This window comes from Burkholderia sp. 4M9327F10 (assembly GCF_005503145.1).
GTDB lineage: Bacteria > Pseudomonadota > Gammaproteobacteria > Burkholderiales > Burkholderiaceae > Paraburkholderia.
Genome location: NZ_SCNV01000007.1, coordinates 56,210 through 113,488, shown reverse-complemented (window position 1 = coordinate 113,488; position 57,279 = coordinate 56,210). Strand labels below are relative to the sequence as shown.

The following is a 57,279-nucleotide window of genomic DNA, read 5'->3' as shown; positions in this document are numbered from 1 at the left end:
ACGTTTCGGTAAGGATGGCCGGATCGAGCGAACCGATCAGGCCGTGAATCAGCAATACTCGCAATGCTTTTCGCATGGAATGCGCTCTGCCTCCTAGTGGGGTACGCGCAATGATAGCGATGAAGCATGCAAAGTGCGATCCGAGCCATCGCAACGCCGCGGCAGGCCGGACTAGCGATAGATTTGGACCGCGGCCAGAGCGTCCACAAAGCGCCCCGAGCCACGTCAACCGGGCCGCTGCCTCAGCCGTCGCGCCGCCCCACCTGCACAGCGACCGCCGCGCCGTGCATCGGCGCAGGACGCGCACGCAGCGCCTTCCACTTGCCGGCCGCCACCGCGAGCAGCAACAGGGCGCCAATGGCCACCAGATCGCCGGCCAGCCCGTTCAACCAGGCCGGCCCTCGCGCGAGCCGCACTGCCGTGTCGACGCCGATCGACACCACCGTGCCGCCGACGAAGCACACCAGCCCCTGCTTGCCCACCGTAACCACCGCCGGCAAGCGCTCGGCAATCCGGCGCAGCACTTGCATGCGGACAGCCTGGGCCACCAGCCATGCAATTGCGAGGAAGCTGACGACGCGCACCGCCGCGAGGTTCTGCTTCATGTACCCGGGCGTCGCCTGGGTTTCGAGGCACAGCTTGATGAACGCGAAGGTCAGCGCCACCGCGAGCGCCGCGCAAGTCAGCCAGCGGCCGGTCTTCGATATCTGGAACGCATGCGACACCGGATGCAGGCGGCACAGGATGCCGAGCATGAACATCAGTTGCCACGCGAAGGGATTGAATGCCCAACCTCCGGGATCGGCACTCGGCAGCGCGCGCACCAGCCATGCGGAGACCAGCCACACCACGAGGCTCACGCCTAGCGCGACAGCCGGCCGCCGGTTGGCAAGCGGCACCGAGAGCGGCACACACAGCGCGAACAAGGTGTACATCGGCAGTACGGCGGACAGGAACGGTTGATGCCGCAAGGTGACAATGCCCAGCAAGGCGCTCACCGGGCGATGCAGAAAATCGGCCCACCCGGTCTCGCCCAGCACCAGCGAGTTGACGTGCCACAGCATCAGCGACGCGCCCGCCAGCAGCATCAGCGCAGCGGTGAACAGATAGGCGCGGTAGATTTCCCATGCTCGCAGCAGGAAGCGCCGCCTGGCGGCATGTTCGCTGCGATACGTCGCGACGTTCGTGTAGGCCGCTGCCGAGGCGTAGCCGCCGAGAAACACAAAGACTTCAGCCGCGTCGCAATAGGCATAGTTGTGCAGCATGAAACGGGACAGCACGCTGCCCTGAATGTGATCGAGAGCAATGACGATCAACACGACTCCGCGCAGGAAGTCGATTTCGAGCGATCGCCGGACGGGCGAATTCATTAACGGTAACTCCGTATGCTGCACGGCCGGAATCAGCAAAGATTGCCGGGCCGCACGGGTGGATAACCGGACTGCGCAAACCTCGTGCCCCTAGACCGTATGTCACGTGGGACTGCAATTCAATTACGCGCCCTCGCCGCGATTTTTCAACGCGTTACGTCGCAACAGGCGCGCTTTATCCGTGTCCGACCCAGGCCTCTCCCGGCGGTTCCCCGCAAGATTGCATCGATTTATTTCATCGCACCGGTATGCGGGTTGATCAATGCGGCTTGATTCGGCGTGCGCCCGGACAAGACGTGACTTCACGTAGCAGGACAAAGCAGCAAGAGTCAGGAAATGATGCGCGCGAGGTGATGACGGGAGGCTGGCAGCAGCCTGTCATTTCTGCAATCGCGCAGGCCCGGTGAAGGTGGGCCGGCGGGGAAGGGAAAGCCCGCGAAGTGGCATGCAACAGCGGAGATTTTCCGCTGCTGCAGCGAGGTGTCCCGTGGCGCCGGTGTTGGCGCCTGGGCATAAAACAAATCGGCAAAAATCCAGCGACTTTCTACCGGCTTGCGCAGCGCTTTCAGCTTACAACGCGCGCTGGATTTTAAACCGATGCAACTCGTGTTTCAGGCGGCCGCGGCATGCAGCAGCGCATCGCCCTGCTCGCCTCCAAGTACATCGACGATGTCCGCAAACATGCGCGCCAGCTCGCCCGTCATCAGCGTCATGTCCGAGTCGAATTGCTCGTCGTCGTTTTGCGCGGTGGGATCGCTCGCTTCCTTGATAACGTCGAGCGCCGTCACACGCTTGATGGTCAGCGACGGGGTCAGGACAAACGACACCCGGTCGTTCCATGTCATCGCCAGACGCATGCACTGCTTGCCGGCTTCGATGTGACGGCGCATGTCCTCGACGTCGAGGTCATGTCCCACATATCGCACCGTTGCGTTGCCCTGCGCGGGGGAGCGCAGTTCGGTGTCCTGGTCGAGCGTGAAGCCGGCAGGCGCATCGCCGGACAGCAGCCACCCGGTCATCGCCGCAACCGGCGATTGCGCGACGCGCACACTGGCAAGCGGCAACTGATCGACCGATTTGACCAGCAGCCCGAGCACCTCATCGGCGACGGCTTGCGACGACGCGTCGATCACGAGCCAGCCATGCGCGGTGTCGATCCACACGCGGGTGTCGCGGCGAATGCTGAACGCGCGTGGCAGCAGTTCGTCGGTGACCTGCTCCTTCAGTTCGCGCATCTGCTTGCGGCCTACCTTGAAGCCTTGCTGCTCTTCGAGTTCGAGCGCACGCGCCTTGGTCACCTGATTGACGACCGAAGCGGGCAGCAGCTTCTTTTCGGCGCGAAATACCAGCAGCATCTGGCGGTTGATCGAGTACACGAGCGAGTCGTTATCGCGCGGCGATGCCCACCCCTGGGTCTGCATCTCGACGCTGCTGCCCGGCTGGAACGCGTGCGGCGCGAGCCACTTTTCCATCTGCTCGGGAGTAACGGACCACGGAACGGGGAGACGATGAAGCTGAAGGTTTTTGAACCACATGGGCGTACGGGCAAAGCGCACCATTCTATACGACACTCGGCGCCGCGAGGGATCGCATTGCATGCGAGAACAAATTGCACTGTATCGGTGGAGCGGTGTGGCATGCCGTCACCTTAATGCGGGTCACCATCGCCCAATTCATTAGCATGCCTATGTTTTAGAGGGCGAACCGGACCACCTACGCCGCTGATTCCCCTTGACTATGCCGATACGCACACTCGCCATTCTCAAATCCGCCGAGACACACCATCGAGCGCCGGGGTCCACACCGGGAATGCCTCCAGATTCAAGCACGGCCGCTATCTTCAAGGGGTTTCCATGTTGCCCCAGATTTTGCTCCGCTATCCGCCTCACGCTCAGCGGCGCCGATTGCCCCTCCGCTTTCTGCCTAAATCACCTAGACTTTTGGCATGGAGTGGAAATCGATGGAGGCTGCGATGGCGGAATCGATGGTCAGCATCGTGGTGGGATTGGTCGTGCTCGTCACCGGGATCATGATCCTCAGTGCGCACTACCGGCGCGAGCATCACCGGACGCGCTCGCTGGAACGGCTCGACGGCCACCGGCTGTGGGACCGGATGCGGCATCGGCACTGAGGCGCACGCCGGCCCGAACACCCCGGTGACAGCGACGCCCCTGCGGCGGCTTGCCCGCTGCGTCACGCAGGTTGCGCGCACGGCTCGAACGGAGGCAACCATGTCCGATGAAACCCATGCCTGGCAAACAGTCGAATACGAAGGTTTCGAAATCCACGTGTCGCCGCGCCCTCAGGAGCCCGACGCGCCGCCCGGCAAGAGCCGCTTCACCTACCTCGGCTACGTTTGCCACCCGGGTGCCGATCCGGCGATTCCGGGGCACGCGGTGCCGTTCCATGCGGACGGCGAGGAATGGTTTGCCAGTTTCGAGGACGCGCGTTACGAAGCAGTGCATGCCGGACGCAGTATCGTCGACGGCACGCATCCGGACCTCTCGGTGCTTTCGCTGGTGACGGGCGGCGTATAGGCGTATAGGCGTATAGGCCCATACACCTATACGCCGCCGCAAAGGCCATGACCTAAGGCAGGCGCCCGGTCATGGCCGAATCTCGCCCGCTCCACGCCACACCCGCAGGACCATCGCGCCCGGAAATCTGCTGCGCAAGCAGAAGCATGCGCTGATTCGCGCTGTCCGGCGCAAACGTCGCCACCTTTTCCTGCGCGCTCTGAACCAGGCTTCGGCGCAGCAAGGTGTCCGTACACAGACGCTCGATCGCGCGCGCCATTTCGTCCACATCGCCGATCGGCACCAGCATGCCGGCCTTGCCGCCTTCGAGCAGATCGCGCGGACCGGTCGGGCAATCCGTGGAAATCACCGGCGTGCCGAGCGCCATCGCCTCACCCAGCACCATTCCGAAGCCCTCGTAACGGCTGCTCAGCACCAGCATTTCGGCCTGACGAATGTACGGGAACGGGTTCGAGCAGAAGCCGAGAAAGTGAACCGACTTGCGAATCCCGAGTTCGACGGCCAGTTGCTCGAGCGCGGCCTGGTCGGGCCCCTCGCCGATCAGCACGAGGTCGGGCGAACTCAACCCTCGCGCGCGAAACTGGGCGAACGCGCGCAGCAAGGTCTTATGGTCCTTTTGCCCTTCATCGAGGCGCGCCACCGAGACGATAAAAGTTTCCGCCGGACGCTCAATCTCCTTGCGAGCCTGCAGGCGCAGCGACTCCACGTCGATGACGTTGGGCAGCTCCACCAGATTCACGCGGCCGGGCGGAAATAGCTGCTGCCCCTCGCGCAACATGTCGGGCGTCAGCACCGCAATGGCGGCATAGCGGGAGTATTGCCTGGTGCGGCGTGCCAGATAGCGCGCGCTCTTGTCGCGAAGGCGCGTGGCAAGACTGAAGTGACTCACGCCGAACCACGGCACCTTACCGGCGCCGGCCAGGTGGCGCAGCGAAAAATCGAAGTCGCAGACAATATCCTGATCGCGCATGATCTGCCGAAAACGCATCCCGGCGAGGGGCCGGATCAGGCCGAAGGTGAGCACCTTGTGCAGCAGCTTGAGCGAGCCGCCCAGCTTGCCCTGGCGGCGCGTCTCGTGCAGCGAGTTCATCCACTTCGACGACGCCAGCACGTGCACGGGTACGTCGTCGGGAATCGAATGGGCGCGCCAGAACAGTAATTCGTCAGTCGGATAGGTGACGCACACGCTAGGCGCAAAAAGACGCCGGTCGAGTGTCTTCAACCACGCGAGCAGCGCCGTTTCCGTGCCGCCCTTGCCGAAATCGTTGATGTGAAACAGGATGCGCCGCGGCGGATCGTGCAGTTCGGTGCGGTCATGCCGGCCATCGTATTTCATACTATCAATGCGTCCAGACTTGGCTTCAACAGGTGACGGTGAGAACGGAGATTGCGGGCGCGCACTTCAGCGAGGCCCGTGGGACGAGCGCCGCATTGTTCCGGCCGGGTCGGTCTTTTGCTGGGCGGCGCCCAGCAAAAGACCCGCAAACGACCAGAAAGCGAGCATGGTGGTCTGCCACATGAAATCGTCGGTGGTATTTTTTGCGATCATACCCGCAACCAGCGCGATGCCTGCCGCGCACAGCCATGGGTCATTGCGCCGCACGCGCCAGAAACCGCGCACCAGAGCCAGCAGCAAGGCGGTTTCCAGCGCGACGCCGATGACACCGGTCTGCAGCCAGGTATTGAGGAACAGATTGTGGGCGTGGGTCAGCGCCTGGGGCTCGATGGCCAGCAGGCTTTGCGGCATCTCCTGCTGGTAGACCATGCCAGGCAGCGGCTTGCCGAAGCCGACACCGATCCACGTGTGCCGCTTCGCCTCCATAGTGTAAAACGCCCACAGTTTCGGCCGCGTGTCAGACGACACCGTGTCGCCGATACTGGAAAATGCCTGCGGAACAACCACCTGATGGCCCTCGATCGCGACATCGCGCGACGGCGCCGCGGACACGGCGGCGCCCAGCCGCAGCCGCGCGCTGTACTCCAGCGTGCCGACACCCGCCGCGCCCACAACGGCAAATGCCAGCAACGCGAGCAGCACGTGGCGGCGGTACCAGGGAAATAGCGCGACCAGCAGCGTCGCCGCGGCGGCCGGCCAGAAAAACCGGTTGAGCGTCGCAAGGCCGATGAACAGGCACAGCACGAGGCCGCTCAGGCCGAATACGCGCCAGCCGGGACGCAACAGCACGCCGGCGAACAACGCCATGGTGAACACCACCATCGTGCTGGTATGGCCGACCCGGTTATAGAAATGGAGTGGAAACGTGTTGGCGGTAGGCGGCTGCAGATGCCCCCAATAGAGCGCGCTGATCAGGGCCAGCAGTACGCAGGCCAGCCAGCTTACCAGCACGAACGGGGCGAGCCGCTGCGTGCGCGTACCGAGCAGCCAGAAGCCCCAGAACGACACCAGCGGATAGAGCACCTCGTCGCACCAGGCGTGAATGCTGACCGCGGGATAGGCCGACCATGCCACTGCGGCGAGACTCCAGAGCGCCCAGCAGGCGATCGGCACAAGCAGCGGCCAGCGGAGGAACGCCGGACGCTGCGGCGAACAGGCCGCGGCCAGTGTGCCGAGCGCCAGCAGCGCGAGCGCGTTGAACACGACAGCCGTCATGTGCCCGAACATCACCGCAAACAGGATAACCGGACAGGCAATCCACAGGACACGCTCGACGCGGGTGAACGTGTTGGTCATTGCACTTCCACCAGAACGTTTTGCAATGCGTTGAACACCGACTCGACCGAGATGCGTCCCATGCAATCGGCGTGGTCGCCCTTCCAGGCAACGCAACTGGTGGAGTTGCGGTCACAGCGCCGAACCCATGCCACCTCGCGCCTGAAAATAAACGGTTGATCGCGGCACGGCATGTCAGCGATCGTCACCGGCGCGAACGGTACTTCACTCCAATAGCGGCCCGCGCCATGAATCTGTGCATTGCCGGGGCCGAACAGCGCCACCGTCGGCACCCCGATCAGTCGCCCAAGATGCGCGACACCCGTGTCCGGGCAGACCACCGCCCTGGCGCCGGCGAACAGGTGCCACAACTCGCCGAGTCCGACCCGCCCGGCCAGATTGGGGTGATGCGGGTCCGGGTCGATGGTGCGGATCAGGTCCGCCTCGCCCGGGCCGCCGCTCCACACCGGAATATAGCCGAGCGCCTCGACACGCTGCGCAAGCTCGCGCCAGCGCGCATCGGGCCAGCGCTTGACTTCGGTGCTCGCGCCAGGATGCAGCACGACGTAAGGTTGGGTAAGCAGATGGGCATCCGGCAGCGCCGCGTGTGCAGGCGCCGGCCAATCGGCCGGTCGGTAAGCGCACGGCGGCGCGCCTTCGATCAGCTCGGTGGCCAGGTCCGCCCATGCCGCCGGTGCAGCGGGATACGGCACCCTGCGGTTGACCGGCCAGTTCTTCCACGCCGGCACGTCACCCGCATGCGCGACGATCCAGCGGCAGCCCGCGCCGAGCGCGAGCCAGCTATGCCGGTTGTCGCCGAGCACCAGACCGAGATCGTACGGACCAGAATCCAGCACGCCCCTGACGGAACCGAGGTCGCGCGGGTCGAACGGCAAAGCGGTGACGCCGAAGGGCCGGCCGGCATACAGCGGCATGATCGCCTTCGGACACGCAAGAACGATCTGCGCCAGCGGATATTGCGCCCGCAGCTTGGCCAGCAACGGCGTAAGCAGCAACGTGTCGCCCAGCAACAGATGATGCGCGAGGAGAATGCGTTGTACAGACGCCGGTGGGCGGCGCAACGGCTTGAGCATGAGGCGCGGAATGGCCCGCGCGAAGATGCGGATACGCCCGGACAGTCGGCTCATTGGGTCATCGGCACGTTGGTTCCGTCCGTGATCCGGCTACTTGCCGGCAGCCGGCTCGAGGTCGCGTTGCCCATGCAGAGTCTCCAGCGGCATTCTTGTCGATAACTTGCGCTCCAGCGCACGATTATGCCGCACACGGCACGGCCGGCGCGGTGACTGCGGGCACCCTGCCCACTCCATCTGGCTGCGGCGGCACCGCAGGCGAAGTGAAAAGATAAACAGGTCGGCCTTTGGTCAGACCAGCGGCGATATGACGAAAAATTATAACATGCAAGGCAGGCCGGAAAGCCGCACGGACGGGCCTGCGCGGGCAGGCGCGGGGGGCGTCCGGGCGGTCGGCGCGGGCCCGGCATCGGTCAATTTCCGCCGTGCATGCGCCTCGCCAACGCGAGCAACGCGTCGACATGGCCGGCTACGCTCGCGTCGTACAACACTGCGCCGCGCGCCACTTCCGCCTGGGTCGGCGCTGCGCCGGCAAGCCGCTGCTGGACGGCACGAGCGAGCGCTGCACGCAGGCTGGCCTCGTCATCCGGCGCAAACACGAACTTGGCGTGCGCCGCAATCGCGTCGCAACAGCCGATGCTCGACGGAAAGATCACCGGCGTGCCGCACATCACCGACTCGACGCCGACCAACCCGAACGGCTCGTACTTCGATGCGAGGATCGTGAAATCGGCCGCGCGGTAGCCGTCCTCGATCTCCTTCACATAACCGATGTAGCGCACCCGCTCCGAGCTGCGCGCGGGCGGCCGCCCCGCCACCGCGAGCACCACAGGCAGCGTGGTATCGCGCAGCGCGGCTTCAATCAGCGGCAAGCCTTTGCGCTCGTGGCTACTCGATGGAAATAGCAGCACGATCTCGTCATCCGCGAAACCGAACTTGCGGCGCAGTTCGGCGCGCCGCGTGGCGTCGACCGGCGCAAAGCGCGTGCCGTCGACTGGCGGATACAACACCTCTATCTTCGCGTCATCGATTCCGTAGAGTTCGCGCAGTTCGTCATGCATCAACTGCGAGTGCGCGACGATCACCTTCGACGTCTCGTACTGGCGGCGCTCCAGCGCGATCTGCCAGCCGTCCGAGCGCTTGCGCGGCCGCCCGGTAGCACGCAGGAAGCCACGGTGGGTGCCGCCGCAGATGGCAATCTCGGACGAGTCGACCCGGTTGCAGCCGATCAGTACATCGACCTTCGCCGCGCGACGCGCATGGCGCAGCCGCCAGGAAAACCAGAGATCGCGCAGCTTGCCAGGCAGGAATGAAACGTTGATGCAATGCGGCTCGACCATACGGCTTTCCGGCACCGACATGTCGAAACGGCGCGCGAAGAAAACCAGATCAATGCTCGCGGCAGCGAAGCCGCGCACCAGATCCATCGCGTAGCGCTCCAGGCCGCCGCTATGTTTCAGCGCATTACTTGAGAGTCCGATTCTCATTGTTCAGTCGAGTACGGGCGATGATGCTTCACTTCATCACTTCATAGGCAAAGGGCGGACAGCCGTGCGGCTACTACGAACCGGCACGGCTAAGGCTAAAGCTACGGTCTGGATTAGAGCACACGCAGGATGCGATTGACTTTCAGTTTGGCCTCAGCCAACAGGTCAAGCCGCGTTTTGCTGGAACTGGATGCGATGCAGATGCGCGTACAGGCCGTCCTGCTCGAGCAGTTCGCGATGACTGCCGCGTTCGACGATCCGCCCCGCTTCCAGCACCAGAATCCGGTCCGCGCGCTCGATGGTCGAGAGCCGGTGCGCGATAACGAGCGTGGTGCGCCCCTTCATGAGGGTTTCCAGCGCGGCCTGCACGTGGCGCTCCGATTCGGAATCGAGCGCCGAAGTGGCCTCGTCGAGAATCAGGATCGGCGCGTCCTTGTAGATGGCGCGTGCGATCGCCAGACGCTGGCGTTGACCACCGGAAAGCATCAGGCCGTTGTCGCCGACCAGCGTCTCGGTGCCCTTCGGCATGGATTGCACCGTGTCCCACAGGTTCGCCGCCTGCAGTGCAGCCTTGACCTTGCCGGGATCCGCGGTTTGGCCGTAGGCGACATTGTGCGCAATCGTATCGTTGAACAGCACGACGTCCTGGCTCACCATCGCGATCTGGCTGCGCAGCGCATGAATGCCGTATTCGGGCAAGGCCACGCCGTCGACCAGGATCTCGCCGCCGGTCGGATCGAAGAAACGCGGCAGCAGATTGACGAGCGTGGTCTTGCCGCTGCCCGACGGGCCGGCGAGCGCCACCATTTCGCCGGGCGCAACCTTGAACGATACGCGGTCAAGGGTTTGCCGGTCGTGCGTGCTTGTCGAACCGTAGTTGAACGAGACATCGCGGAACTCGACTTCGCCGGAAGCGTGCTCGAGCGGCTTGCCGCCGCCCTGCGGCTCGGCCGGTTCGTCGATCAGGCCGAAGATCAGCTCGGCAGCGGTCATGCCGCGTTGCAGCGGCTGGTTGACGTCCATCAGGTGCTTGAGCGGCGAGACGATCAGCAGCATCGACGTAATGAACGAAACGAAACCGCCAACCGTGGTGCTGCCATGCGCCGATTGCACGACCGCAATCGTCACCACGACCGCAACCGCGACCGACGCCAGAAACTGGGTCAACGGCTGGGCAAGTCCGCCGGACGTCGTCATGCGCAACGAGTAGCCGCGCAGGCGCCGGCTCATTTCGGCAAAGCGGTCAATTTCGTACTGCTCGCCGTTGTGTACCTTGACCACCTTGTAGCCGCCCACCGTCTCCTCGACGATGTAGGACAGCTCATTGGTAAGCATCTGGTTTTCGCGATTGAGCCGGCGCAGCTTGCGGTTGATCTTGCCGATCACCCAACCGATCAGCGGCAGCATCACCGCGACAATCAGCGTCAACTTCCAGTCGAGATAGAACAGATAGCCAAGCAGGAACAGGACCGTCAGCGAATCGCGCACCAGCGTGACCATCACGCCCAGCAGCACGTTGAGAATCTGGTTGACCTCAAAGACAATTGCGTTGATGACGGTGCTGGCCGTCTCACGCTGGAAAAAGCCGACGCTGGTATGGACCAGCCGGTCGAACATCTCCAGGCGCAAACGCAGCAGGATCGTATTCGAGACGTACGCGATCAGGTAGCCCGACGCGTATTGGGAGACACCCCGCACCACCGCGAGCCCGATCACACCGAGCGGCACAATCCACGCGAGGCCGCTGGCGGCATGCGCACCGAAGCCCTTGTCGAGCAGGGGCTTGAGCAGCACGGGAATCAGTGCGTCGGTGCCGGCGCTCACGCCCATCGAGGCAATCGCACCAAGCAGGGTCCACAGGACCGGTTTGATATACGGCCAGAGTCGGCGTAGCAAGGCGAAGGGCGACGAGGCATCGCCTTGTCCACCACCGATAACTTTGCTTAACGTGGGCTTCGCGCTCAAGGAATCCTCTAGAAAGGCGAACTCGGCGTCCGCCCAGTGAGCAGACGCACAAAATACTGCATTGTAAACGCTTGGCGATCGCGGCGACCGAGCGGTTGTGGCGGCCAACACCTCGCTGACAACCGGCTTTCATCAAGGGCGCGGCAACCCGCCTGGGTATCCGTGCTGGCCGCAGGCATTTCGCCGGGTCAGGCTGCCACAGGTTGCCAAGCCAACGCCCGCGCCCGCGCCCGCGCCCGCGCCCGCCAGCAGAGATAACCCGGCCTCGCGCTGTGCGCTGTGTATACTTGCGCGACGCGTTTTTCCGACCCCGCACCTTCCCCGCTATTCCGGCATGAAAGAAACCACCCTCGGCGTCGCCCTCATCACCAGGAACGCGGCGGCGCGCCTCGCCGAATGCCTCAGCGCCGTGGCGTTCGCGGATGCGATTGTCGTAATCGACGGCGGCAGCACCGACGGCACCGTCGAAATAGCCCGCGCGCACGGCGCCCGGGTGCTGCAGCAGGCCGACTGGCCCGGTTTCGGACCGCAAAAGAACCGCGCGCTCGACGCGCTCGACACCGACTGGATCCTTTCCATTGATGCCGACGAAGTCGTCACGCCGGAGCTTGCCGCGGCAATCCGCGCCGCAATCGCCGCGCCGGCCGCCGAGGTCTACGCCGTCGACCGCCTGTCGAGCTTCTGCGGCCACTGGATCCACCATAGCGGCTGGTATCCGGACTGGATTCCGCGTCTTTTCAGGCGCGGCGCCGCACGCTTCTCGGACGATCTCGTGCACGAACGGCTGGTGTTCGATACCCCGGCGCAGCGGCTCTCCGGCAAGCTGATGCACTACTCTTACGAGGACTTCGAAACCGTACTGCGCAAGCTCGACGCGTATTCGACAGCCGGCGCGCAGCAACGTCATGCTGCGGGCAAAAGCGGCAGTTTCGGCAAGGCGCTGGGACGTGGGCTGTGGGCGTTCGTCCGCACGTACGTGCTGCGGCGCGGCTTTCTCGACGGACGCGCCGGCTTCATGATCGCGGTGTTCAATGCGGAAACGGTCTACTACCGGTTCCTGAAGCTCGCGCGCCTGAGCGCACGCGAGCGGTAAGAGCGGCGCCGGGCCGGCGCCGTATCCCCTAATACACGATTTCGATCGAACTACCGGCGAACTCGCCACGCAACGCCGCAAGCAGTTCGTCAGTGGGCTTCACGCGCCAGGCGTCGCCGAGGCGCACTTCACCTTCTGCATTCTCGCTGCGATAGACGATCTGCACCGCGAGCCCGTTCGGAATCTGCACCGCCTGGCGCTGACGCCCGCCGTCGCCGCCGCCGAAACCGCCGCTGCGGCCTCCACCACCGCCACCGCGGGCCGGCGCGGCAGGCGCCTGCGCAGCTTGCGGCTCGTCGGCACCGGCGCTGTGCGCCTCCAGCACACGACGCAGCGCGAGCGCATCGGCGTTGCCGTTCATCTGCACCTTGACGGCTTCGGCGTAGCGGCAACGGGCGCGGCCGAGGTCCATCACGGTGTCGACCGTAAAGCGGATGCCGCCGGTAAACGCATCGTTACGTGCCTGGCCCTGCACGACCAGCAGTTCATCTTCCTTGAAGAGCTGCTTGTGGGCCTCGAACGTCTCGTTGAAAACCGTCACTTCGCATTGACCGGTGCCGTCGTCGAGCAGCGCAATCAGCATCTTGCCGCGCTGGGTCATCTGCGTGCGCAGCGAGGCGATCACGCCGGCGATCAGCTTGTCGCGCCCTTCCTTCAACTCGCCGATCTTCTGGCGCGCAAAGCGGCGCACTTCGTCCTTGTAAGCGTCGAACAGATGGCCCGAGAGGTAGAAGCCAAGCGCGCCCTTCTCTTCCTGAAGCTTCTTCTTTTCCGGCCACTCGGGTTCGTCGACCAGTTCATGGCCTTGCGACGGCGCGTCGCCCATATCGAAGAGGCCCGCCTGCATCGCGTTGGCGCTCGCCTGGTCGGCGGCTTCCATGGCGAGCGAAACCGACGCGATCAACTGCGCGCGATTCGCATGCAGTGCATCGAACGCACCGGCGCGGATCAGCGCTTCGATGGTCCGGCGATTGACCACGCGGCGGTCGATGCGGTTGCAGAAATCGAACAGGTCAACAAACGGACCTTCTTCGCGGGCGCGCAGGATTTCTTCGATCGCGTTCTGGCCGCTGCCCTTGATGGCGCCAAGACCGTAGCGAATCGTCTTCGAACGCTTGCCGTCGGCTTCCGCCACCGGTTCGAAGCGATACGCGGACAGGTTGATGTCCGGCGGCAACACGGCCATCTTGTTCGTGATGCAGTCTTCGAACAGGATCTTGACCTTGTCGGTATCGTCCATGGCGAGCGACATATTCGCTGCCATGAATTCGGCCGGATGGTGCGCCTTCAGCCATGCGGTGTGATACGCGAGCAGTGCATAGGCGGCCGCGTGCGACTTGTTGAAGCCGTAGCCGGCGAACTTCTCCATCAAGTCGAAGATTTCGTCGGCCTTCTCGGCGGTGAGCCCGTTCGTCGCGGCGCCCTGGCGGAACAGCTCGCGATGCTGGGCCATTTCCTCGGCCTTCTTCTTACCCATCGCGCGGCGCAGCAAGTCAGCGCCGCCCAGCGAGTAGCCGCCGATGATCTGCGCCATCTGCATCACCTGCTCCTGGTAGACCATGATGCCGTAGGTCTCTTTCAGGATGGGCTCGACGCGCGGATCGGGATACTCGACCACCTCGCGGCCGTGCTTACGCGCACAGAAGCTCGGGATCAGGTCCATCGGGCCTGGACGGTACAACGCCACCAGCGCGATGATGTCCTCGAAGCGGTCAGGCTGGGCGTCTTTCAGCATGCCTTGCATGCCGCGGCTTTCCAGCTGGAACACGGCGACCGTATTGGCCTTCTTGAGGATCGTGAACGACGACGGGTCGTCGAGCGGCACTTGCGCGAGCGACCAGTCCTGCTTCGACGGATCGAGCCTGCGGATATAGCGCTCGGCCCAGTCGAGAATGGTGAGCGTGGTCAGGCCCAGAAAGTCGAACTTGACGAGGCCGACCGCTTCCACGTCGTCCTTGTCGTACTGGCTGACCACACCGCTCTCGTCGCCCTGCGTATACAGCGGACAGAAATCGGTCAGCTTGCCAGGAGCGATCAGCACGCCGCCCGCGTGCATGCCGACGTTACGCGTCAGGCCCTCGACGCGCTGCGCGAGTTCGAGCAACTGATGCACTTCGTCTTCGTTGTCGAAACGCTCCTGCAGGAGCGGCTCTTCCTTCATCGCGTCGGCAATGGTGACGTGCTTGCCGGGCTTGAACGGAATCAGCTTGGCGACGCCGTCCGTGAACATGTAGCCGAGATCGAGCACACGGCCGATGTCGCGCACAGCCGCCTTCGCCGCCATGGTGCCGAACGTGGCGATCTGCGACACCGCGTCCGCGCCGTACTTGTCCTTCACGTACTGAATGACGCGATCGCGCCCGTGCTGGCAAAAGTCGATGTCGAAGTCAGGCATCGACACCCGTTCCGGATTCAGGAAACGTTCGAACAGCAGGTTGTAGCGCAGCGGGTCGAGATCGGTCACGCCAAGCGCATACGCGACGAGCGACCCCGCGCCCGAACCCCGGCCCGGCCCCACCGGCACGCCGTTGTTCTTGGCCCAGTTGATGAAGTCCGCCACGATCAGGAAGTAGCCCGGGAAGCCCATCTTGATGATCGTGCCGCACTCGAATTCGAGGCGCTTGTAGTACGTCTCGCGCTGTGCGTCGCGCTCCGCCTCGTTCGGGTACAACTGTTCGAGGCGCTTTTCCAGCCCCTCTTTTGACAGATGCACCAGATAGTCGTCTAGCGACATGCCATCCGGCGTTGGGAACAGCGGCAGCTTGGGCTTGCCGAGTTCGAGCGTCAGATTGCAGCGCCGGGCGATTTCAACTGTATTGGCGAGCGCGGAGGGAATGTCCGCGAACAGCGCGGCCATTTCGTCTTGCGAGCGGAAATACTGCTCGGTTGTGAAGCGCTTCTGACGGCGCGGATTGGCGAGCATGTCGCCTTCCGAGATACACACGCGCGCTTCGTGCGCGGTGAAGTCGTCCGGCGTCATGAACTGCAACGGGTGGGTGGCGACCACCGGCAGTTTCAGCGAGGCCGCGAGCGCGACTGCCTGCTGCACATAGGCTTCGCCGCCCGGCTGGCCGCAGCGCTGCAACTCGATGTAAAAGGCGTTGGGGAAGACCTTGGCCCAATGCTGCGCATTGCGTTTGGCCGCTTCCTCGTTACCGGCCGCGAGCGCCATGCCGATGTCGCCGGTCTGCGCGCCGGACAGCGCGAGCAGCCCTTCGCCAAGGCCGGTTTCAAGCCAGCCCGCTTCGACTTCGGCACGACCGCGATATTGATTGGTGAGCCACGCCTTGGTCAGCAGCTCGCACAGATTCAGATAGCCGCGCTTGTCTTTAACCAGCAGCAGCAAGCGCGAAGGCTTGTCGCGATCATCCGGATTGGTGATCCAGATGTCGCATCCGGCAATGGGTTTGACCCCTTTGCCACGGGCTTCCTTGTAGAAACGGACGAGGCCGAAGGCGTTGCCGAGGTCGGTGAGCGCGAGCGCGCCCTGACCGTCTTTGGCCGCGGCCGCGACAATGTCGTCAAGGCGCACGATGCCGTCGGCAATCGAGAATTCGGAGTGAACGCGGAGATGAACGAAGCGGGGATCTGACATGGGCGTTATTGTAACCCCACCCTCCCGAAGAATTGAGACGAAACGGACGGGTTAGCCATCCGGCCAGGGGGTGGCCAGCGGACGTAGCCGGGGCCGCTTGCGTGAGCCCTGCGGGGCGGGCCGGGCAAGCCAAATCACGCTTGCCTTGCGCTGCCGCAACGCAATAGCCATGCGGCCGACTCGGGCAATCCGGCCGGTTGAGGGATAATACGGGTTTCGCCCCATTTGCCGTGGCCGCGCCACGCACGCGGCCCTTGCTGCCGCCCGTGCCATTTGCAGCGCCGCCGGGCCACTTTACCGCTGGACCATCATGAGTATCGTCAATCTCGCCGCCTATCAATTCGCGACCATCGAAACCACTGCCGAGTGGCGTCCGCTCGTTACCGAGCGCTGCAACGCACTGGGCCTGCGCGGCACGATCCTGCTCGCGCCGGAGGGCATCAACCTGTTCGTCGCGGGCGCGCCGGAAGCGGCAAACGCGTTTATCGACTACATCCGTCACGATCCGCTGTTCGAAGGCAAGTTCGCGAACCTGCAGTTCAAGGAAAGCCTGTCGGAGAAGCAGCCGTTCCGCCGCATGCTGGTGAAGCTCAAGCGCGAGATCATCACCATGAAGAAGCCGGCGATCCGCCCGGAACTGGGCCGCGCGCCGTCCGTGGACGCACCCACGCTGAAGGCCTGGCTCGACCGCGGCCACGACGACGCGGGCCGCCCGGTGGTAATGCTGGACACGCGCAACGCGTTTGAAGTGGACGTAGGCACGTTCGACGACGCGCTCGACTACCGGATCAACAAATTCAGCGAGTTTCCGGCGGTGATCGAACAGAACCGTGCGGACCTGGAAGGCAAGACGGTCGTATCGTTCTGCACGGGCGGGATTCGTTGCGAAAAGGCGGCGATCCACATGAAGGAAGTGGGCATCGAGAACGTGTACCAGCTCGAAGGCGGCATCCTGAAGTATTTCGAGGAAGTGGGCGGCGCCCATTACCACGGCGAGTGCTTCGTGTTCGACTACCGCACGGCGCTGGACCCGGAACTGAAACCGACCGCAACGGCACAATGCTTCGGCTGCCGCGCCGTGGTGAGCCCGGAGGCCCAGCAGTCGCCGCTGTACGTGCCCGGCAAAACGTGCCCGGAATGCCATCCGGAGCGCAACGCCGCGCGTGCGGCGTGAGATGACATACCGAGGCCGCTTCGCCCCCTCGCCTACTGGACCGTTGCATTTCGGCTCGCTGGTGAGCGCGCTCGCGAGCTGGCTGGACGCACGCGCCCACGGAGGCGTGTGGCTGGTGAGAATCGAGGACATTGACGGCCCACGCACGGTCCCGGGCGCAGCCGAGGACATTCTGGCGACGCTCGACCAGTTCGGCCTGCACGCGGACGAACCACCCCTATGGCAAAGCGAGCGCACAGCGCGCTACCAGGAGGCGCTGGAACAGCTACGAGGCGCGGGCCTCGTGTATCCATGCGGCTGCACGCGCAAAGAGATCAGCGACTCCCTGCTCAACGCGCACGCCCGCAACACAACGCTTGCATACCCGGGCACATGCCGCGACGGCCTGCATGGCAAACCTGCACGCGCGTGGCGGCTGCGCGTACCGGACGGGGATACAGCGGGGGATACCGCGCAAGGCGCGACAGAAGCGACCGCGAAAAGCGCAACGATCACATTCGACGACCGCTGGCAGGGCACGCAAACGCAGAATTTAGCGACGGAGGTAGGCGACTTCGTGCTGAGGCGAGCGGACGACCAGTGGGCGTATCAACTGGCGGTGGTGGTAGATGACGCAGACGCGGGGATCACGCACATTGTGCGAGGCGCGGACCTATTGGACTCGACGGAGCGGCAGATCTACCTGCAACGCTGCCTGGGCGTAGCCACACCCACATACATGCATGTGCCGGTGGTAACGAACAAGGTGGGCGAGAAGTTAAGCAAGCAGACGGGCGCAACGGCGCTGGACGCGACCCGACCGCTGGAAGCACTGTACGCAGCGGCGGAGCACCTGAAACTGGAGATGAGCCCCACTCCCCACGAGACACTGAAAGGGTTCTACGACGCGGCGACCACGGCGTGGACGAAACGAATCGAGAAGTTGCGCACAACAACAGCGCAATAGCCCAAAAGCAGGAACCGGAGGGAAGAACGACCCAACGGCGGCGCGAAGCGCGCGCTGGAGCGGATGACTGCTGTGTCACTGACGGGGGACTAGGCGAGAGAGGATCTCGTCTCGGACCACTCCGGGTTACATCAAGGGGCGGACACCTACGAGCTGGCGGTGTGAGCCCGCTTTCTTTTGCCTACTTTTCTTTGCGGCGGCAAAGAAAAGTAGGTGCCGCCCCGCACAGGGGCAACGCTAATAAACCGATAACAAAACAAGGAAAGGCCAACACCATAAGAACAACCAAACAACAAAGCGCCGCAGGCAAAGAGAACCGCACGGCAAGTACAAACGAATCCTAGGAAACAAGCAAAATGCTAGAAGTAGACCACCTAAACCAGTACTACGGCGGCAGCCACATCCTCCGCGACGTGAAGTTAACGGTACCGGACGGCAAGCTAACGGTATTACTAGGCCGCAATGGCGTAGGCAAAACAACCCTGCTCCGTTGCCTGATGGGCGTAGTCCCAACAAAAAGCGGCAACATAGCCTGGCGTGGCACGCCACTAACAAAACTCCCGACCTATGCCCGGGTAGCCAACGGCCTCGCCTACGTCCCGCAGGGCCGCGACATCTTCCCGCGCCTAACGGTCGAAGAGAATCTGCTCGTCGGCGCCGCCAGCAAAAAAGCTCCCGCCAAAATCCCCGACCGTATCTACGAGCTATTCCCTGTCCTCAAAGACATGCGCAGCCGCCGCGGCGGCGATCTGTCGGGCGGGCAGCAGCAGCAACTCGCCATCGGCCGCGCCCTCATGAGCGATCCGCAACTCCTCATCCTCGATGAACCCACCGAAGGCATTCAACCTTCCATCATCCAGGACATCGGCCGGACACTGCGTCAACTCGTCGAGGAAATGGGCCTCACCGTGCTCCTCGTCGAGCAGTACTACGATTTCGCAAAGGCCATCGCTGACCGATACTGGGTCATGAGCCGCGGCGAAGTCGTCGCCGGAGGCGAAGGCGCCAACATGGATGCTGACGGCGTTCGCGCCCTCATCGCCGTATAAACACGGCAACACACGTATTTGCGCACCCAGGCGCAGGCGAGCCATATGCGGCAGGTGGTGTGCAAAGCGGCTAGCCGCCGCGATTGCTGCGCGCTTCAATCACCAATCCGCTGCGCCACCAACCTCGCCTGTCCACGCACCGCGAGCGGCACCCTTCGCGTCATGCGCGTGCTGCATGCTATTCTCGCCACATCCCTACCCCATGCAGAGCGTCGCTGCAGGCGGGTTCGCTGTATCGCGAGCGCCAGGGCCACGCGCGATGCAACCATTAAGCAGCCGTCATATGCAGCCTCATTCAGTACACCCGCATGTCGCTTCATGAAAATCACATCACGCTCGCCACTGCGCAATCTGCTGCGCACGCACAATGGCGCGCCAGGCTCGAACTCGGCTTCGCGAAGCAGGGGGCACGCACTACCCTTGCGCATCGTCTGCATGACGGCCCGCTGCGCGTGCAGCGTCCGCTCTACCCCGAGGGTCAGGCGATCTGTCATGCGGTGATCGTGCATCCGCCAGGCGGCGTCGCTGGCGGCGACCAGCTTCATATCGATGTAGCACTCGAGGCCGGCACGCACGCCGTGCTCACCACACCTGGCGCGACCAAGTGGTACAAATCGAACGGGCGCGCCGCGCTGCAGCAAGTCAGCATACGCGTTGGCGCTCATGCGAAGCTCGACTGGCTACCGCAGAACAACATCATCTTCGATCACGCCAACGCTACGCTTGAGTTCACGCTCTCGATGGCCGAAGGCGCCACCGCGCTCGGCTGGGACACCACCCAGCTCGGCCGCCAGGCAGCCGGCGAGCGCTGGTCTGCCGGCTCACTGCGCACGATCTCGCGCATCGTGGGGCCTACTGGGCAATTGCTATGGCTCGAACGCGCCAACCTTGGCGCCGCCGATCCGCTGCGCGAAGCGCCGCAAGGTCTCGCAAACTTTCCCGCCTTCGGCACCTTATGGGCAGTGGGCCCCGCTTGCGACGACGTGCTCGCGGAAACGCTCGGCGCCGAACTCCCGTTCAACGATGCCCTGCGAGCAGCCGCCACCTGCGTCACGCCGGGCGTCGTTCTGATTCGTGCCGTCGCACGTTCGATGGAGTTGCTGCAACGCGCGCTGACCGACTGCTGGCTAAAACTGCGTCCAGCCGTGCACGGCGCCGACGCAGTACCGCTACGAATATGGACAACCTGAAAAGCAGCGAGACGCACAACGCGCCGACTACGCCGGAACCGCATTTCTGAAGCACCCACCATACGCGCCCCACACGCTGCACTCGCCGCAGCGCCGTACCCGACGCGCCCGCCGTACCCGCCGTACCCGCCGTACCCGCCGTACCCGCCGTACCCGACGTACCCGACGCACCCGACGCACCCGACGCACCCGACGCACCCGACGCACCCCAGACAGCATAAGTTCGCGATGCTGCCGACTCGATACAAATGAGCAAGGGGCTAAGAGAGTGAACCGTACCGTGGCGCACGAAGTGCGCTCACGGGATGAATGAGTCCTTTGTCACTGACGGGGGAGGTACGAGAGACGATCTTGTCTCGGACCACTCCGGGTTGATTCAAGAGGTGGACACCTAAGAGCTGGCGGTGTGAGCCCGCTTTCTTTTGCCTACTTTTCTTTGCGGCGGCAAAGAAAAGTAGGTGCCGCCCCGCACAGGGGCAACGCTAATAAACCGATAACAAAACAAGGAAAGGCCAACACAACAGGCACAACAACAAAAACCGCCCCGCAGGCAAAAACCCCAAAAACTACGACGAAGAAGAAGTGCTCTTCCTGGGCATCCCAAACCCACCAAGCAGTGCAGCCAAAGGCTGCTTGGAAGCCGGCTTCTGCGCAGCAGCGACCTCATCCGCTTCATCGACCTTGCGAGCAGAGGAAGGCGAAGGCTCATAGGGCTTAAAGAAGAAATCATCGACGGGCGCTTGCCGATGATGATGCGACCGCTCAAACGACGACGCAGAACCCGAAGAACCAGAAGAAGAACCCGCGCGCCGCCGCGCACCACGCTCTTCACGCTCCCGCCGCGGGCCACGCTCTTCATGATGATGCCGCACAGGCAAATCAACAGTCAGCCGTTGCACATCAAGCGGCCGCTTGATCAGCTTCTCGATATCGGCAAGCTGCTTCTTCTCATTCGGGCTATACAGGGAAAGCGCATCCCCCGAAGCCCCGGCACGCCCGGTGCGCCCAATCCGGTGCACATAATCTTCGGCATTGAACGGCAGGTCGAAGTTAATCACAGCCGGGAGCTCAGCAATATCCAGCCCACGCGCAGCAACATCGGTCGCCACCAGCGCCTCGATCTCGCCGCGCTTAAAAGCATCCAGCGCCTGCATACGCTCGTTCTGGGTACGATCGCCGTGAATCGCAGTCGCCACCACGCCATCACGTTCCAGACTACGCGCGAGGCGGCTCGCGCCGATCTTGCTGTTGCAGAACACGATCACCTGCTTCAGACCGCGCTCGCGAATCAGTTGCACCACCGCACCGGTCTTGTCACCCTCAGCCACTTCATAAACCGTCTGCGTGACATTGGTGGCCGTCGAATTGCTGCGCGCCACCTCGATGGTCTGCGGATTGCGCAGATACGTGGCCGCCAGTTTCTTGATTTCCCCCGAGAACGTCGCGGAGAACAGCAAGGTCTGACGTTCCTTCGGCAGCAGGTTCAGGATGCGCTGCAGATCCGGCAGGAAGCCCATATCGAGCATCCGGTCGGCTTCATCGAGCACCAGCATCTGCACCTGGCCCAGATTGGCCGTCTTCTGCTGCACGTGGTCAAGCAGACGGCCCGGCGTGGCGATCAGAATCTCGACGCCGCGGCGCAGTTGCTCGGACTGCGGATTCATATCCACGCCGCCGAACACCACCGCGCTGCGCAGCGCCGTATGCTTGGCGTAAGCGTGCACGTTGGCGGCAACCTGATCGGCCAGTTCGCGGGTCGGGGTGAGGATCAGGGCGCGCACCGGGTGACGCGCCGGCGAGGCGCTGGTGTTCGCATTCGGCAGCAGGCGCTGGATGATCGGCAGCGAAAAGCTCGCGGTCTTGCCAGTGCCGGTCTGCGCGGCGCCCATGACGTCGCGACCCGCCAGCACGACAGGAATCGCCTGCACCTGGATCGGCGTAGGCGTCGTGTAGCCCTGCTCCGCAATGGCTTTCAGGATGTCGGGCGCAAGGCCAAACTGGTCAAAGGTCGCGGTAGTAGGCGTGACGGCTGTGTCGGACATGGTGGCTTTCGCTAAAAATGCGCCTGCGCGGGGGGCGCGGCTGCGGCCGGGGCCGCGGAGGGCATCAGGATGAAGCGGAGCCACGGCGTGCCGCACGGTACCCGATTTAGTCAGGGAAGGACGCAGCCGGCTCCGGCCGACGGAAACACCCGCCGGAAAGGGCGGTATTGTAGCACTTCAGCAAAAACACTCATGGCGCCCCCGTCCGCTTTCTGCTTACACCGCGCAAAGACAGGCGCCAGGGCGGCCGGACCCGCCACAGGCCCGCACAGACTAGGGTACGCAGACGACAGTCCTGTGACAGCCCGCCAGGACGGCGGCCGCCACCGGCGGCGGGCCGTCCCCCATTAAAATCCGCGAGGCGGCGCTCACCAGGTTTCGCGCATCACCATCAGCCGGCTTTCGGTCATATCCTCGATCGCGTAGCGGATGCCTTCGCGTCCCAGCCCGGAGTCCTTGACGCCGCCATACGGCATGTTGTCCACCCGGAACGACGGCACGTCGTTGATCACCACCCCGCCCACGTCGAGCCGGTCCCATGCCTGATGGGCATGAGCGAGCGAATCGGTAAACACGCCGGCCTGCAGGCCAAAGTCGCTATTGTTGACGGCTTCAAGCGCCGCGCCGAAGTCGTCGAAGCGCTCCAGAATCGCCACGGGACCGAACGCTTCCTTGCGGTACAGGTCCGAATCGCGCTTCACGTTTTCGAGCAGCGTCGCCTCGAACATCGCACCTTCCACCTTGCCGCCCGCCACGATCTGCGCGCCGTCGAGCACCGCGCTTTCCATCCAGCCGGCCAGACGCTTCGACTCCGACTCGGAGATCATCGGCCCAACAAAGGTCTTCTCTTGCTTCGGATCGCCCATGATCAGCGAGCGGGTCTTCGCAATCAGCTTGTCGCGCAGCGCGTCGTAGATGCCCGCATGCACCAGGATCCGCTGCACGCCGATACAGCTTTGCCCCGACTGATAGAACGCGCCGAACGCGAGCCGGTCGACTACGTAATCGAGCTTGCCGCCCTGGTCGCCGTCGACGATCGCCGCCGCGTTGCCGCCCAGCTCCAGAATCACCTTCTTCTTGCCGGCCTTTTTCTTCAGATCCCAGCCTACCGCCGGCGAACCGGTAAACGACAGCAGCTTGAAGCGCTCGTCGGTGGTGAACAGGTCGGCGCCGTCGCGGTGGGCCGGCAGGATCGAAAACGCGCCCTTGGGCAGGTCCGTTTCCGCGAGAATCTCGCCCATGATCAGCGCCCCGACTGGCGTGCGGCTGGCCGGCTTCAGCACGAACGGCACGCCCACGGCCAGCGCCGGCGCCACCTTGTGGGCGGTCAGGTTGAGCGGAAAATTGAACGGCGAGATGAATGAGCAGGGCCCGATCGGCACGCGCTTCACGTAGCCGTGATAGCCCTTGGCGCGCGGCGAAATCTCCAGATTGATGATCTCGCCGTCGATGCGCACCGCCTCTTCCGCCGCCACCTTGAAGGTATCGATCAGCCGCGTGACTTCGCCGCGCGAATCGTTGATCGGCTTGCCGGCTTCGATGCATAGCGCCATCGCCAGTTCGTCGTAGCGCTCGCGGAACCGGCTCACGCAGTGTTCGAGCACCGCCTGGCGCTTGAACGGCGGATACTCGCGCATGGCGGGCATCGCCTCGACGGCGTAGCCGATCGCCTTGTCGATCGCGGCGGCGTCGGCCATCGCAACGCGCGTGGCCACCTCGCCGGTGAACTTGTCGGTGACTTCGAGATCGGTGTTGGCCGCCACGGCAACATTCGCGAGGTAGTACGGGTAAGTCTTTTGCAACATGACACGTTCTCCTTGATGCGGTCTGGTCCAAGCCACTTCCCTCTTCCAACCGGTAGCACCCGGTAGCACCCGGCAGCACCGGCAGCAACCCGTCGAAACCGGCCACATGCGGCAAGCCGCATGCCCCGGCGGGCGTCACAGGGCGGGGCTCACAGTTGCGCGCTCAGGCGCTTGATCTCACGGTTAAGCACACGCTCGTTGTCGGAATAGTCGATCGGCAGATCGATCACGTGCACACCCGGCGTGGCGAAGCATTCACGCAGGAGCGGTGCAAATTCGTCCGCCGATGAAATGCGATGGCCCTGCGCCCCATAGCTCTGTGCGTAGGCAACGAAATCGGGATTTTTCAGCGTCATCCCGTAGTCGGGGAAATTCATGTTCTCCTGCTTCCAGCGGATCATGCCGAAGGCGTCGTCACGCAGGATCAGCACCACCAGGTCGAGCTTCAGACGCACCGCCGTTTCGAGCTCCTGCGAATTCATCATGAAACCGCCGTCGCCGCACACGGCCATGACCTTGCGGTCCGGGTGCACGATCTTGGTCGCGATCGCCGAGGGTAGGCCGGCCCCCATCGACGCCAGGGCGTTGTCGAGCAGCAGCGAATTCGGCTCATGCGCACGGTAGTAGCGCGCGAACCAGATCTTGTACATGCCGTTGTCCAGACACACGATGCCGTCCACCGGCGTCGTTTCGTAGACATCGTTGACGATCCGCACCGGGTACATCGGAAAGCGCGCGTCGAGCTGACCTTTGACGAGATGCTCTTCGAAGTGCTGCTTGATCTCCTTGAAGCGCGAAAAGTCCCAGTGCTCCTGCCGCTGTTTCAGGCTCTCTTTCAGTTGCCACACCGCATTGGCGATGTCGCCAACCACTTCGATCTGCGGGAAATACACCGGATCGACTTCGGCGCCGAGAAAATTCACGTGAATCACGGTCTTCTCGCCCGAGTCGGCGCCGCGCATGAAGAACGGCGGCTTCTCGATCACGTCGTGACCCACATTGATGATGCAGTCCGCGTGGTCGATGGCGCGATGCACGAAATCGCCGTCGGACAGCGTGGCGTTGCCGAGCCACATGGGATGCGATTCGTCGATCACGCCCTTGCCCATCTGCGTCGTGAAGAACGGAATGCCGATCTGGTCCACGAACTCGCGCAGCATCTTGGTGGTGGTCTTGCGATTGCCGCCCGCACCGATCATCAGGAGCGGATGCCTCGCGTGGGTGATCGCCTCCACGGCCCGCGCAATCGCCTTCTCCTCGGCCACCGGCCGGCGGCTATAGCTCTTGGGAATCGGCTTGCCGTCGCCCTCTTCGTCGGCGACGTCCTCAGGCAGTTCCAGATGAGTCGCACCGGGCCGCTCTTCCTCGGCCTGACGGAACGCCTCGCGCACCAGGGCCGGGATATTGCCTATCGAGACGATCTGCCGCGTGTACTTGGTGAGCGGCTCCATCATCCGCACCACGTCGACAATCTGGAAGTGCCCCTGCTTGCTGGTCTTGATCGGCTTCTGACCGGTGACCATCAACATCGGCATGCCGCCCAGTTGCGCGTAGGCGGCAGCGGTGACTAAGTTCGTCGCACCCGGCCCGAGCGTCGACAGGCACACCCCGGTGCGGCCGGTGAGACGCCCATAGGTTGCCGCCATGAAACCGGCGGCCTGCTCGTGGCGCGTGAGAACCAGCTTGACTTTGGAGCGGCGCAGCGACTCGAGGAGATCGAGATTTTCTTCCCCTGGAATGCCGAACACATACTCGACACCTTCAGCTTCCAGCGACTTGACGAACAGATCCGATGCTTTCATTGAGAGTCTCGCTTGACGAACGAGCGCGGACGGCACGCCCACGCAGTGGGATCCGGGAACGGAAGATCGAAGACGATGACACGCGCGGCCACGCGCAAAGCGGTAGCCGCGTCGAACAGCTTACTACCTGGGAGAAAAAACTGCTCGCAAATGGGCAAGGCCGGCCGTTGTGCGGCGATGCGGCATGAAGAGGGCGGGGATCGGCGCGGCGGCCGGGAGGCGGTCTGGATGCCTGACTGCGCGGGCGGTGTGGCTGACGGTGCGGCTGACGGTGGCCCGGCGGCCACGCCGACCGCCTACCACCGACGGCCTACCGTACTATCGTCACGCAGTCGGACAGAACCGGCGGCGCATTCTCACCCGCCGTCGCATCGTACAGGTCTGCGCGCGGCCCCTTGGTCCACCATGTGTAGCTGCCGGCCTGGTACTTCGCGCCGGAAGCGGAGAGCGTGTTGACGAACAGCATAGGCTGTCCCTTGACGGGCACAAGCGCAAAGCTCTGCCCGTTGGCGGCATTCCAGTAAGTGACCTGCAGGATCTTGCCGGTAGCACAGGTGTATTTGTGGGTCTGGCGGTCTTTCGTCTGAATTTCAGCAAGGCGCAAAGGCGCGGCCCACGCGCCGGAGATTGCCGCGGCCATGCCCAGCAAACCTGTTAGCGCCACGAGCCATGTTTTCATCCGGTTCCTCGCCTATGGATCGATCGCATCGGCGCACGCGTCCGTCGGCGCGGCCGCCACGTGGCCGACCACCGGCACAATCTTCAATCCGGCTGAAGCGACGCGGCACGGTGCGGCGGCAAGGCCGCAGCCGGCCAACCCGGCGCACAGGACCACCAGCACGCCCAGCGCTCCAAGGCGAGCTGGCTTGCGAAGCCACACAATCTTGCGGGTGTCCGACTTCATGGGTACGACTCCTGCTATTAATGCGGCAACGCCTCGCGCAAAGCTTACTGCGTCGAGACCGGACGCACCGCCGCGGCCGCCTGCTTGGCCCGCGCACGCGCCTCGCCGGTGTCCGCGCCGGTGGCAAGCGCCACGCCCATGCGGCGCTTGACGAAGCTCTCGGGCTTGCCGAACAGCCGCAGATCGGCCTCCGGCACGGCCAGCGCAGTGGCCACGCCTTCAAATGCGATGGCGGCCTCGTCCAGCCCGCCGTAGATCACCGCCGACGCCCCAGGCGAGCGCAGCGACGTATCCACCGGCAAACCGAGAATCGCGCGCGCGTGCAGTTCGAACTCTGAAAAACGTTGCGAGCACAGCGTGACGAGACCCGTGTCGTGCGGACGCGGACTCACCTCCGAAAACCATACGTCATCGCCGCGCACGAAAAGTTCCACGCCGAACAGCCCTCGCCCGCCGAGCGCCGCAGTCACCTTGTGGGCGATTTCGCGCGAACGCTCGAGCGCGAGCGGGCTCATCGGCTGCGGCTGCCACGATTCGACGTAGTCGCCGGCGACCTGCACATGGCCGATCGGATCGCAGAAGTAAGTGCTCGTGTCAGCCGAGGCCGGGTCGATTGCGCGCACCGTCAATTGGGTAATTTCGTACTCGAAGTCGATAAAGCCTTCGACGATCACCCGGCCATGATTGACGCGGCCACCGGCCATCGCGTACTGCCAGGCCGGTTCGACGTCGGCCTCGCTCTTCAATACCGACTGGCCCTTGCCCGAGGACGACATCACCGGTTTTACGACGCACGGATAACCGACCTTGGCGATGCCGGCCTTCAGTTCCTCGAGCGAATCGGCGAACGCGTACGGCGAAGTCGGCAAGCCGAGTTCTTCCGCAGCGAGGCGCCGGATGCCTTCGCGGTTCATGGTCAATTGCGTGGCGCGTGCGGTGGGGATGACCTCCGCAAGACGGTCGGACTCGATGGCGGCGAGCGCATCGGTCGCAATGGCTTCGATCTCCGGCACGATCAGATCCGGCCGCTCCAGTTCGACGAGCGCGCGCAAAGCCGCACGGTCGGTCATGTCGATCACGTGGGCTCGGTGCGCGACCTGATGACCCGGCGCGTTCGGATAACGGTCGACCGCGATCACTTCCACGCCGAGGCGCTGCAACGCGATGATCACTTCCTTGCCCAGCTCGCCCGCTCCCAGCAGCATGACGCGCGTGGCCGAGTTCGAAAGCGGGGTGCCGATCCGTTGGCCGATCTGCATGGGGTCTCCAGAAAAATGTCGGATGAGATGGAATGGGTAGATCAGCAATGTTAACATGCGCAACCTCTGCACCGGGCGTCGCGCAGTGAGCGCTCGCGTGCGGCAACCTGAGTGCGTTACCCTTACGCCTTCGTCAGTTTGAAGAGGATCGACGCCATGTTCCCAACGTCTCCAGCGCGACGTGTTGCGCGTCTCGTTGCAGCGCGTGTTGCAGCCGGCGCCACCGTCCGTGCCACCGCGATTGCCGCGGTTCTTGCGCCCCGTGCGCCCCGTGCGCCCCGCTCGCCCCGTGCTGCGCGCCTTGCGGACCGCTTTGCGCCGCGCGCTGCGCAGTTGCGCACGCACGCCCGCACCATGCTCGCCGCGCTGGGCGTCGCCACGCTGCTGGCCGCCTGCTCGATGCCGACCCATCCGGATGACAAGGCGCCGCCGCCCGACCCGTTCAACCCGGCGGCAACCCAATTGCTGGACGACACGGCGTGGGATCTCACAAGCTGGAAGCAGGCGGACGGCACGTTGCGCGATGTCCCCAGCGGCATCACGCTGGCCCTCTCGACGGCCTCCGGCCAGCGCCGCGCCAGCGGCTTCTCCGGATGCAACCGCTACATGGGCACATACGGACTGAAAGACGGCAAGCTGAGCTTCGGCCCGCTGGCCGGCACGCGCATGGCCTGCCCGACGCCGGGCGGCGAGATCGAAGGCGCCTATCTCGACGCGCTGGCGCACATCGACCGCACCGGCGTGCAAATGCGCGCGCCGCAGGAGATGCAGTTGATTCTCGAGGACGGCGACACGCTGACCTTCGCGCGGCACGCACCATGAGCAAGCGGACGGCCGGCTGCCCGAGCATCGCCGCAGCCCGCGCCGGCCGTTCCGTCCGGGCCGCTCACCGGGCGGTTTTTCAATCAGGCGCAAATTCTCGCGCGCCTGTCTTCAAAGCGTTACGCTTTGCCGGTTTAAACTCGACGGATTGCGTTTTCGCGGATCCGTCATTCGTTGATGTCTAGCATGCACACGGTAGTTTTCGGCTGGTTCGGCGGGTCGGCCGTCTGGTTCATTCCTCTTTTGTGGCGTCTCGTGAAGTCTGTGCTGCCAGGCGGCGTCGGCCTGCGCGGGCCCGGCACGATCCGCCTGTGGCTCGGCTTTATCTGCGTCCTTGCGGCAAGTTGCACGCTGGAGGCTTCGCTGGTCGGCATCGCGGGCGTCGACGGCCTCGGGCATGCGCTCGCGGCCGGTCTGGGCCGGCTGCTCGGCCATATCGGCACGCCGCTCGTGATGCTCGCGCTGCTGCTCCTGAGCCTGCCGTGGCTGCTCGAGTTTCGCTGGAGCGGCGTCGCCATGTGGGCCGATGGCGCCTTCGGCTTGGGCCTCGCCCGCGGGCCCGCAAAGCGTGATGAGGAGGCGCGCCGGCGCAGCAGCGTCGACGACACGCTGCCGGCCTACGCGTCGACTCCGGCCAACACGATGGCCCCGAAGAGCAAGGGCCGCTACGCGCGTCCGACCGTTTGGCGGCCGCCGGCTGCGACGCGTGGCGCGGCGGGTGCGGGTGCTGCTGGCGCTGCCGGCCTGGCGGGTGCGACAGGCGCGAAGGATGCCTTTGCAGGCGATTCGCGCACGGGCGCGGCGACGGGCAACGCAAGCTGGCAGACGCGGACGCAGCCGTCGCGATCCCCGGCGGCTGTACCTGAGAATGATGGACGGATGCGGGCCGGCACGCCGGTTCGGCGCGCCGGCGGCACTGCGGCACCGGCGCAAAAGTCCGGCACGCCTCTGGATAAACCTGCGCCGTGGGCGCCTGCTGAACCGGTCGCACCAGCGGAATGGTTGCGCGTGCCGTCGCCGTCACCGGCGCGCGGGGCCGCAGCCATCTCCGCCGCCGCTGCGGGTGCGAGTGAAGCCGCTGCGGCGTCGAAAGGACTGATTCCGAGCCGGGGCATGCCCGGCGCAGCGCCGACGGGCGCCATGACGAACGCTCAACGCACGCCGTCGATTCAACCGATGCCGCCGCGTCAGGGTCCGGCTGTGGCGAGTTCTCCTCCGGGCGTAGCGCGCCATGCCGCACCGCCCTCACCGAAGGCGACGCCGGCGACGATGCAAACGCCACGGCCCGCCAACGCCACAGCACAGGCACGTCCGCCAGCGAGCGCCGCAGCGGTTACGCCCCGGCGCCCTGGTGCGCCTCAACGTGTACAGCCGCCGAGTTTTTCCCGTCCGGCGGCAACGACTCAGCACGTCAACCCGCCCGCCAGCGTGCAGGAAACCTTGCGCAACATCGAAGAGAATGCGGCGCGCTGGACTACGATCGCGGGCGCGAGCCTCGCTCGACGCAGCGGCGCCGAGACGGTCAAACTGGCAAACGATACGTCGGCATCGCCGGACGCAGCGCAGCCGGTTGGCCCGACTGCCGCAACCGGGGCGCCCGCGCTGCCTGAAGCGCCTGTTACTCCCGCCGACGCAGAGCCTGCTGGCGAGGCCGCCGCGCTTGTACCGGCCGCGCCTGCCGCACCGGCGGCACCGGCCGCACACACCGCACACACCGCACACACCGCACACACCGAGACTGCCGAGACTGCCGAGACGGTAAACTGGCCGATCATGCCGCCCACGGCAACGCATTTCGCTGCGGGAGACCCGCTCGAACAGGTCGCGGCAAATACGCCGGCAGTGAGCGCAACGCAGCCCGCCGCTGAGGCAGCGCCAGATTGGCCGCGCGACATCGAACCGCCCCACGCCACTGCGGTTTCAGCAGCACATGACGCCCCCCTGCCCCACCACGATCCGGTCGGGCAGGCGGCCACGCTCGATGTTGCAAGCCCGGCAATTGAAACCGAAGCCGGGGCCGCTCCGATCATCGCGACACATGCCGAACCAGCCGCGGCGGTCTCTGCAAGCCTCGTGCAGAACGCGACACAAGCAGCAACCGGCGTGACGCACGCGCCTGCGGCTGAAGTGATTATCGACAAGGCACTGGTGCCGTGGGAAACGGCGATTGATGCTGCCGCTGCGCTTCGCGCCGCATCGCCGCCGGCGACACCTATAGCGCCCATTCAGGCAGAACCCATCGCGTCAGTGCCCGCGCCTGCGCCTGTGTCTACAGCACCCACACTGGCAAGCGCGCCGACGCCGGCGCAGGCCCCCGACATTGCGACGGCCCCTGCCCCATCGAACGTTGTCCGCTTCCCCGGCTTCGCCGCGGCGAACGTGGCAAATCAAGCGCCACACGATACGGCGGCCCCGTTCAAGCCAGCCGTCGAGCGCCACGAGCCTGCTCCCTGGGACTCCGGCGACGCCCTCGACGACCCGCGTACCGAAAGCACAGCCGTTCACCCGGCACACGACGAGTCCGACGAACCCGACAACGACGAATTCATCGACGAACGCACTCCCGTCGATACCCTCGCCGCCCCCGCTGCACTCGCCCTGCCGCGCAGCGAACCGGCGAACGAACCGGTCGCTCCGCGCGCGCCGGTGCGCGGCCACGCGCCGACCGTGTTCGAATTCCACGCGCCGGCGGCATCGATGGTCGAACTGCCGACCCTCGACCTGCTCGCACGCGCCGACACGAACATCGAACCCGTCTCCGAAGAACGGCTCGCCGAAACCGGCCTGCTGATCGAACAGCGCCTGCAGGAGTTCAAGGTGCCGGTGACCGTGGTAGGCGCCTCCGCCGGCCCGGTGATCACGCGCTTTGAAGTCGAACCCGCACTCGGCGTGCGCGGCAGCCAGATCGTCGGCCTGATGAAGGACCTCTCGCGCGGCCTCGGCCTCACCTCGATCCGCGTAGTCGAAACGATTCCCGGCAAGACCTGCATGGGCCTCGAATTGCCGAACGCCAAGCGGCAGACGATCCGCCTGTCGGAAATCCTCGAAGCCAACGTCTACCAGCACTCGCACTCGATGCTCACGCTCGCAATGGGCAAGGACATCACCGGCCATCCCGTCGTCGCCGACCTGGCCAAGGCGCCGCACATGCTGGTGGCCGGCACGACCGGCTCGGGCAAGTCGGTGGCGATCAACGCGATGATCGTCTCGCTGCTCTACAAGGCGACGCCCGAGGACGTGCGTCTCATCATGATCGACCCGAAGATGCTCGAACTGTCGGTCTACGAAGGGATTCCGCATCTGCTCGCGCCGGTCGTCACCGACATGAAGCTCGCCGCCAACGCGCTCAACTGGTGCGTCGGCGAAATGGAGAAGCGCTACCGGCTGATGTCGGCAGTGGGTGTGCGCAATCTCGCGGGCTTCAACCAGAAAATCCGCGATGCCGAAGCGGCCGGCAAGAAGCTCGGCAATCCGTTCTCGCTGACGCCGGAAGCACCGGAGCCGCTTGCCACGCTGCCGCTGATCGTGGTCGTGATCGACGAGCTGGCCGACCTGATGATGGTGGCCGGCAAGAAGATCGAAGAGCTGATCGCGCGTCTCGCACAGAAGGCCCGTGCGGCCGGCATCCACCTGATCCTTGCGACGCAGCGTCCATCGGTCGACGTCATCACCGGTCTGATCAAGGCTAACATCCCGACCCGGGTCGCCTTCCAGGTGTCCTCGAAGATCGACTCGCGCACGATTCTCGACCAGATGGGCGCCGAATCGCTGCTCGGCCAGGGCGACATGCTGTTCCTGCCGCCGGGCACCGGGTACCCGCAGCGCGTGCACGGCGCGTTCGTCGCCGACGAGGAAGTGCACCGGATCGTCGAGTACCTGAAGCAGTTCGGCGAGCCGCAATACGAGGAAGGGATTCTCGACGGCCCCGCCAGCGAAGGCGCGACCCAGGACCTGTTCGGCGACGCGCCCGATGCCGAGGCCGACCCGCTCTACGACGAGGCCGTTGCCTTCGTGGTGCGCACGCGGCGCGCGTCGATCTCGTCGGTGCAGCGGCAATTGCGCATCGGCTACAACCGCGCGGCGCGCCTCGTGGAGCAGATGGAGACCGCGGGCCTGGTGTCCTCAATGGGCATCAACGGCAGCCGTGAAGTGCTTGCGCCTGGACCCGCAGAGTAAGCGGCGGCCACCGCTTCAATGAAACGGGCCTCGGAAGCATGCATGCTTCCGAGGCCCGTTTTGCTTGTGGCGCTTCGGGCGCGTCCGGCCGCGCCTTGCTCTATGCACGTCTTACGCCACGGCATCGCGCAGCCGGATGCCGCTGCGTGATGCCCCCGCTGTTACGACGGCGACACCAGCTTGAAGTCCACCGGCGAGCCGATATCGATCCGCTTCGGATTCGCTTCGAGCAAGCCGGTCTGCTGATCGCGCCTGAACACATAGACGGTGTCGCTGTTCTGATTGCCGACGATCAGCCAGTTCCCCGTCGGATCGATGGCGAATTCGCGCGGCGACTTGCCAAGGCTCGATTGCCGGCCCACCAGCTTAAGATGGCCATTGGCCGGATCAACCGCGAAGATCACAATCTGGTTCGCGTCGCCGCGGTTGCTTGCGTAGAGGAATCGCCCATCCGGCGACAGATGGATCGCCGCTGCCCCCACCTGCCCCTTGAAGCCCGGCTCGGTAAGCGGTGACACCTGCAACAGCGTGAGCCGGCCGTCGTTATAGCGGAACGTGCTGACCGTAGCCGCCAGTTCGCTCGTCAGATACGCGTATTTGCCGTCGGGGCCGAACACCAGATGACGCGGGCCGCTGCCGGCTTTCACATCGGTATAGCGCCACTCGGTAGGACCGAACAGGCCGCGGCTGCCATCGGGCGTATAGCGGTATGAATACAACTTGTCCGCGCCGAGGTCCTGGGCGAACAGGTATTGGCCGTCCGGCGAAAACACCGTCGAGTGCACATGCGCGTTGTCCTGGCGCCCCTTCACCGGGCCACTGCCGTCATGATGCACGGTCAGCACCGCCTGCCCCACCTGGCCGTCTGCCTGCAGCGGGAATACCGCGAAGCTGCCGCCCGGATCGGCCGCCACCGAGTAGTTCGCCGTCAGCAGATACTTGCCGTCCGGCGAGATCTTCAGATAGCACGGGTCGTTGCCTTCCGACGATACGTGGTTGAGAAACGTCAACTGGCCGCTCGCCGGATCGAAGCCGAACGCGCTGATGCCGCCGCGTTGCGAAGCAGGACCATTGTCGCCAGGCAGTTCGTTGACGGCATACACATGACGGCGGTCGCTGCTCACCACCAGATACGACGGGTTGACCGTCTTCGCCACCGACACGGGCGTGGCCTCGCCGGTCTTCGTATCGAAGCGGTAGACGTAGATGCCTTCGCTCTTGCCGCCCGTATAGGTGCCGACAAGCATGTCGTAGACACCGTCGGCCGGCGCCGGACCGGCGTCCTGGGCAAACGCATGTGAAGCGGCAATCGAGACCATAAGCACGAAACCTTTTATTATCGAACGGGCGGACCACGCAGGCCGCGCGGACCCTATCCTCGCGGTTTTGCTGGCGGGCTGAAGTGAAGACTGGCGCGCGGCACGAACGGCGGCTCGGTCACTACGATGCATGTCAACCTCCTGAACATCGGGTTATTCGGTTTTGTTGATGTCGCTGGTCTGCCAGGCGCTCGAGGACATCCGCCTGGGAACCCCAGGGGCTGAAACCCTCTTGGTTACCGCCGCAAGTATAGAAGATAGAAGCAAAGCGTTGAGGCGGACCGCGCAGCATACGGCCCGCCTGAATCCCTTCCTGCACCCGTCTCACCACTCGGAGTTTTCATGAACGTCACATTCAGTCTGGGCCCAGTCGTTTCCCTGATCGCCGGTATTCTCATCCTCGTGACGCCGCGTCTCTTGAACTACATCGTCGCGCTCTATCTGATCATCATCGGAATCATTGGGATTTTCGGCGTGGGGGCGTCCCATTTCTGAATCTTGACCACCGCCGTTCGGGAAACCCGACATGGAATGCGAACTGTGCGCAGGGACTACGCCCAGCCAGATGGGCATGCCTCGACCGCACGCTGCTCCCAGGAGACATGAGGCATGAGGCATGAGGTGCGCAGCATGCGGCATGTGGCTTGCAGCGCAGAAAGCCGGGCCGAACTCAGCCCCAGGTCCAACACATGGCTTAACCGTGTGAATGACCTGCGTGGCTTCCGCTGCGCGGCTTGCTCAGAGGTTGCCCGGCACTGGGCCGGGGGCTTACCCGTTGGCGAGCTGTTCAAGCCTCAGCCGCCCCTGCAGGGACAGGCTGCCGACGGCATAATGGCCGTCACCCTCGCGGACGCGCTTGAAGCAGGCCCGTTCGATCAGGAAGAAGGCGGCGGTCCGCATCCCGTTGCGGGAGAGGCCCAGACTGCTGGCATCGAGCGCCAGCATCGAATCGTCGGCCAGTTCGCTGGCCGCTGAGAGAATGGTGATGCAATCGGATTTCGACGGGTTCAGCATGGCTTTCATCCTCGAAAACAGTATTGACGTGCGCGATGGACCGGCGTCCCCACACCTGCCGCCCGACCCTCGCCCATCTACTCGAAATCCGATTGTAGACAGCGTTATCTCAAAATACCAAGGCCACTTTGTCCATGCGGGATGCTGAACCAAAATGCATCGCACCGGTCCGGTAATAACAACATCCCAGTGAGTTCCTGGCGTACGCTTTACACGCCTTGCTTATTCGATCACTTGTTTGCCCGCTTATTTGCCCACTCCCCGTCCACACAGCTCAATCAGTCATCTATGCCCGCACTCATCGAAGACTATGCCCTCGTCGGCGACGGCCACACCGCCGCTCTGATCTCCCGTGACGGCTCCGTCGACTGGCTCTGCTGGCCGCGTTTCGACTCGGGCGCCTGTTTCGCCGCGCTGCTCGGCACCGAACAGAACGGGCGCTGGCTGATCGCCCCGGCTTCCGGCGACTCTGCCGACTCCACCGGTGCCGCTGCGCCGGCGAAGATTACCCGCCGCTATCGCGGCGAAACGCTGATACTCGAAACCGATATCGAAACTGCCGAAGGCGCCGTGACGGTGATCGACTTCATGCCGCCCGGCAACGGCTGGTCGGAACTGGTGCGGATCGTGGTGGGCCGGCGCGGCACAGTGCGCATGAAGATGGAACTGGTGCTGCGCTTCGACTACGGTTTTTCGATTCCGTGGGTCAGCCGTCTGAAGGACGACAGCGGCATCAAGGCGATTGTCGGTCCGGATACCGCCGTGCTGCGCACCCCGGTCGAACTGCGCGGCGAGAACATGCACACCGTCGCTGAATTCACCGTGTCGCCGGGCGAGCGGGTGCCGTTCTCACTCGCGTACTCGCCGTCGCATCTGCGCATCCCCCCGGCTCGCGATCCACACACCGCGCTCGCCCGCACCGAGAATCACTGGCTCGAGTGGTCGGCACGCGGCACGGTCGAAGGCAAATACGCCGAGCCGATCCGCCGCTCGCTCATCACATTGAAGGCGCTCGCCTACGAGCCGACCGGCGGCATCGTCGCCGCCCCCACCACATCGCTGCCCGAACAGCTAGGCGGCACACGCAACTGGGATTACCGCTACTGCTGGCTGCGCGACGCCACCATCACGCTGCTGGCGATGATGCGCGGCGGCTACTTCGACGAAGCGCGCGCGTGGCGAAGCTGGCTCGCGCGCGTCATGGCGGGAGCACCGGAGCAGTTGCAGATCATGTATGGAATTGCCGGCGAGCGGCGCCTGCCGGAGTTCGAAGTCGAATGGCTGCCGGGCTACCAGGGCGCAAAACCGGTGCGCATCGGCAACAACGCGGCCGGCCAGTTGCAGCTCGATGTCTACGGTGAAGTCATGAACGCACTGCATCTCGCGCGGGTGGGCGGTCTGCAGGCAGACGACACGGCGTGGAACGTGCAGTGCGAGATGCTCGAGCATCTGGAAACCATCTGGCAGCAGCCCGACGAAGGTATTTGGGAAACGCGCGGCGGCCGCCAGCATTTCACCTTCTCGAAGGTGATGGCATGGGTCGCCTTCGACCGCGCGATCAGGTCCGCTGAAAAGTTCAACCTGCCCGGCCCGCTCGAGCACTGGCGCGAGATTCGTGAGGAGATTCACGCGCAGGTGTGCGAGAAGAGCTGGAACCCCGCGCTCAATGCCTTTACCCAGGTCTACGGCGGCGACGAGCTCGACGCGAGTGTTTTGCTGCTGGCGCAGGTCGGCTTCCTGCCGCCGTCGGACCCGCGGGTGATCGGCACGGTCGCCGCCACCGAAAAGTATCTGATGCGCGACGGCTTCGTGATGCGCTATCGCACCACGGAATTCAACGACGGCCTGCCGCCCGGCGAAGGTACCTTCCTTGCATGCAGCTTCTGGATGGTCGACAACCTGGCGATGCAGGGCCGCGTGGCCGAAGCGGAGGCAATGTACGAGCGGCTCCTCGCGCTCGCCAACGACGTCGGCCTGCTGGCCGAAGAGTACGACCCCGCGCAGAAACGCCTGGTCGGCAATTTCCCGCAGGCGTTTTCTCATGTGGCCCTTGTGCACACCGGTCTGAACCTGATGAAGCATGAGCAGGAAATGGCCAGGGCGACCGGGCAGCCGTCGCACAACGGTGCAGCCCAGAACGCGTCGGCGCAGACCGCGCCGGCTCATAACGGCAGGTAGGCGGCCAAACTTGACCCTGCGGCAACCCCGGATAGCGGCATAGCAACATCGCCAGTACCATGATTCCATGACATTTTGCGTGCAAACAAGTTAACAGTTGCTGCGTTGCACAATTTCAAGTTGTCCGATATCATCAAACGACACTGTTGGCCGATACGATAATCACCCGCCATCACAACCAATACGGCCCGCCGCAACGCGATACGCGTGTTTGCGAAGCCCCATGCGAATCGCCCCAACACCGGAGCACCCATGCTCTATCAACTGCACGAATTCCAGCGGGCGCTGTTGAGCCCGCTGACCGCCTGGGCTCAGGCCGCGTCGAAATCCTTCGCGAATCCGGCCAGCCCTTTTGCCTATGTTCCGGGCGCCACGCGTCTTTCCGCCGGTTACGAATTGCTCTACCGGCTCGGCAAGGACTACGAGAAGCCCGAATTCAACCTGCACCAGATTGTTAAGGATGGTCACAACATCCCGATCATCGAACAGACGATCATCGAGAAACCGTTCTGCCGTCTGTTGCGCTTCAAGCGTTTCGCTGACGACAGCGGCGCTGTCAGCCAACTGAAAGACGAGCCGGTCGTGCTGGTGTGCGCGCCGCTCTCGGGCCATCACGCCACGCTGCTGCGCGACACGGTGCGCACGTTGCTGCAAGACCACAAGGTGTACATCACCGACTGGATCGACGCGCGCATGGTGCCGCTCGAGGAAGGCCGCTTCCACCTCGATGATTACGTTGCTTACATCCAGGAATTCATCCGTCACATTGGCGCGAAAGATCTGCACGTGATCTCCGTGTGCCAGCCGACGGTGCCGGTGCTGGCGGCCATCTCGCTGATGGCGAGCCGCGGCGAGGAAACCCCGCGCACGATGACGATGATGGGTGGCCCGATCGACGCTCGCAAGAGCCCGACTTCGGTGAATTCGCTCGCCACGCAGCACTCGTTCGAATGGTTCGACAACAACGTGATCTACACGGTACCGCCGAACTATCCGGGCGTGGGCCGCAAGGTCTATCCGGGCTTCCTGCAGCACACCGGTTTCGTGGCCATGAATCCGGAGCGCCACGCGGCCTCGCACTGGGACTATTACCAGAGCCTGCTGCGCGGCGACGAGGACGACGCCGAAGCGCACCGCCGCTTCTACGACGAGTACAACGCCGTGCTCGACATGGACGCCGACTATTACCTCGACACGATCCGCGTCGTGTTCCAGGAATTCCGCCTGGCCGAAGGCACCTGGGATGTGGCGGGCGAACGCGTGCGGCCGCAGGACATCAAGAAGACCGCCCTCTTCACGATCGAAGGCGAGCTCGACGACATTTCCGGCGACGGTCAGACGCGCGCCGCGCAGGATCTGTGCAGCGGCATTCCGCCGGAGCACAAGCAGCATTTCACAGCGGAAAAGTGCGGCCACTACGGCATCTTCTCGGGCCGCCGCTGGCGCACCATCATCTATCCGCAACTGCGTGACTTCATCCTTGCGCACAACAAGGCGCCCAAGGTCGCGAAGGAAAAAGTCGAAGCCTGAGCGGCTTTGTCTTGCGGCCCGCGCGAAGCGGGCCGCTTTCGTGAAAGTTGCGCGCGCATCAAATGCAGAAGCGGCAAAAGCGGCAGAAACGGCAAAAGCGAAGGCCCCCTTGCGGGGCCTTCGCTTTTTGCTACGCCGTCTGCGAACCGGACGCGCGCCGGCTCATTGGAGAGCCGCACGCCGATAGCACGCCTAAAGGATTGGTATTTACCCTGCCTGCCGTGCTGACGCCTAGCGCCTCAACAGATACGCGAGCAACAACTCCGTGTTCATCTGAATGACTTCACTGCGCTCGGCAGGGGTGCTGAAATCGCGGCCGAGCGTGGCCTCCAGCGTGAAACGGTTCGAGACGATGTAATACCCCATACCCGAGAGCGTGACGTAAAAACGCAGCGGATCGACGTTGGTGCGAAACAGGCCCGCGCGCTGGCCACGTTCGAGAATGCTTCCGAGCGTCGCAACAATGGGCGAGATCATTTCGCGAATGCGCGTGGACTTCTGCATATACCGCGCCTCGTGCAGATTCTCGTTATTCACCAGACGCAGCAACTCGGGGTGATCGCGGTAATAGTCCCACACGAAATGCGCGAGGCGCGTAATGGCCTCGACCGGCGCAATACCGTTCAGCTCAAGCGTACGTTCTGCCTCGTTCAAAGCGCCAAAAGCGTGTTCGAGGACGGCGGTGAAAAGCTGCTCCTTGCTCCCAAAGTAGTAATAGAGCATGCGTTCATTGGTTTCTGCGCGGCGGGCAATCTGGTCGACGCGTGCGCCGAACAACCCCCCATTTGCAAACTCCTCAGCGGCCGCGAGCAGAATACGGCGCCGGGTGCCTTCAGGATCTCTTTTGATTTTCGGCTGATTCATGGTGGCATCATCGTGAGCCGCGTTATCCGGATCGTGCCGCCGGCCTCTCCTCGGGCCTTGCACCGACAGCATGGAACGGGCTGGTTGGGGGACACCCTTCTGCGGTCTTTCGGAAAAGCGCTTTGATTATGGCACATGGTTTGACAATCGCAATCGGGGAAATCGGCGATAATGTGCCACTTCCCCTACGCCTGATGGAGCGAGCAAATCCGCCTCGTTCCCGCTTGCCGCGAAGGGCCCGCAGTGGCCCGCCGGCAAGCCTCACCGTTGTGACCGTGACCGATTCCAGAACCCTCGCAGAGCGCATCGAAGATCTGCTTCCCCAGACCCAATGTACGAAGTGCGGCTACGCAGCATGCCGGCCGTACGCGGAAGCTGTGGCCGTTGGCACAGCGAACTACAACCAGTGTCCGCCAGGCGGCGCCGAAGGCGTGGCGCGGCTCGCCGCCCTGCTCGGCAAGCCGGTGATCGCGCTCAATCCCGCCAATGGCGTCGAACGGCCCCGGCCGCTGGCGGTGATCGACGAGAACCTGTGCATCGGCTGCACGCTATGCATGCAGGCCTGTCCGGTAGATGCGATCCTTGGCGGACCGAAGCAGATGCACACGGTCATCGAGGCGCTGTGCACCGGCTGCGACCTGTGCGTCGCCCCCTGCCCGGTCGACTGCATCACCATGTTGCCGGTCACCGGCGTGGCGACCGGCTGGGACGCCTGGAGCGCGGACGAGGCGCAGGCCGCCCGCGAGCATCACGACCGCCGCGAAGCGCGGCTCACGCGCGAACGCGATGCCGCCGAGGCGCGCGCTGCCGCGCGCCGCACGGCGGGCCACGCCGGCACTCAGGCGCCCGCGGCACCAACCGCTGCGGTCCCGCACAATGCGGCGGCGGCTACGGCACCCGTCGACGACCCCGAAGCGAAGAAGCGCGCCATTATCCAGGCTGCGCTGGAGCGCGCGCGCAAGAAGAAGGAAGAACTGGCTGCCAAAGGTGCGGGACCGCAAAACACCGAGCGCGTGAGCGCCGACGTGCAGGCCCAGATCGACGCCGCCGAAGCGCGCCGCCGGCGCCTGGGCATCGAAGGCGGGGCTGAAGGCGACTCCCCGGCGACCACGCCCCATACACCCAAACCCTGACCGCCCTGCCCTGGTATGAACGCGAACAAACGCCGCGCCATCTACGAGACGCTCCAGAGCCTCAACCCGCATCCGACCACCGAACTCGAATACACCACGCCGTTTGAACTGCTGATTGCGGTGATGTTGTCGGCGCAGGCCACCGACGTGTCGGTCAACAAGGCCATGCGCAAGATGTTCCCGGTCGCGAACACGCCGCAGCAGATCGCCGAACTCGGCGAGGCCGGCGTGACGGAGTACATCAAGACTATCGGCCTGTATCGCACCAAGGCGAAGAACGTCATCGCGACCTGCCAGATCCTGCTCGAGCAGTACGGCGGAGAAGTGCCGGCCGATCGCGAAGCGCTCGAAAGCCTGCCTGGGGTCGGCCGCAAGACCGCCAACGTGATCCTGAACACGGCCTTCGGTCAGCCGACCATTGCTGTCGACACGCACATCTTTCGGGTTGCCAATCGTACCGGGCTCGCGCCCGGCAAAGATGTGCGCACGGTCGAAGCCGCGCTGGAGAAATTCACGCCAGCCGAGTTCAGGCAGGACGCGCACCACTGGCTGATCCTGCACGGCCGTTACGTCTGCAAGGCCCGCCGCCCGGAATGCTGGCATTGCGTGATCGAACCGCTCTGCGAGTTCAGGCCGAAGACGCCGCCGCCTGAGCTGTGAAAGGCACGGCACGGCGGCGCGCCGCGCGGGCGTGCTCACCTGCCAGCGCCGCACCGGCCCGCGGCGTAAAATGAATGCTTGCCCCAAAAAGCGCAGCGGCTTTGCCCGCCATGCGCGCACCCCTCACTACCGCTTTCAGCCCACGATGTTCAATCCTAGCCGCGACGAAGTCCGAAGCTTTTTCACCGAGACCTGGCGCAAGCAGCGCGAAGGCGCGATCCTGACGCCGCTCGAGGCAATCGCCGCCGACTGGATCGTCGAACACCCCGAATACCATGCCGAGCTGCAGGACGGCGAGGCCGCTTCCGCCCAGGATTACTCGCCCGAGCGCGGCCAGACCAACCCGTTCCTGCATCTGTCGATGCATCTGGCCATCAGCGAACAACTGTCGATCGACCAGCCGCCGGGCATCCGCGCAGCCCATGAACGGCTCGCCGCGCGCCTGGGCTCCACTCACGACGCCCAGCACGCCATCATGGATTGCCTCGGCGAAACCCTGTGGGAAGCTCAGCGCACCGGCACCCCGCCCGACACGGACGCTTACCTGCAGCGCATCGAGCAGCGCGCCTCGCGCGATTGACTGGGCAACCAGGCAGCCAGGCGTCTCGCTTCAATGCAAAACACCCCGCTCCAGGCGGGGTGTTTTGCATTTTCACCGCGCAATACCGCGCGCTTACTTCTTTTCGACCAGATCGCCGTTCAGCGATTCGATATAGGCCGCGAGGTCCTTCATATCGCTTTGCGACAGGCTTTGCACCTGCGCCTGCATGATCGCGTTGTTGCGGCCGAAGTGCGGGTTGCCATTGCCCATCTGATACTGGCGCAGCGCCCAGTAGATGTAGTCGGCATGCTGCCCGGCGAGCCGCGGGTATTCCGGGCTCACGGGCTTGTTCAGATTCACGCCGTGGCAAGCCGCGCAGTTGTGCGCGTCGGCCAGCACCTTGCCGTTATCGGCGTCGGCGGCGTGCGCCAGGTTGGCTGCGGCCAGACCGAAAACTGCCGCCGCTGCACATGCAGTTTTGAAAACCGTGTGGAGTGCCTGTTGGGGCGTCTTCATGAATTCTCCTATCCCGCGAAATTTAAATAGCCTGGTGACTGGATGGATGAGCGCAACCGGTCACTTGTAGGGATTGTTTTTCGAAGCGGGGGTCTGCGCCGCATAGTACGCGGCAATGTCGGCAATATCCTGGTCCGACAGCGAGGTGGCAATGGCGTGCATCGTGTCGAAGTGACGGTCGCCCTTCTTGTAGGCGTGCAGCGCATTTTCGAGGTATGCCTGATTCTGGCCGCCGAGGATAGGCACCCGGTAGACCTCCGGGTACGCCGTGCGGTAGTCAGGAATGCCGTGGCAGCCAATACACATCGCGACCTTACCCTGGCCCGCCTTGGCGTTGCCGACGACATCCGCTGCCTGCGCACTGGCCGCGTAGCCCGCCAGAACCGACAGCGCTGCGATCACGACGTGTTTGCCGACGAATTTATTCATAGCATGTAACCTGGCTTGAGGGGAAACGAGCGCCCGAAAAGGCAACAGCCTGCACCATTCTTGTTCTAGGGTTGCCACGCGGCCAAAAAAATCGGGCTAATTGTACCGCGCTGCCGCCGCGGGCGTCCACCTGGCGGGCGGGGCCGTCCGGCGGGCTTTCGCACCGCGCGGGCGGGTCCGCCGGACGGCCGCAAACCCCATAACGGCGGGCGTTCCAGCGCTTTTGCACAGACCCTGCGCGGGGCGCCCGAACTTGCCCGGGCCACCCCGCCGGCCGGCGGGAAAACCCGCACCTTGCCCGGCGCCACGCGCGGCCCGCCCACCGGGCCGCGCACCGGCAGCCGGTGCGGATGACACCATACGCCAGCGCGTTTCGGCCCAACAGGGCTTCTGACTTATACTGGAATTTTTCCCCGAACGAGCGTCTCGCCATGCGTTTCGAAGGCTCCTCGCAGTACGTCGCCACCGACGACCTCAAACTTGCGGTCAACGCCGCGATGACGCTGCAGCGGCCGCTGCTCATCAAAGGCGAGCCCGGCACCGGCAAAACCATGCTGGCCGAGGAAGTCGCGGCAGCCCTCGGCATGCCGCTCCTGCAATGGCACATCAAGTCCACCACCAAGGCGCAGCAAGGCCTGTACGAGTACGATGCGGTGTCGCGCCTGCGCGATTCGCAGCTCGGCGACGAGCGCGTCAAGGACATCCGCAACTACATCGTCAAAGGCGTGCTGTGGCAGGCGTTCGAAGCGGACCAGCAGACCGTGCTGCTGATCGACGAAATCGACAAGGCCGACATCGAATTCCCCAACGACCTGCTGCGCGAACTCGACCGCATGGAGTTCTACGTCTACGAGACGCACGAGCTGGTGCGCGCGAAGCACCGCCCGCTCGTCATCATCACGTCGAACAACGAGAAGGAGCTCCCGGATGCGTTCCTGCGCCGCTGCTTCTTCCACTACATCAAGTTCCCGGACCCGGTGACGATGCAGCAGATCGTCGAGGTGCACTACCCCGGCATCAAGAAAGACCTGCTCTCCGCGGCCATGGCGAGCTTTTTCGAACTGCGCAACGTGTCGGGCCTGAAGAAGAAGCCGTCCACCTCGGAACTGCTCGACTGGCTAAAGCTGCTGCTCGCCGAAGACATCCCGGCCGAAGCGCTGCGCTCGTCGGATCACAAGCAGATCATCCCGCCGCTGCATGGCGCACTGCTCAAGAACGAGCAGGACGTGAGCCTGTTCGAAAGACTCATTTTCATGAACCGCAACAACCGTTGAACCCGACGCGCGCCTGAAGCAGGCGCGTGTCTTGCGCCGGAGCGTGAGCCGCCCGGCGCTCGCGCGGAGGAAACCGCATGCTGATCGACTTCTTTTATTCGTTGCGCGCCGCCAAGCTGCCGGTCTCCGTGAAGGAATACCTGACGCTGCTCGAAGCGCTCAAGGCCAGCGTGATCGCGCCCTCGCTCGACGAGTTCTACTATCTCGCCCGTCTTACGCTGGTGAAAGACGAGCAGTATTTCGACAAGTTCGACCAGGCCTTCGGCGCGTATTTCAACGGCGTGGCAACGAAGTCGGAACTGGCGCTCGACGTGCCGCTCGACTGGCTGAAAAAGAAGCTGCAGCGTGACCTGTCGCCGGAAGAAAAGGCGCAGATCGAAGCCATGGGCGGTCTCGACAAGCTGATGGAGCGCCTCAAGGAACTGTTCGACGAGCAGAAGGAACGCCACGAGGGCGGCAACAAGTGGATCGGCACGGGCGGCACCTCGCCGTTCGGCAACGGCGGCTATAACCCGGAAGGTATCCGCATTGGCGGAGACTCGGCGGGCAACCGCACCGGCGTCAAGGTGTGGGAGGCGCGCGCCTATCGGGACTACGACGACCAGGTCGAGATCGGCACGCGCAACATCAAGGTCGCGCTGCGGCGGCTGCGGCGCTTTGCGCGCGAAGGCGCCGCCGAAGAGCTCGATCTGCCCGACACGATCCGCAGCACGGCGGCGAACGCCGGCTGGCTCGATCTGAAGATGGTGCCGGAGCGGCACAACAACGTGAAGGTGCTGATGCTGCTCGACGTGGGCGGCTCGATGGACGACCACATCAAGCGCACCGAAGAACTGTTTTCGGCCGCCAAGGCGGAGTTCAAGCATCTCGAGTTCTATTACTTCCACAACTGCGTGTACGACTTCCTGTGGAAGAACAACCGGCGCCGTCATGCCGAACGCATGCCCACCTGGGACGTGCTGCACAAGTTCACGCCCGACTACAAGCTGATCTTCGTCGGCGACGCCACCATGAGCCCCTACGAAGTGCTGCAGCCGGGCGGATCGGTGGAATACAACAACCCCGAGGCCGGCGCGGTGTGGCTGCGGCGCCTCGCCGACCACTTCCCGCATTACGCGTGGCTCAATCCCGAACCCGAAGGGCTGTGGGATTACCGGCAATCAGTGTCGGTGATCCGCGAAGTGCTCGGGCATCGGATGTATCCTCTCACGCTCGCCGGTCTGGAGACCGCGATGCGGGTGCTCAGCAAATGAGCGCCCCAATGTGCCGATGAGCCGCACCACCTTATCCATAACAAAACCGAGACCTGTTGCATGAGTTTGCCTTCATCCCCCGAGCTGTCCCCTTCCGCCGCGCCGCCCGCGCGGCTGCGACCGTTCTCGGACACCTCGCTATCGGCGCTGGTGGCCGGCTTCGTCGCCATGATGACCGGCTATACCAGCTCGCTCGTGCTGATGTTCCAGGCGGGTCAGGCAGCGCATCTGTCCGACGCGCAGATTTCTTCGTGGATCTGGGCGCTCTCGATCGGCATGGCGCTGTGCACCATTGGCCTGTCGCTGCGCTTTCGCGCGCCCATCGTGATTGCCTGGTCGACGCCGGGGGCCGCGCTGCTGGTGTCGTCGTTGCCGCACGTGGCCTATGCGCAGGCGATTGGCGCGTTTATCGTCTGCGCGCTGCTGCTCACCGTGGTCGGCATGACCGGCTGGTTCGATACGCTGATGAAGAAGATTCCCGCGGGAATCGCTTCCGCCTTGCTGGCGGGCATCCTGTTCGAGATCGGCATTGAGATTTTCCGCGCCGCGCAATTCCAGACCACGCTGGTGCTGGCGATGTTCTTCACCTATCTCGTCATCAAACGCCTCGCTCCGCGCTATGCGATCGTGACCACGTTGATTGTGGGCACGGCGGTCGCCGGCGGCCTCGGGCTGCTCGACTTCAGCCGCTTCCATGTGGCGCTCGCCCAACCCGTGCTGACCATGCCGGCCTTCTCGGCCGCGGCGATCATCAGCATTGGGATTCCGCTCTTCGTGGTGGCAATGGCCTCGCAGAACGTGCCGGGCATCGCCGTGCTGCGCGCCGACGGCTATACGACCCCGTCCGCCCCGCTGATCGCCACCACCGGCATCGCTTCGCTGCTGCTCGCGCCGTTCGGCTCGCACGGCATCAATCTTGCGGCGATTACGGCAGCCATCTGTACCGGCCCCGAAGCCCATGAGGATCGCAACAAACGCTACACCGCCGCCGTCTGGGCTGGCGTGTTCTACCTGATCGCCGGGATTTTCGGCGCGACGATTGCCGCCCTGTTCGCCTCGCTGCCGAAGGCGCTGGTGGTTTCCGTGGCGGCGCTGGCGCTGTTCGGCTCGATCATGAGCGGCCTCGCCAACGCCATGCAGGACCTGAAACAGCGTGAAGCGGCGCTGGTCACCTTCATGGTGACCGCCTCCGGCCTCACGCTGCTGTCGATCGGCTCGGCGTTCTGGGGACTCGTGGCCGGCGTGCTGACGCAATTCGTGCTGAACGCGCGGAGAGCCTGAACGCGGGCTGACCGAACCAGTGAATGCGGGTGTAAAAAACGGGGCTTAAAACCCGGGTGTCAAAACCCCATCATCCGATCCGCCATAGAATAGAAGTATCGGGCGGCATTTCCCGGCAACATCATGGGAGATACCGCAGCGTGAAATGCTGCAGTCGAGGTCGCCGGAGCAACCGCTCCTGTGACCTTTGCGGCAACCTCCACTTTTGGACCATTGCGCCTGTGCGCCCTGAAGGCTCGACATGACTACCGCACTCGATCAACTCAAGCAATTCACGACCGTCGTCGCCGATACCGGTGACTTCCAGCAACTCGCGCAGTACAAGCCTCAGGATGCGACGACCAACCCGTCGTTGATCCTCAAGGCCGTGCAGAAAGACGACTACCGTCCGCTGCTCGAAAAAACCGTGCGCGACCACGCGTCCAAGCCGGTCGGCGCCATCATCGATCACCTGCTGATCGCCTTCGGCACCGAAATCCTCAAGATCATCCCGGGCCGCGTCTCGACCGAAGTCGACGCACGCCTGTCGTTCGACGTCAAAGGCTCGATCGACAAAGGCCATGAGCTGATCAAGCTGTACGAAGCCGCCGGCATCGGCCGCGAACGCATCCTGATCAAGCTCGCCTCCACATGGGAAGGCATCCGCGCGGCAGAGCAACTGCAGAAAGACGGCATCCACTGCAACATGACGCTGCTGTTCTCGCTCGCCCAGGCCGCTGCCTGCGCCGAAGCGGGCGCGCAACTGATCTCGCCGTTCGTCGGCCGCATCTACGACTGGTACAAGAAGAACGCCGGCAGCGCCTGGGACGAGGCGAAAGACGGCGGCGCGAACGATCCGGGCGTGCAGTCGGTGCGCCGCATCTATGCGTACTACAAGAAGTTCGGCTACAAGACCGAGGTGATGGGCGCGAGCTTCCGCACCCCGGGCCAGGTGCTCGAACTGGCCGGCTGCGACCTGCTGACGATCAGCCCCGACCTGCTGCAAAAGCTGCAGGACAGCACTGAGAAGGTCGAGCGCAAGCTGTCGCCGGAGCTGGGCCAGAATGCGGCCATTGAACGCGTGCCGGTCGACGAATCGTCGTTCCGCTTCCTCGTCAACGACGAAGCCATGGCCACCGAAAAGCTCGCCGAAGGGATTCGCGCCTTCGCGGCCGACGCCGTCAAGCTCGAAAAGCTGATCGAAGAACTGCGTTAAAGAGGCGCAACACGGGACCTTCGGCGAGGTCCCCGGAAGATTTCACCACGTTTCACAATCGACGCCACAGCAGACGACTACAATCGTTCGCTGTGGCGTTGTTCTGTCCGCTCGGACGGTGACTGTGCCGCGCGAGTCAATACTTTCGCACTCAATCGCATGGGAGACGACGATGGAAATCCAGCCTTATGTATTTTTCGGCGGCCGCTGCGAAGAAGCACTGGCCTTCTATACCGAGAAGATCGGCGCCGAAGTGCTGTTCAAGATGCATTACAAGGATGCACCGCCCGACGCGGGCCATCCGGCCAATCCGAAATTCGACAATCAGGTCATGCACGCCTCGGTCAAGGTCGGCTCGACCATCCTGATGGTGGCCGACGACTGCATGAGCGAAAGCGTGACTCACAAGGGCTTCAGCCTTTCGCTGACTGCCGATGACCTCGCCCACGGCGAAAAGCTCTTTAACGCGCTGGCCGAAGGCGGCACGGTCAATATGCCGTGGCAGGCCACGTTCTGGACCGAGGGCTTTGGCATGCTGACCGACAAGTTTGGGATCGGCTGGATGGTGACTATTCCGCATACGAGCTAAGCGTCGGCGTGGGAAGGCGAATCGCCGGCTTTTAGCTGGCCTTCGCCTGCCCTTCACCCGCACTTTAGCTGCCCTTCACTCGCCCTTTAGCTGCCCTTTAGCTGCCCTTGACCCGCCCGTTACCCTGCCCTTGCTTTTAACGCGGCGTAGTCGCAAAACGGGCGTGCACCCCGTGCCGCTCGATATTCCAGTTCGGTTCCGTCTCCAGCAGCAGCGCCCGCAGGTGGTCGACCTGCTCGATCATGCGCTCGCCGAGCCAGTAGGGGCCCTGCAGTTCGGGGGCCAGGTGCGACCCGAGCGCGGCGCCCGGCACACGCGCCAGCACAACCTGTGGCGCCAGGAAGCGCGCCGCGCCGCCGAAGCGCAAACCTCGGGCCATCGACAGCAGCATGGCTCGCACGGCCCGCGCCTCCGCGCCGCATTGCCGCGCGAACGCCGCCCGCGCTGCCTGATCCGCATGCGCCAACGCGCCAGTCGCCATGATTTCCAGCGCACTCAACACCGAGCGATGCACGCGCTGTATCTCTTCCAGTTTCCCCGGTGGCGCCTCGATCTCCTTCGCCACCGAGGGCATCAGTGCACGCAATTGGACGAGCCGCGCGTTCAACTCCAGAAAGGCCTTGATCTGGTCGTTCGCATCGAGAGCCTTATTGCTCACGAGGCAGGTATAAATCCGCGCACAGCCGCGCAGATTGTCGGCGAGAAGATAGCGCCATGAATAGGTCGCATGCAGCGGCAAGGCAAACGAGAACGCCAGCGCGATCACAATGCCGATCAGCACGTTCAGCGTGCGCCAGAGGCCCGTGTCGATCAGGTTGTCGCCGTGGCCCGCGACGATGCACATGGTGATCGCCGTCAGCAGCCCGACATAGCCGCCCTTGCCGATCGCGTACCAGGCGCAGATGGCCGCCACCACGGACATCAGGACATAGGTCACCCACAGCGAGCCGATCAGGTTCTGCTGCAGGATCAGCGCGAGCCCGATGGCCGCGCCGAGCAGCGTCCCCGCCGCCCGGTCCGTGGCCTTCTTGCGGATGTTGCCGTGATGCTGCAGGCCGCCGATCACCACCAGCAGCGTCACCGACGACCAGATGCCGTGCGGAATATTGATGCCGGTCGTGGCGATAATCGACACCATCATCGCGAGGCCGACCCGCACGCTATGGAGCAGTTTGGCGTGCCGGTAACGGTAATACGGCGAGGTGATCGCCCTGAGAATGCGGTTGGCGCTCGTGCGGCGCGGCATCACAGGATCGGAATCGGCAGAAGACATGGGCGCCCGGGGACTGGAGATGCGATATAGCTATCGTGCACCAAAAATGCAAAACGCCCGCAAATTTTCGTTGCGGGCGTTTTGTTTTGTGCGGGACTCAGGGAGAAAGGAAAGGGCCTAGCTTTCCACCACGTCCAGATAGTCTTCAGGCCGGGTGCGATCTTCGGCGTGCTTCATGCCGGCCGCGCGCACCAGCAGGCTCACCACCACCGCCACCACCAGATTCACCACCAGCGACCACACCGCCGCATAGCCGGGGATCGCGAGCCCGAACAGGTGGATCGTGAAGATCGAACCCGCGAGCTTCAGCGAGATGGCCATCCACGTGCCGGTCACAATGCCGACTGCCCAGCCGAGCAGCAGGCCGCGATAGTCGAGCATGCGCGTGTAGAGACCGAGCACGATCGCCGGCAGCGTCTGGATGATCCAGATGCCGCCCAGCAATTGCAACTGGATCGCGTACGTGAGCGGCAAGCCCAGAATGAAGGCCACCGCACCCACCTTGACGATCAGCGAGACCAGTTTGGCGATGTTGGTCTCCTGCTCCGTCGTCATGCCGCGGTTGATGAACTCCTTGTGGATATTGCGCGTGTACAGATTGGCCGCGGCAATCGACATGATCGCAGCCGGCACCAGTGCGCCGATACCGATGGCGGCAAATGCGACCCCGACGAACCACGACGGGAAGAAATGCAGGAACAACGCCGGCACCGCGAAGTTCGGGCCGAATGCCTTGAAGTACGGGGCAAATTCCGGCATGTCTTTCACGCCGGCCGCCAGCGCCATGAAGCCGAGCAGCGCAAGCAGGCCGAGCACCAGCGAGTACGCCGGCAGCATCGCCATATTGCGGCGGATCGTATTACCCGACTTCGACGAAAGCACCGCGGTAATCGAGTGCGGATAGAGGAATAGCGCCAGCGCCGAACCGACTGCCAGCGTGGCGTACGCGCTGTAGCCATTCAGGCTCGACACGTCCGGCGCCTTGAGCAGCAGCTTGGCCGGCGGCACCGCGCCGAAGATATGGCCGAAGCCGCCCAGTTGCGGCGGAATCACGATCACGGCAGCGGCGATCGTAACGTAGATCAGCAGATCCTTGACCACCGCGATCATGGCCGGCGCGCGCAAGCCCGACGTGTAGGTGTAGGCAGCGAGAATCGCAAAGGCGATGATGAGCGGCAGATCGCCCACAAAGCCCGTGGTGTCGAAACCGAGCGCGCCGATCACCACTTCGATCCCGACCAGTTGCAGCGCGATATACGGCATGGTGGCGACGATGCCGGTCACGGCCACTGCCAGCGCGAGCATCCGGCTGCCGTAGCGGGCATTGACGAAGTCCGCGGACGTCACGTAGCCCTGACGTTTCGCAATGCTCCAGAGCTTGGGGAACACCACGAAGGCGAACGGATAGATCAGGATCGTATAGGGCAGCGCGAAGAAGCCCGTTGCGCCTGCGCCGAACACGAGCGCCGGCACGGCGATGAAGGTGTAGGCGGTGTACAGGTCGCCGCCCAGCAGGAACCACGTGACGATGGTGCCGAAGCGGCGTCCGCCGAGGCCCCACTCTTCGAGGTGAGCGAGGTCCCCGCGGCGCCAGTGGGCCGCGATAAAGCCGAGAATCGTCACGCCGATAAAGAACAGGACGAATACAAAGGTGGCGACGGGATTCATTGAGCGCCCCCTTGCGAGCTATCCGGCGAACGTTTTTTGGTCTTGAAGTAGACAAGTGCCGTGATGACCGCGCTGATCAGCACCCACAACAGTTGATACCAGTAGAAGAACGGGAAATCGAACAGTTGGGGTTCGACCTTGTTGTATGACGGCACCCAGATCATGGCGATCCAGGGAAGCAACAGCAACCAGAGCCAGTGTCTGCTGGCCTTGTTCGCGTCGGCGTCTTGAGCCATGACGTCTCCTTTTTCCTTTTATTGACTTGTATCCCGTGATTGACGGGCGGTGATCCCGGTGCGAGAGGCCGCGCCGCCGGTAAGCCACGGGCACCCCGAAAGCATTGAAAGAGTATAGGAGTCGCGAAGGTACGGTCAAGCAGGGACGACCCGAGGCCAAAGCCGCGTCCCTGAGGGCGGAGAGGGGGTGTGGCGGGCGGCAAAGGCCCGCCGCCTGGGCGCCGCTACGCACGTGCGTAGCGCGCCCGGGAATGGTCTGTAAGCGGTGACGCGGATCGGGGCCGGAAGAGTGAGGCGTACGACGCGCGACCGGCCCTGTGCGATGTGCCTAGATAGTGAACGAGCCGCTCGCCTGGCCGGTCGATTCCTGCAGGCCCTTGATCCATTTGCGCGCCGGCAGGCCCAGTTCGGCTTCGATCAGCTTGGCGCGCGCCTGCAGCGTGGCGAACGGCACGTCGAGCGCGGGGCCCGAAAACGCGATCGCCACGCGGTTGCCGTCGTGCACTTCGGGCAGCGCCACCACGCGGCCATCGAAGGCTTCGTTCAGACGCTTCATGTTGCGCACGAAGCTCGGATGATCGCCGAACAGGTTCACGGTCACCACACCCGCGTCCGTCAGGCACGCGCGCACCGCGCGATAGAACGCCACGCTGTCGAGCACCGGACCGCGGGCGGTCGCATCGTAGACATCGATCTGCAGCGCCCCGATCGTGCCGTGGTTGGCGCGCTCGTTGACGAAGTCCCATGCATCGGTTTCGTGCACGGTGAGGCGGGCATCGTCCGAAGGCAACTGGAACATCGTGCGCGCGGCCACCACCACCGCCGGATTCAGTTCGACCGCTTCCACCTTCGAGCGCTTCAGGAAGCGATGCGCGAACTTGGTCAGCGCCGCCGCGCCCAGGCCAAGCTGGACGATGCGCTTCGGCGCTTCGAGAAACAGCAGCCAGGCCATCATCTGCTGCGCGTATTCGAGTTCGATGTGATCAGGCTTGCGCAGACGCATCGCACCCTGCACCCACTCCGTACCGAAGTGCAGATAGCGCACGCCGCCCTCTTCCGAGAACGTCACCGGTGCGAAGCGCGGCTTGCGCGGCGTTTCGATCTGCGGCGCGTCGTCGAGGTCTTCGTCACGCGAGGCGCGCCTCGCGGTGCGCGTGATTTTCTGTTTCGCGCCGGCGGATTGGGCCTCTTTGTTGCGGAATGCGCGTGCTTCAGCCGATGCGCGCTTGATCAATGTCGTCATGTGAGGATGTCGCGTCAGGGACGCAATTTTTGGTCGAACGAGAGCATAGCATTCGCCGCCGCTGAATTCTTTTCCATGTACTCTTGCCTGTTGGCGGTTTTCTGGCGTGCTTCTGTCAAGCTTCTGCCGGTTCATCCGCGTTTTGCGGCCTTTTTCAAGCCGGTTTTTACCTTGCTTCAACTTTGTTTCGCCGTGCCGTCATCGAAGCCTGCTAGGTTCGTCCAGTCGGCCCACCACCACAAAGGATCCTCAAGCATGAGCACCATCCACTTCATCGGCGGCGAAAAAGGCGGCGTGGGCAAGTCTCTCGTCGCACGCGTGCTGGCGCAGCACTTTATCGACACGGCGGCGCCGTTTCTCGGCTTCGATACTGACCGCTCGCACGGTGCGCTGCTGCGCTTCTACGCCGACTATGCGGCGCCCGCCGTGCTGGACCGGCACGACAGCCTCGACCCGGTGATCGAAGCAGCCCTCGAAGATCCGCAGCGGCGCATTCTGGTGGACCTCGCCGCACAGACGCAGCAGCCGATTGCCAGGTGGTTCGACGATTCGGATGTGCTGGGCGTAGCCGAGGAAAATAGCCTGACGCTGACGTGGTGGCACGTCATGGATAGCGGCCGCGATTCGGTGGATCTGCTGCGGCAGTGGCTCGACCAGTTCGGCGGAAAGCTCAAGCTGGTGGTGGTGCTCAACGAAGTCCGCGGCGATCGCTTCGAGATTCTGGAGGCGTCCGGCGAACGCGCGCGGGCCGAGGCACTGGGCGCCAAAGTGATGACGATACGCCATCTGCCCGATACGACGATGCAGAAGATCGATCAGCAAAGTGCGAGCTTCTGGGCCGCCGTCAACCATCCTGACCGAGCTGCCACCGGGCTTGGCTTGCTGGAACGGCAACGTGTGAAGGTGTGGCTGCAGCGCGTGTACGGGGAACTGGCGAGAATCGGCGTTTAGGCTAGTTGCCGCTGTTGCGTGCGGCGTTCGCCGCAGCCGGCTCGGGCAGCCAGTTCCTCAATACTTCCCATGCCTTGAGCTTTTCCGCGTAGGCCATGGTATAGGCGGGGCTGCTGGAAGGAAGGCTGATGAATGCGACCTTGCCTTCAGCGCCCTGCAACGCTCGCGTGCCGAGCCGCGCCGCCGTGCCGCCATTGAATGCAACGGCCGCGAGGTGCGGCAGCGATTCGACCAATGCCATCAGATCGTTGCTGGCATGGTTGCGGATCCGGCTATCCAGACTGCCTTCGCGCTGCGCCTCTGCGACGACATCCCATAACCCGACGCGATGACGCAGCAGCGTCTGCAGGCGCGTGAGGTAGTCGAGGCTACGAAGATCCTCGCCGGTGACGTCGCCGATCAGCGACCAGAAACGATTCTGCTTATGCGCGTAGTACTGCGACTGCGCGAGCGAAACTTCACCCGGCAGGCTGCCCAGTACCAGGACTCTCGTGTTGGCGTCCACCACCGGAGGGAAGCAGCGCTTGTTCGTCATGCAGCGCCCTCGTTGCGAGTCTCGCGCGGCGCGGGATGTGGGGAATGCAGTGGATGCGCACGCGACGCCGTATGTTCGAGAGGCCGGCCATGCTCTCGTACATGAGAGCGCTGCATCTCATGCCCAGCGGACATCCCAGCCGCACACGATGCAAGATGCGCCCACAGCGCGGGCAACATGCACTCAGTCACCATCAGCGGCGCACCATGACGCTCGAACACCGAGCGGCGTGCCACCAGCGCTTGCGGATGCGCCGCGCCAATTTCACGCGCGGCCAGCCGGTACAGCGGATGACGCGCCGTGAGCCGCCGGCTCACCAGCGCCGAGCGCGCCACGCTGCTGTCGCTGTAGAGCAGTTCGGCAAGCGGCCGTGTGCGTAGCCGCCGCATCGCCTGCCAGACGCCCATGCTCGCCGCCAGCGGCGCAATGCTATGCGCCGCGACGAACGGCGTGCCGTCCACCGAAAGAACCACTTCCCGAACCCATACGGGTGCGCGCGACGCGATATCTAGCGCGGCATGCTCGTCAGCCCACGGCATCGCCACGGTTTCTCGCGTGACGCGTACCGCGACCGCGCCGAGCGTGCGCAAATGCGCGGTGAGCGAGCCACCGCGAGTCAGCCAGTCTTTCTGGTCCCGGCTGAAGCCGGGTAAGGGCGCGACGCGCCAATGGGCGTCAGCGGCGTCGAAACAGATAGCCATGGTGTCGGATTATAACGGCGCGGTGTAGGGACACGCCTCGCGGCGCACAGCTTACAAGGTTCCCCAACGCCTTGCTTCGAGGTTGACACAAGTCAATTCACCCGCAGCTTTCAGATACGTCTGATTCTCCGTCCACCGTCGCGCGCGATAAAAGACGGATGCTTTGCCAAGTCGGCGGCCCGCTGATCCCCGTATCACGGGCAAGCCGTGTGATCAGATACAAAGGGGAACCATAGAGATGAAAGCATTCCTGAGTGCGACCGCATGCGCGGTGGCTGTGCTGGCTTTGACGGGCTGCGCGTCGCCGTTGGATCGCGCCAACGAGACGTCCTTGAACCAGGCTGTCGGCATCGAAGTGAAACCGGTCGCCGGCGGCGTCTCGGTCAAGCTGCCTGAAGCTGCGCTGTTCGACTTCGGCAAGTCGGCGATCCGCCCCGATGCAGCCGCGGTGATCGACCGTTCAGCGGTCTTGCTCAATCGCAGCAAGAAGCCGATCCTGATCGAGGGCTATACCGACAATGTCGGCACGCTCGAATACAACCAGCAACTCTCGGAAACGCGCGCCAGCACGGTCGGCTATGCGCTGGTGGCGCGGGGCGTGGTGACCGAGCGGATCCGCACGAAGGGCAATGCCTACAACGACCCCGTGGCGAGCAACGACACGCCCGAGGGGCGGGCGCTGAATCGGCGCACCGAGATCCTCGTGCGCGGCGAGACCATGGATACGTTGATGGGACGCTAGCGGTGCTTGCCCGCCGCACGCGATTGCGATCGCGAGGCGAGCGGGCATGCGCGGACGGCCGGGGACAGCCGCGGACAACTCATGCGTGTTCCAACGGCCGATAGCCGTCACGCTGCGGCGCGCGATCCTGCATCATCGCCTGCAGGCGCGCCGCTACCCGCTGGACCACCGGCGCCCATGCGCCGGGTTTGGGCTGCCGATAAAGCTCGACGGAGTCATACCAGCTCTGTGCTTCTTCGTTACCCCAGGACCAGTGCGAGACGTGATCGAGCATCGCCAGCACCGGAGCGCCCAGCGCGCCTGCGAGGTGGAGCGGCGCGCTGTCGATCGTGACCACGGCATCCAGAGCCATCACGTGCGCGGCAGCGTCGTCGAAGCCAGCCTCATAGAATCCAGTCAGGTCATGCACGCGATAACCCTGCGCTGCCATCGCCGCGACATCGGCGTTCCGGCCAGGCGTCAACGGATAAAACACCACACCAGGCAGTGCGAGGAGCGGCTGCAGTTCTGCAAGCGGGATGGACCGCCTGGCGTCGCGCCGGTGGGTCGGACTGCCACACCACACAAGGCCGACGCGCAACAAGGCCGGTTGCATGTCGGCCGCCCTCACTCTGGTTTGCCATTGCACGATACGCTGCGGATCTGCCTGCAGATAAGCCGCGCCACGCACCTGCCCGGGCTGCAACCCGAGCGTGAGCGGCAAGCTCATGATCGGCAAGCCGGCGTCGGGCTGGCCCAGCCGCCCATCTTCAATCGAGACGCAATCGGCGTAAAAACGCTCGAACAGTCCCTGTAGCGGCCGACGCACGGCCAGCATCAGACGGCCGCCTTCGTCATGGACACGCGCGGCCAGTTCCGGCACGAACCGCACCATCTGGATATCGTCACCGTTGCCCAGTTCGCTGTGCACGACCAGCGTCTTGCCTGCCAGCGGCTCGCCGCGCCAGCGAGGGCACAGCTTCGTCAGCAAGGAAATCACATTGTTCGCTGCGCGGTCGTCGCGCCTGAGCCGCGCTTCGAAACGCGGCCACCCCGGCGACCAGTCGCCACGGCGCAATTCCAGATCGGCAAGATCAACCGACGGTTGCACGGCATTCGGGTCGAGCGCAAGTGAAGCATGCAGCGTCGCTTCGCTTTCGCTGTAGCGTGCCTGCTCCCCAAGATACAGGCCAATAG

Annotated in this window: 49 protein-coding genes (2 of these 49 only partly in view); 22 read left to right on the top strand and 27 right to left on the bottom strand. The window is 64.1% G+C overall.

Features of this window, described 5'->3' with window-relative positions:
• From FFS45_RS09915 to FFS45_RS09905, 3 genes are all read right to left on the bottom strand, one after another.
• Positions 1–76: the 5' portion of an alpha/beta hydrolase gene (locus FFS45_RS09915; protein ID WP_137954462.1), read on the bottom strand. 677 nt of this gene lie to the left of the window's left edge; the window shows 76 of its 753 coding nt (coding positions 1–76); its start codon is at positions 74–76; the stop codon falls past the left edge of the window.
• A 166-nt stretch (positions 77–242) separates the two neighbouring features.
• Complete coding sequence (locus FFS45_RS09910; RefSeq protein ID WP_137954461.1) at positions 243–1,370, bottom strand: OpgC domain-containing protein; 1,128 nt, start codon at positions 1,368–1,370, stop codon at positions 243–245.
• A gap of 611 nt (positions 1,371–1,981) precedes the next feature.
• Positions 1,982–2,905 carry a recombination-associated protein RdgC gene (locus FFS45_RS09905; RefSeq protein WP_137954460.1) on the bottom strand — a complete coding sequence of 308 codons (924 nt, stop codon included), beginning with the start codon at positions 2,903–2,905 and terminating at the stop codon, positions 1,982–1,984.
• 410 nt (positions 2,906–3,315) lie between these two features.
• On the opposite strand from FFS45_RS09905, the gene FFS45_RS09900 reads away from it, so the two are divergent.
• Together FFS45_RS09900 and FFS45_RS09895 are read left to right on the top strand one after the other, a co-directional pair.
• The gene (locus FFS45_RS09900) at positions 3,316–3,501 is read left to right on the top strand and encodes a hypothetical protein (RefSeq protein WP_137954459.1); all 186 of its coding nucleotides are present in this window, start codon (positions 3,316–3,318) and stop codon (positions 3,499–3,501) included.
• 100 nt (positions 3,502–3,601) lie between these two features.
• A complete protein-coding gene (locus tag FFS45_RS09895) occupies positions 3,602–3,907 on the top strand; it encodes a hypothetical protein (protein ID WP_137954458.1) in 306 nt (101 codons plus the stop codon).
• Between the two features lie 52 nt (positions 3,908–3,959).
• Here FFS45_RS09895 and FFS45_RS09890 read toward each other — a convergent pair whose 3' ends face one another.
• The 5 genes from FFS45_RS09890 to msbA all read right to left on the bottom strand — a co-directional run bounded on the left by FFS45_RS09890 (position 3,960) and on the right by msbA (position 11,121).
• On the bottom strand, positions 3,960–5,243 hold the full coding sequence (locus FFS45_RS09890; protein WP_137954457.1) for a glycosyltransferase: 1,284 nt from the start codon (positions 5,241–5,243) through the stop codon (positions 3,960–3,962).
• A 66-nt stretch (positions 5,244–5,309) separates the two neighbouring features.
• Positions 5,310–6,599, bottom strand: a complete 1,290-nt coding sequence (locus tag FFS45_RS09885) for an O-antigen ligase family protein (protein ID WP_137954456.1) — start codon at positions 6,597–6,599, stop codon at positions 5,310–5,312.
• Positions 6,596–7,726 (bottom strand): glycosyltransferase family 9 protein, encoded by a 1,131-nt coding sequence (locus tag FFS45_RS09880; protein WP_137954455.1) that lies wholly within the window; start codon positions 7,724–7,726, stop codon positions 6,596–6,598. Before FFS45_RS09880 ends, FFS45_RS09885 begins: the two co-directional genes overlap by 4 nt.
• Before the next feature lie 356 nt (positions 7,727–8,082).
• Positions 8,083–9,156, bottom strand: a complete 1,074-nt coding sequence (locus tag FFS45_RS09875; protein WP_137954454.1) for a glycosyltransferase family 4 protein — start codon at positions 9,154–9,156, stop codon at positions 8,083–8,085.
• Positions 9,157–9,321: 165 nt separating this feature from the next.
• Positions 9,322–11,121 carry a lipid A export permease/ATP-binding protein MsbA gene (gene msbA, locus FFS45_RS09870; RefSeq protein WP_137954453.1) on the bottom strand — a complete coding sequence of 600 codons (1,800 nt, stop codon included), beginning with the start codon at positions 11,119–11,121 and terminating at the stop codon, positions 9,322–9,324.
• Between the two features lie 334 nt (positions 11,122–11,455).
• Between msbA and FFS45_RS09865 the strand changes: the two genes are divergently transcribed.
• On the top strand, positions 11,456–12,214 hold the full coding sequence (locus FFS45_RS09865) for a glycosyltransferase family 2 protein (protein WP_137954452.1): 759 nt from the start codon (positions 11,456–11,458) through the stop codon (positions 12,212–12,214).
• Positions 12,215–12,242: 28 nt separating this feature from the next.
• Here FFS45_RS09865 and dnaE read toward each other — a convergent pair whose 3' ends face one another.
• Entirely contained in the window at positions 12,243–15,818 is a 3,576-nt protein-coding gene (dnaE, locus tag FFS45_RS09860; RefSeq protein WP_137954451.1) for a DNA polymerase III subunit alpha, read from the bottom strand.
• Between the two features lie 301 nt (positions 15,819–16,119).
• Between dnaE and FFS45_RS09855 the strand changes: the two genes are divergently transcribed.
• From FFS45_RS09855 to FFS45_RS09840, 4 genes are all read left to right on the top strand, one after another.
• Positions 16,120–16,983: a sulfurtransferase gene (locus FFS45_RS09855; RefSeq protein ID WP_137954450.1), complete on the top strand. Its 864-nt coding sequence runs from the start codon at positions 16,120–16,122 to the stop codon at positions 16,981–16,983.
• 1 nt (position 16,984) lies between these two features.
• Entirely contained in the window at positions 16,985–17,929 is a 945-nt protein-coding gene (gene gluQRS, locus FFS45_RS09850) for a tRNA glutamyl-Q(34) synthetase GluQRS (protein ID WP_137954449.1), read from the top strand.
• A gap of 356 nt (positions 17,930–18,285) precedes the next feature.
• Positions 18,286–18,978 carry an urea ABC transporter ATP-binding subunit UrtE gene (gene urtE, locus FFS45_RS09845; protein WP_137954448.1) on the top strand — a complete coding sequence of 231 codons (693 nt, stop codon included), beginning with the start codon at positions 18,286–18,288 and terminating at the stop codon, positions 18,976–18,978.
• A 308-nt stretch (positions 18,979–19,286) separates the two neighbouring features.
• Positions 19,287–20,168, top strand: a complete 882-nt coding sequence (locus tag FFS45_RS09840) for an urease accessory protein UreD (RefSeq protein WP_137954447.1) — start codon at positions 19,287–19,289, stop codon at positions 20,166–20,168.
• A 566-nt stretch (positions 20,169–20,734) separates the two neighbouring features.
• On the opposite strand, the gene FFS45_RS09835 is transcribed toward FFS45_RS09840, so the two are convergent.
• The 6 genes from FFS45_RS09835 to purT all read right to left on the bottom strand — a co-directional run bounded on the left by FFS45_RS09835 (position 20,735) and on the right by purT (position 27,980).
• On the bottom strand, positions 20,735–22,210 hold the full coding sequence (locus FFS45_RS09835; RefSeq protein WP_137954446.1) for a DEAD/DEAH box helicase: 1,476 nt from the start codon (positions 22,208–22,210) through the stop codon (positions 20,735–20,737).
• 368 nt (positions 22,211–22,578) lie between these two features.
• Complete coding sequence (locus FFS45_RS09830; RefSeq protein ID WP_137954445.1) at positions 22,579–24,015, bottom strand: aldehyde dehydrogenase family protein; 1,437 nt, start codon at positions 24,013–24,015, stop codon at positions 22,579–22,581.
• Positions 24,016–24,164: 149 nt separating this feature from the next.
• On the bottom strand, positions 24,165–25,817 hold the full coding sequence (locus FFS45_RS09825) for an acetolactate synthase large subunit (RefSeq protein ID WP_137954444.1): 1,653 nt from the start codon (positions 25,815–25,817) through the stop codon (positions 24,165–24,167).
• Positions 25,818–26,127: 310 nt separating this feature from the next.
• Positions 26,128–26,496 carry an MliC family protein gene (locus FFS45_RS09820; protein ID WP_137954443.1) on the bottom strand — a complete coding sequence of 123 codons (369 nt, stop codon included), beginning with the start codon at positions 26,494–26,496 and terminating at the stop codon, positions 26,128–26,130.
• A gap of 12 nt (positions 26,497–26,508) precedes the next feature.
• A complete protein-coding gene (locus FFS45_RS09815) occupies positions 26,509–26,721 on the bottom strand; it encodes a DUF6726 family protein (protein ID WP_137954442.1) in 213 nt (70 codons plus the stop codon).
• A gap of 44 nt (positions 26,722–26,765) precedes the next feature.
• Positions 26,766–27,980 (bottom strand): formate-dependent phosphoribosylglycinamide formyltransferase, encoded by a 1,215-nt coding sequence (purT, locus tag FFS45_RS09810; protein WP_137954441.1) that lies wholly within the window; start codon positions 27,978–27,980, stop codon positions 26,766–26,768.
• Positions 27,981–28,334: 354 nt separating this feature from the next.
• Here purT and FFS45_RS09805 point away from each other — a divergent pair, with 354 nt between their 5' ends.
• Both FFS45_RS09805 and FFS45_RS42735 read left to right on the top strand, forming a co-directional pair.
• Positions 28,335–28,802, top strand: a complete 468-nt coding sequence (locus tag FFS45_RS09805; RefSeq protein WP_137954576.1) for an META domain-containing protein — start codon at positions 28,335–28,337, stop codon at positions 28,800–28,802.
• A 186-nt stretch (positions 28,803–28,988) separates the two neighbouring features.
• On the top strand, positions 28,989–32,978 hold the full coding sequence (locus tag FFS45_RS42735; RefSeq protein ID WP_137954440.1) for a DNA translocase FtsK: 3,990 nt from the start codon (positions 28,989–28,991) through the stop codon (positions 32,976–32,978).
• A 161-nt stretch (positions 32,979–33,139) separates the two neighbouring features.
• Here the strand turns inward: FFS45_RS42735 and FFS45_RS09795 are convergent, their stop codons facing one another.
• Entirely contained in the window at positions 33,140–34,297 is a 1,158-nt protein-coding gene (locus FFS45_RS09795; protein WP_137954439.1) for a lactonase family protein, read from the bottom strand.
• 342 nt (positions 34,298–34,639) lie between these two features.
• On the opposite strand from FFS45_RS09795, the gene FFS45_RS09790 reads away from it, so the two are divergent.
• Positions 34,640–34,792, top strand: coding sequence for a DUF3096 domain-containing protein (locus FFS45_RS09790; protein ID WP_090688297.1), 153 nt, complete (start codon positions 34,640–34,642; stop codon positions 34,790–34,792).
• Between the two features lie 273 nt (positions 34,793–35,065).
• Here FFS45_RS09790 and FFS45_RS09785 read toward each other — a convergent pair whose 3' ends face one another.
• Positions 35,066–35,311 carry a hypothetical protein gene (locus FFS45_RS09785; protein WP_137954438.1) on the bottom strand — a complete coding sequence of 82 codons (246 nt, stop codon included), beginning with the start codon at positions 35,309–35,311 and terminating at the stop codon, positions 35,066–35,068.
• Between the two features lie 288 nt (positions 35,312–35,599).
• Here FFS45_RS09785 and FFS45_RS09780 point away from each other — a divergent pair, with 288 nt between their 5' ends.
• Together FFS45_RS09780 and phaZ are read left to right on the top strand one after the other, a co-directional pair.
• The gene (locus FFS45_RS09780; protein ID WP_137954437.1) at positions 35,600–37,489 is read left to right on the top strand and encodes a glycoside hydrolase family 15 protein; all 1,890 of its coding nucleotides are present in this window, start codon (positions 35,600–35,602) and stop codon (positions 37,487–37,489) included.
• A 252-nt stretch (positions 37,490–37,741) separates the two neighbouring features.
• A complete protein-coding gene (phaZ, locus tag FFS45_RS09775; RefSeq protein ID WP_137954436.1) occupies positions 37,742–39,019 on the top strand; it encodes a polyhydroxyalkanoate depolymerase in 1,278 nt (425 codons plus the stop codon).
• A gap of 231 nt (positions 39,020–39,250) precedes the next feature.
• Here the strand turns inward: phaZ and FFS45_RS09770 are convergent, their stop codons facing one another.
• The gene (locus FFS45_RS09770) at positions 39,251–39,883 is read right to left on the bottom strand and encodes a TetR/AcrR family transcriptional regulator (RefSeq protein WP_137954435.1); all 633 of its coding nucleotides are present in this window, start codon (positions 39,881–39,883) and stop codon (positions 39,251–39,253) included.
• 269 nt (positions 39,884–40,152) lie between these two features.
• On the opposite strand from FFS45_RS09770, the gene rsxB reads away from it, so the two are divergent.
• The 3 genes from rsxB to FFS45_RS09755 all read left to right on the top strand — a co-directional run bounded on the left by rsxB (position 40,153) and on the right by FFS45_RS09755 (position 42,256).
• Positions 40,153–41,016 (top strand): electron transport complex subunit RsxB, encoded by an 864-nt coding sequence (gene rsxB / locus FFS45_RS09765; protein ID WP_249362741.1) that lies wholly within the window; start codon positions 40,153–40,155, stop codon positions 41,014–41,016.
• A 15-nt stretch (positions 41,017–41,031) separates the two neighbouring features.
• Positions 41,032–41,676 (top strand): endonuclease III, encoded by a 645-nt coding sequence (gene nth / locus FFS45_RS09760; protein WP_137954434.1) that lies wholly within the window; start codon positions 41,032–41,034, stop codon positions 41,674–41,676.
• Positions 41,677–41,821: 145 nt separating this feature from the next.
• The gene (locus FFS45_RS09755) at positions 41,822–42,256 is read left to right on the top strand and encodes a DUF1841 family protein (protein ID WP_137954574.1); all 435 of its coding nucleotides are present in this window, start codon (positions 41,822–41,824) and stop codon (positions 42,254–42,256) included.
• 93 nt (positions 42,257–42,349) lie between these two features.
• Here the strand turns inward: FFS45_RS09755 and FFS45_RS09750 are convergent, their stop codons facing one another.
• Both FFS45_RS09750 and FFS45_RS09745 read right to left on the bottom strand, forming a co-directional pair.
• Positions 42,350–42,733 (bottom strand): cytochrome c, encoded by a 384-nt coding sequence (locus tag FFS45_RS09750; protein ID WP_137954433.1) that lies wholly within the window; start codon positions 42,731–42,733, stop codon positions 42,350–42,352.
• 60 nt (positions 42,734–42,793) lie between these two features.
• Positions 42,794–43,162 (bottom strand): c-type cytochrome, encoded by a 369-nt coding sequence (locus tag FFS45_RS09745; protein WP_137954432.1) that lies wholly within the window; start codon positions 43,160–43,162, stop codon positions 42,794–42,796.
• Positions 43,163–43,593: 431 nt separating this feature from the next.
• Between FFS45_RS09745 and FFS45_RS09740 the strand changes: the two genes are divergently transcribed.
• The 5 genes from FFS45_RS09740 to FFS45_RS09720 all read left to right on the top strand — a co-directional run bounded on the left by FFS45_RS09740 (position 43,594) and on the right by FFS45_RS09720 (position 48,754).
• Positions 43,594–44,436: a MoxR family ATPase gene (locus tag FFS45_RS09740; RefSeq protein ID WP_137954431.1), complete on the top strand. Its 843-nt coding sequence runs from the start codon at positions 43,594–43,596 to the stop codon at positions 44,434–44,436.
• 77 nt (positions 44,437–44,513) lie between these two features.
• Positions 44,514–45,689, top strand: a complete 1,176-nt coding sequence (locus FFS45_RS09735; RefSeq protein WP_137954430.1) for a VWA domain-containing protein — start codon at positions 44,514–44,516, stop codon at positions 45,687–45,689.
• A 60-nt stretch (positions 45,690–45,749) separates the two neighbouring features.
• Complete coding sequence (locus FFS45_RS09730) at positions 45,750–46,970, top strand: benzoate/H(+) symporter BenE family transporter (RefSeq protein ID WP_137954429.1); 1,221 nt, start codon at positions 45,750–45,752, stop codon at positions 46,968–46,970.
• A 241-nt stretch (positions 46,971–47,211) separates the two neighbouring features.
• A complete protein-coding gene (gene tal, locus FFS45_RS09725; RefSeq protein WP_137954428.1) occupies positions 47,212–48,165 on the top strand; it encodes a transaldolase in 954 nt (317 codons plus the stop codon).
• A gap of 172 nt (positions 48,166–48,337) precedes the next feature.
• Positions 48,338–48,754 (top strand): VOC family protein, encoded by a 417-nt coding sequence (locus tag FFS45_RS09720; protein WP_137954427.1) that lies wholly within the window; start codon positions 48,338–48,340, stop codon positions 48,752–48,754.
• Positions 48,755–48,890: 136 nt separating this feature from the next.
• On the opposite strand, the gene FFS45_RS09715 is transcribed toward FFS45_RS09720, so the two are convergent.
• From FFS45_RS09715 to FFS45_RS09700, 4 genes are all read right to left on the bottom strand, one after another.
• The gene (locus FFS45_RS09715) at positions 48,891–50,027 is read right to left on the bottom strand and encodes an FUSC family protein (RefSeq protein ID WP_137954426.1); all 1,137 of its coding nucleotides are present in this window, start codon (positions 50,025–50,027) and stop codon (positions 48,891–48,893) included.
• A gap of 117 nt (positions 50,028–50,144) precedes the next feature.
• Positions 50,145–51,695: a monocarboxylate uptake permease MctP gene (locus FFS45_RS09710; RefSeq protein WP_137954425.1), complete on the bottom strand. Its 1,551-nt coding sequence runs from the start codon at positions 51,693–51,695 to the stop codon at positions 50,145–50,147.
• Positions 51,692–51,931 carry a DUF3311 domain-containing protein gene (locus FFS45_RS09705; protein WP_137954424.1) on the bottom strand — a complete coding sequence of 80 codons (240 nt, stop codon included), beginning with the start codon at positions 51,929–51,931 and terminating at the stop codon, positions 51,692–51,694. The genes FFS45_RS09710 and FFS45_RS09705 overlap by 4 nt, the downstream gene beginning before the upstream one ends.
• A gap of 328 nt (positions 51,932–52,259) precedes the next feature.
• Positions 52,260–53,174, bottom strand: a complete 915-nt coding sequence (locus FFS45_RS09700; RefSeq protein ID WP_137954423.1) for a spermidine synthase — start codon at positions 53,172–53,174, stop codon at positions 52,260–52,262.
• 255 nt (positions 53,175–53,429) lie between these two features.
• Between FFS45_RS09700 and FFS45_RS09695 the strand changes: the two genes are divergently transcribed.
• A complete protein-coding gene (locus FFS45_RS09695; RefSeq protein ID WP_137954422.1) occupies positions 53,430–54,125 on the top strand; it encodes a mobilization protein in 696 nt (231 codons plus the stop codon).
• 1 nt (position 54,126) lies between these two features.
• Here the strand turns inward: FFS45_RS09695 and FFS45_RS09690 are convergent, their stop codons facing one another.
• Together FFS45_RS09690 and FFS45_RS09685 are read right to left on the bottom strand one after the other, a co-directional pair.
• Positions 54,127–54,660, bottom strand: coding sequence for a DNA-deoxyinosine glycosylase (locus FFS45_RS09690; protein ID WP_137954421.1), 534 nt, complete (start codon positions 54,658–54,660; stop codon positions 54,127–54,129).
• Positions 54,657–55,361 carry a chorismate lyase gene (locus FFS45_RS09685; RefSeq protein ID WP_137954420.1) on the bottom strand — a complete coding sequence of 235 codons (705 nt, stop codon included), beginning with the start codon at positions 55,359–55,361 and terminating at the stop codon, positions 54,657–54,659. Before FFS45_RS09685 ends, FFS45_RS09690 begins: the two co-directional genes overlap by 4 nt.
• A gap of 238 nt (positions 55,362–55,599) precedes the next feature.
• Here FFS45_RS09685 and FFS45_RS09680 point away from each other — a divergent pair, with 238 nt between their 5' ends.
• Positions 55,600–56,103 carry an OmpA family protein gene (locus tag FFS45_RS09680; protein WP_137954419.1) on the top strand — a complete coding sequence of 168 codons (504 nt, stop codon included), beginning with the start codon at positions 55,600–55,602 and terminating at the stop codon, positions 56,101–56,103.
• Between the two features lie 79 nt (positions 56,104–56,182).
• Here the strand turns inward: FFS45_RS09680 and FFS45_RS09675 are convergent, their stop codons facing one another.
• Positions 56,183–57,279, bottom strand: the 3' portion of a protein-coding gene (locus tag FFS45_RS09675) for a glycosyltransferase family 9 protein (protein ID WP_137954418.1). The gene runs 748 nt beyond the window's last position; the window shows 1,097 of its 1,845 coding nt (coding positions 749–1,845); the start codon falls outside the window, past its right edge — the gene reads right to left on this strand; the stop codon is at positions 56,183–56,185.

Excerpts from the sequence above, each read along its gene's own strand:
- FFS45_RS09875 (WP_137954454.1), bottom strand. The coding sequence starts at position 9,156 with ATGAGAATCGGACTCTCAAGTAATGCGCTGAAACATAGCGGCGGCCTG.
- FFS45_RS09735 (WP_137954430.1), top strand. The coding sequence starts at position 44,514 with ATGCTGATCGACTTCTTTTATTCGTTGCGCGCCGCCAAGCTGCCGGTC.
- FFS45_RS09805 (WP_137954576.1), top strand. The coding sequence starts at position 28,335 with ATGCTCGCCGCGCTGGGCGTCGCCACGCTGCTGGCCGCCTGCTCGATG.
- FFS45_RS09680 (WP_137954419.1), top strand. The coding sequence starts at position 55,600 with ATGAAAGCATTCCTGAGTGCGACCGCATGCGCGGTGGCTGTGCTGGCT.
- gluQRS (WP_137954449.1), top strand. The coding sequence starts at position 16,985 with ATGACATACCGAGGCCGCTTCGCCCCCTCGCCTACTGGACCGTTGCAT.
- FFS45_RS09750 (WP_137954433.1), bottom strand. The coding sequence starts at position 42,733 with ATGAAGACGCCCCAACAGGCACTCCACACGGTTTTCAAAACTGCATGT.
- FFS45_RS09705 (WP_137954424.1), bottom strand. The coding sequence starts at position 51,931 with ATGGCTCAAGACGCCGACGCGAACAAGGCCAGCAGACACTGGCTCTGG.
- FFS45_RS09885 (WP_137954456.1), bottom strand. The coding sequence starts at position 6,599 with ATGACCAACACGTTCACCCGCGTCGAGCGTGTCCTGTGGATTGCCTGT.
- FFS45_RS09855 (WP_137954450.1), top strand. The coding sequence starts at position 16,120 with ATGAGTATCGTCAATCTCGCCGCCTATCAATTCGCGACCATCGAAACC.
- FFS45_RS09755 (WP_137954574.1), top strand. The coding sequence starts at position 41,822 with ATGTTCAATCCTAGCCGCGACGAAGTCCGAAGCTTTTTCACCGAGACC.
- FFS45_RS09795 (WP_137954439.1), bottom strand. The coding sequence starts at position 34,297 with ATGGTCTCGATTGCCGCTTCACATGCGTTTGCCCAGGACGCCGGTCCG.
- FFS45_RS09880 (WP_137954455.1), bottom strand. The coding sequence starts at position 7,726 with ATGAGCCGACTGTCCGGGCGTATCCGCATCTTCGCGCGGGCCATTCCG.
- FFS45_RS09900 (WP_137954459.1), top strand. The coding sequence starts at position 3,316 with ATGGAGTGGAAATCGATGGAGGCTGCGATGGCGGAATCGATGGTCAGC.
- phaZ (WP_137954436.1), top strand. The coding sequence starts at position 37,742 with ATGCTCTATCAACTGCACGAATTCCAGCGGGCGCTGTTGAGCCCGCTG.
- FFS45_RS09780 (WP_137954437.1), top strand. The coding sequence starts at position 35,600 with ATGCCCGCACTCATCGAAGACTATGCCCTCGTCGGCGACGGCCACACC.
- nth (WP_137954434.1), top strand. The coding sequence starts at position 41,032 with ATGAACGCGAACAAACGCCGCGCCATCTACGAGACGCTCCAGAGCCTC.
- FFS45_RS09690 (WP_137954421.1), bottom strand. The coding sequence starts at position 54,660 with ATGACGAACAAGCGCTGCTTCCCTCCGGTGGTGGACGCCAACACGAGA.
- FFS45_RS09740 (WP_137954431.1), top strand. The coding sequence starts at position 43,594 with ATGCGTTTCGAAGGCTCCTCGCAGTACGTCGCCACCGACGACCTCAAA.
- FFS45_RS09715 (WP_137954426.1), bottom strand. The coding sequence starts at position 50,027 with ATGTCTTCTGCCGATTCCGATCCTGTGATGCCGCGCCGCACGAGCGCC.
- FFS45_RS09910 (WP_137954461.1), bottom strand. The coding sequence starts at position 1,370 with ATGAATTCGCCCGTCCGGCGATCGCTCGAAATCGACTTCCTGCGCGGA.
- FFS45_RS09770 (WP_137954435.1), bottom strand. The coding sequence starts at position 39,883 with ATGAATCAGCCGAAAATCAAAAGAGATCCTGAAGGCACCCGGCGCCGT.
- FFS45_RS09695 (WP_137954422.1), top strand. The coding sequence starts at position 53,430 with ATGAGCACCATCCACTTCATCGGCGGCGAAAAAGGCGGCGTGGGCAAG.
- FFS45_RS09700 (WP_137954423.1), bottom strand. The coding sequence starts at position 53,174 with ATGACGACATTGATCAAGCGCGCATCGGCTGAAGCACGCGCATTCCGC.
- FFS45_RS09685 (WP_137954420.1), bottom strand. The coding sequence starts at position 55,361 with ATGGCTATCTGTTTCGACGCCGCTGACGCCCATTGGCGCGTCGCGCCC.
- FFS45_RS09830 (WP_137954445.1), bottom strand. The coding sequence starts at position 24,015 with ATGTTGCAAAAGACTTACCCGTACTACCTCGCGAATGTTGCCGTGGCG.
- FFS45_RS09895 (WP_137954458.1), top strand. The coding sequence starts at position 3,602 with ATGTCCGATGAAACCCATGCCTGGCAAACAGTCGAATACGAAGGTTTC.
- FFS45_RS09905 (WP_137954460.1), bottom strand. The coding sequence starts at position 2,905 with ATGTGGTTCAAAAACCTTCAGCTTCATCGTCTCCCCGTTCCGTGGTCC.
- purT (WP_137954441.1), bottom strand. The coding sequence starts at position 27,980 with ATGCAGATCGGCCAACGGATCGGCACCCCGCTTTCGAACTCGGCCACG.
- FFS45_RS09825 (WP_137954444.1), bottom strand. The coding sequence starts at position 25,817 with ATGAAAGCATCGGATCTGTTCGTCAAGTCGCTGGAAGCTGAAGGTGTC.
- FFS45_RS09820 (WP_137954443.1), bottom strand. The coding sequence starts at position 26,496 with ATGAAAACATGGCTCGTGGCGCTAACAGGTTTGCTGGGCATGGCCGCG.
- FFS45_RS09785 (WP_137954438.1), bottom strand. The coding sequence starts at position 35,311 with ATGCTGAACCCGTCGAAATCCGATTGCATCACCATTCTCTCAGCGGCC.
- FFS45_RS42735 (WP_137954440.1), top strand. The coding sequence starts at position 28,989 with ATGCACACGGTAGTTTTCGGCTGGTTCGGCGGGTCGGCCGTCTGGTTC.
- FFS45_RS09890 (WP_137954457.1), bottom strand. The coding sequence starts at position 5,243 with ATGAAATACGATGGCCGGCATGACCGCACCGAACTGCACGATCCGCCG.
- urtE (WP_137954448.1), top strand. The coding sequence starts at position 18,286 with ATGCTAGAAGTAGACCACCTAAACCAGTACTACGGCGGCAGCCACATC.
- FFS45_RS09815 (WP_137954442.1), bottom strand. The coding sequence starts at position 26,721 with ATGAAGTCGGACACCCGCAAGATTGTGTGGCTTCGCAAGCCAGCTCGC.
- FFS45_RS09835 (WP_137954446.1), bottom strand. The coding sequence starts at position 22,210 with ATGTCCGACACAGCCGTCACGCCTACTACCGCGACCTTTGACCAGTTT.
- FFS45_RS09840 (WP_137954447.1), top strand. The coding sequence starts at position 19,287 with ATGTCGCTTCATGAAAATCACATCACGCTCGCCACTGCGCAATCTGCT.
- FFS45_RS09720 (WP_137954427.1), top strand. The coding sequence starts at position 48,338 with ATGGAAATCCAGCCTTATGTATTTTTCGGCGGCCGCTGCGAAGAAGCA.
- FFS45_RS09710 (WP_137954425.1), bottom strand. The coding sequence starts at position 51,695 with ATGAATCCCGTCGCCACCTTTGTATTCGTCCTGTTCTTTATCGGCGTG.
- FFS45_RS09745 (WP_137954432.1), bottom strand. The coding sequence starts at position 43,162 with ATGAATAAATTCGTCGGCAAACACGTCGTGATCGCAGCGCTGTCGGTT.
- tal (WP_137954428.1), top strand. The coding sequence starts at position 47,212 with ATGACTACCGCACTCGATCAACTCAAGCAATTCACGACCGTCGTCGCC.
- FFS45_RS09865 (WP_137954452.1), top strand. The coding sequence starts at position 11,456 with ATGAAAGAAACCACCCTCGGCGTCGCCCTCATCACCAGGAACGCGGCG.
- FFS45_RS09790 (WP_090688297.1), top strand. The coding sequence starts at position 34,640 with ATGAACGTCACATTCAGTCTGGGCCCAGTCGTTTCCCTGATCGCCGGT.
- FFS45_RS09730 (WP_137954429.1), top strand. The coding sequence starts at position 45,750 with ATGAGTTTGCCTTCATCCCCCGAGCTGTCCCCTTCCGCCGCGCCGCCC.